This is a genomic window from Pedobacter sp. 22163 (assembly GCF_052045595.1).
Lineage (GTDB): Bacteria > Bacteroidota > Bacteroidia > Sphingobacteriales > Sphingobacteriaceae > Pedobacter.
Genome location: NZ_JBQEPM010000016.1, coordinates 1 through 57,671, shown reverse-complemented (window position 1 = coordinate 57,671; position 57,671 = coordinate 1). Strand labels below are relative to the sequence as shown.

The window sequence follows — 57,671 nt, the reverse complement described above, 5'->3', positions numbered from 1 at the left end:
AACCACTATTGACAGTAACGCCATCGAGCTGAAAAACCTATTGCTCGAAACCAATCAGAGCCGTTTAACAAACTACTACCAAATGCGGTTTAAAAGCTATAAAGACTTTAACCACTACATAGATAATGTTCGGATGAAGGCCATTTTTAAAGATAGCCACATCACTTCCAGAGATATAGCCTTCTTTGCACCTGAGCTGAACACCATGAAACTCGACCTTGATGTTGATGGCCAGATTACGGGTTTAGTGAATAACCTCAAAGCCAAAAAACTATCGTTAAGAACCGGAAAAGCCACGCACATTAAAGGCGATTTTATTTTAAAGGGACTGCCGAAATGGAAAGAAACCTTTATGGACCTCAACATTGAAATGGCGGGAACAAATAGAACCGATCTGGATGAGGTGCTGGCAGGCATTACCAACAGCAAAAAGAAAATTGTTCCGCTAATTGTAAACAAATTTGGCAATATTAACTTTAACGGAAGTTTTACCGGTTTCCAGAACGACTTTATTGCTTACGGCGAATTTAAAACCAAACTTGGCCGTATTGTTTCGGATGTGAACATGAAAATCGATAAAAACGATGTTCCATCTTATACCGGAAACGTAAAAAGCTACGATTTTAACCTGGGCAACCTGATTGATGAAAAAAGCCTTGGCCGTATCAGCTCTTCACTGTATGTTAAGGGCCGCGGCACCGAGCTTAAAGATTTGACCGAGAAGATAAACGGCGATGTAACCTATATCGACTTTAACAATTACCGTTACCACAATGTGAAGATAGACGGAACTTTTAACAAAAAGTATTTCGATGGTAAACTGAGCATTAACGACCGTAACGTTAAACTGGTTTTTGACGGCGGGGTAAACCTGAATCCTAAATTGCCGGTATTTAACTTTAATGCTACTATTTCTAAAGCAAGATTAAAGGCTTTAAAACTGCTGAAAGATTCGTTGCAGGTTGATGCTAAATTTACCACCAATTTCTCCGGCACCAACCTGAACAATATATCTGGCAAATTATTAATAGAACAAATTAGGCTGCAAAATCCGAAGGGCAGCTATAGTGTCGATTCTGTACAATTAATGGCCGAGGGCACCGGTACGAGCCGCGTACTTGATATCCGATCAGATATTTTCGATGCCAGTATTAAAGGAGAATACGATTTAAATTCTATTGTTTCGTATTACAAAGCCATCGCCAAAACGTATATCCCCTCATTAAAGGCCGATATTATCAAATACAAGAACCAGATTTTTCAGTTTAACCTGAAGGTTAAAAAATTCGAACCACTGGCGCAGATATTTGTACCGGGTTTAGAATTAGAAGAAGGGGCTACATTAACGGGCGATTTCGATTCGCGCAACAATACCGCAACTTTGAACGGTTTTGTTAAGAAACTAAAGTACAATGGTATTGTGGTAAACAATATCATCCTCGATGAAAATACCACCACACAGCAGCTTCAACTGATTGTAACTTCCGATCGGGTGCAGATTAACGACAGCTTGTATATTAAAGATGTAAACATTTCCAACATCCTGCGGAACGACAGTTTGGCTTTCAACGTAAAAATGTCGAACGCCGAAGAGGACAATCAGCTCGATTTAAACGGCCTGGTCGAGTTTACCAAAAACCAGGATACCACAGCAAGGTTAAGCGTATTGCCTTCTATCTTAAAAATCAACAACGAAGAGTGGCGCATCCAGGAGAAGGTACGCATCGTGCTCAACAATGGCAAAACCGAGATCAGCAATTTCGATTTAACCAACGGAAAGCAGCAGGTTATTATTGATGGATTAATTTCGGAAGACCCTAAAGATTTAATCAGTGTTGGCTTTAAAGATTTCAACTTAAAAACACTGAACCCTTTTACCAAAGGTTTTGGCGTTAAACTGGGTGGAAACCTGAACGGAAAAACCGATCTGTACGGCATATTAAAAGCACCGAGGGTAACGGACGATTTAAAGATCGATTCGTTAAACTTTAACGATATCTATATCGGTACTTTAACTGATACTTCATCGTACAGCAACGAAAGCAAAAAGATTAATGTATTTACCCGCATTATGGCCGACGATTCGGAGACTTTTAAGCTGACGGGAAATCTCGATTTAAAAGAAAAAGAAATCGATCTCGCAGTAAAAATGGACGAGAGCAAGCTTACTATCCTTGAGCCTTTCGTTAAACAACTCGTATCGAATTTAAAAGGAAATATCTCAGCTGATTTAACCGTAAAAGGCAAATTAGAAAAACCAGAAATTAATGGAACCCTATCATTAGATAAAGGGCAACTGATGGTAAATTACCTAAAAACCACTTATGTGATTACCGATGAGGTAGAAGTAAACAATAGTGTAATTGAACTCGGCGATTTTGAACTTAAGGATCTTGAAGGTCATGAGGCTACTGCACGCGGCACTGTTGATTTAAACGACATCAATTACCCTACATTGAAAGTAACGGTAAATGCAAACAGTTTAATGGCCTTAAACACTACCGCGAAAGACAATTCGGTATACTATGGCCGTGCTTATGGCACAGGTGTATTTACGTTTACCGGGCCAACAAATAAAATGAAAATTGATATTAAGGCCAAAACAGAAAAAGGGACAATTTTCAACCTGCCTTTAAACAGTTCCGAAACCATATCAGATAAAGATTTCATTAATTTTGTGAGCCGCGATTCGACTGTGCTGGTTAAGAAAAAAACCAACTTTGATGGCCTGACCCTAACCTTCAAGTTAACCATCGACCCGAATACCACGGCGAATATATTTACTACCCTGGGTAATTTAAGTGGCAAGGGTAATGCCGAGCTGAACTTAAACATCAATAGTTTCGGCGATTTCGAAATGTCTGGCGATTACATCATCGAGACCGGAAGTTTCGATTTTACGGCCCAGGAGGTAATTAACAAAAAATTCGAAATCAGGCAAGGTGGAACCATCCGCTGGACGGGTAACCCTACGGCTGCACAGATTAACTTAAAAGCAGTATACGCTTTGAGAGCGAGTTTGAACGACCTTTACAAAGCAGCCAACCGCGATGCCAGCAGTAATGCCAACCAAAGGGTAAATACCGAGGTTGAGATGGGCTTAACGGGTTTACTCTTAAAACCAGATATTAAACTTGATATTAACTTCCCTGCTCAACCGTCTATCAAAGAGGAGCTGCAAACCTATTTCAGCGATCAGAACAACCTGAACCTGCAGGCTTTCAGTTTAATTATCAGAAGAAGTTTTGCCCCTGGAAACGGAGGAGAATCGATCGGAAACCAGCTCAGCTCTACCGCAACCAGTACGGCTACCGAGTTGGTTTTTAACCAGTTTAACAATGTACTTTCTTCATTAAACTTAAATTTTGTCGATCTGAATGTGCGTTCGTTGAGCGAGGCCAATGCATCGTTCAAATTCTTTAGCGATCGTTTAATTATCAACGCGGGTATTGTAGACCGGAACAGTGTGAACGATTTTACGGTTATCGATTTCTCTAAAGACAATGTGGGTAGAGAGGTTGAGGCCCTTTTCTTAATCAAAAAAGACGGAAGCTTAACCGTTAAGGCTGCAAATAAACCACCTACGCAACAAAGTATCTTCTTAAACAGTGGGATTAGCTCAACGGCAAACGTAACCTCTTTTGGCTTGGTTTATACCCAGCAGTTTGATACGTTTAAGGAGTTTATCCAGAAAATTTCTGGCGCTTACCGCCGAAATTTAAAGCGGAAACAAAGCCAGGCCCCTGTAAAAACGAATAAATCGATCAATAAAGAAGCGATTATCAATCAGAGTAAAGGGAACCAACGGAAGTAGAGGTTTCATTGGTTCATTAGTCAATAGTTCATTTGTTCAATAGTCATTAGTTCATTGGTCCGGGCAAGGTCGTCATCCGATAGCTATCGAATCCCGCGCAGGCGGGAATCTTAATGCCTATTGCATTCTAGTCTTTAATTAATCACCAGAACCACACACAACATAGATCCTGAAACAAGTTCAGGATGACGAACCACAGAGGTGAATAATCGATATACCAGACTTAAATGATCTTATATGTCTTACATGGTAAAAAAACCGATAGAAGACTATTGTGTTAACTATATAGATCCTTCGCTACGCTACCATTGACAGATCCAGTAGAAAGTCGTCATCTCGACCGAAGCACCGCGGAGTGGAGAGATCTCTGAACTATGTTATTGAAATCAAATTTAAAGATTTCTCCGCTACGGTCGAAATGACGATACTTCTAATCGACTCAACTCTTTTACCTATCGGTTGGTGTCCCACCAACCGATACTTAATCAGCATGAACACTATGAAATAGAATCATTATCTTTTTGGTCGGCGAGACACTCACCAATAGAAAAAGATCCTGAAACAAGTTCAGGAAGACGAACCACAGAGGTGAATAATCGATATACGGAACTTAAATGATCTTATATGTCTTACATGGTAAAAAAACCGATAGATGGCATTGGATTAACGATATAGATCCTTCGCTGCGCTCAGGATGACAAATATCCTAACAAAAAAGACCAACAATCGAACACCTGTTCAACTGTTGGTCTTGTATAAGTTCTCAATTAGCAGTTTTTAGTTCTTACAATCCAAACTGTCAACTGTTAACTGCCAACCGAATTATCCTTTCATAATCGAATGGCCCATTTTATCTCTTTTGGTGGTTAAATAACGCTCGTTATGTACGTTACTTGCAATTTCAATCGGAATATTTTCTACCACTTCTAAGCCATAACCGATTAAACCTGCTCTTTTGGTTGGATTATTACTCATTAAACGCATTTTGGTAACCCCTTCTGATCTCAGAATCTGCGCACCAACACCATAATCGCGTTCGTCGCCTTTAAAACCTAATTTAATATTCGCTTCAACGGTATCGAAACCGGCATCCTGTAAGTTATACGAACGTAATTTATTAATCAGCCCGATACCTCTCCCTTCCTGGTTCATGTATACAACTATACCTTTACCTTCTTTTTCGATCATTTCTAGTGCTTTATGTAACTGCGGACCGCAATCGCAACGGCACGAACCAAAAATATCGCCCGTTACACAAGAGCTGTGTACACGTGCCAAAATAGGTTCATTGGCATTCCATTCGCCTTTAGAAATAGCTAAGTGCGTGGCATTGTTATCTAACTGCGTATAAGCCGTCATTTTAAAATCGCCCCAAGCGGTAGGTAAATCGATAGTAACCTCTTGTTTAATCAAACTATCCATGGTTAAACGGTAGGCGATTAAATCTTCGATTGATATAATTTTTAACTGGTGCTGTTCGGCAATTTTAAATAAATCAGGGAGTCTGGCCATTTCGCCATCTTCTTTTAAAATCTCTACCAATAAACCTGCAGGTTTCATGCCCGCTAAACGCGCCAAATCTACCGCAGCCTCTGTATGACCAGCACGGCGGATTACACCACCATCTTTTGCAATTAAAGGAAAAATATGTCCTGGTCTGCCCAACTCTTCAGGGTTGGTTTTAGGATTAACCAGGGCCAGCATGGTTTTAGAGCGGTCGCTTGCTGAGATCCCGGTGGTACAACCGTGTCCAACAAGATCTACGGAAACCGTGAAATTAGTTTCGTAAGCTGCCGTATTTTTACCCACCATCAGGTTCAGGTTTAACTCTTTACAACGTTCTTCTGTTAAGGGCGCACAGATTAAACCACGGCCGTAAGTCGCCATAAAATTGATGATCTCTGGCGTTGCATTTTCGGCTGCCGTTAAAAAATCACCTTCGTTCTCTCTATTCTCATCATCTACAACAATAATCACTTTACCAGCTTTTATATCTGCGATGGCCTCTTCTATTGTGTTTAATTTTGTTTGCATTTTATAAACATTATGGGGCAAATGGCGTGTAAGGTATATTAAAATCAATTTATACCACAAACAATAACCCGTACAAATGTACAACCTTATTGAGCAATATTTGGATTAAAATATCATCTGTAAGTAAAGGAAAAGACGCCTATTTTTTCTTCTTTTTAAACAGCTGGAGAAAGAGCTGTTTGTAATAATTTACATCAAACAAGGCCGAATCTACTGTGGCTTTGTAGGTTAAAAAGGCCGCCAGCGGCGATAAAACAATTACAGCAATCCACATCCCGAATATCGGGTTTAAATTACCTTCGCGTGCTGATTTTTCGGCCACTGTGGTAATAATGTGATACACCAGGAAGAAACAAATGGCTACCACCACAGGTAAGCCCATTCCCCCTTTTCTAATAATGGCCCCCAGGGGTGCACCAATAAAAAACAACAGGATACAAGATGCGGCCAGGGTAAATTTACGCTGGTACTCTACCGTAGCAAAAATAATTTCGCCGGTTAAATCAGTTTGGCGCGGTCCCCAGTTGGGCACATGTTGCATAATATTCGCCACCGTATTGTTTGCGTTATCCAGGGCCAGTTTGCGCGATCCGTTAGGGATGCTCTTTAATATTACATCATCAATCGCTTTAGGCACGGCTTTTACTTTGGTATATCCTTTAGTCACATTAAACTGCTTAAAGTTGCTGCTGAGGTTGGCAATGGTGCGCATTTTCATCGTATCCAATTGCTTGGTCAGCGAGTCGCGCTTTTTTACAATCCCTTTCAGGTTTAACATGGGTGTACTGTTTCCAAAAGCATTCGGATCGGTGGTATTGGGATCAAAAGACGACATATCGAAACGCGGTGAGGTTTCTTTAAAACGGTTCCGCGTAAAAATCTGCCTTGGGTTGTACATCCCATTTTTCGAAGCCTGTTCCTCGTACTGTATTCCATTTTTAAGGTAAAGCACCAAATACTTACCATCGGCGGTTTTATTCATTTTACCCTCTCTGGCCAGAATTACTTTCGGAATCCCGTTATTTTCACGGTGATCGTAAATCATGATATTGTGCAGCGTACCGTCTTCCTCTTTCGAATCGACACGGATGGCATAACCTGGAATGGCATTGTTAAAAACCCCTGGTTTGATCAAAAATGAAAGCTTTTTGTTTCTGACATCGTACAGCAGTGAGCCAAATTTGAGGTTGGCTTTGGGCAGCATGTAGTTGGCAAAAAAGAAAGAGGCTATGGTGAGCATCAAAATCACCACAAACAAGGGTCGCATGGCTTTCTGTAAGGAAATCCCTGCCGATTTAATGGCCACCAGCTCATAATTCTCGCCCAGCGTACCAAAAGTCATAATGGATGAAAGCAGTACAGATAATGGCAGCGCCATCGATACATTGGCGGCCGAGGCATAATACATCAGCTCCAGAATGGTGTACCATTCGAAACCTTTTCCAATTAAATCATCAATCCATTTAAACAGAAAAAACATCAATAGAATAAACATCATAACAAAAAATGTTGCTATGAATGGCTTCACAAATGCTTTTATTAATAGAAGATGTATTTTTTTCACCTTACAAAGGTAAACAATACGAAGATAATATTACGCACCCAATACGCTAATCAGATAATCGATCTGGTTATCCCAGATTAATTTTTTCTCTGCAAGAAGCTCATCGGTAGTAAAATCAGTAATCGAGAGGGCAACATCATTGGTTAGTTCGTCCTGTACAATTTCCATCTCAAAATAACATTGAGGTTCATCATCCAGCCACTTAAATTTAACCAGCTTATTTTCTTTAATGGAAACCAGTTTTGCTTTTTGCTGCTCATCGTCCCAGGTAAAAGTATATACCTGATCGCGGAAATTCACATCGTCCGCAAACCATTGCGATAAGCCGTTTGGCTCACTAATAAAACTATACAATATTCTTGGTGACGATCTAACTTCGTACTCTAGTGTAAATTTTTTCTTTTCTGCCATGTTAGTACACTACCAGGATAATTTCCGGACTATTTTTTAATATTATTTTTCTAAAGAAAGGTAATTTATTCTACATCTGCAACAATATAATTTTTATTGGTTCAAGGTGCGCGTTCAGTGGTTCATTCGCCATTGGTTCATTGGTTATTGGTGTAATAGTTCATTGGTCATTGGTTCATTAGTCAATGGTTTTTCCCTTCATTAGTTCATTTCGGAAGGCTATTTTGACGACGAACCTAGGGCGGGTAGTTAATTAACCGACTTTTAATTTCTGCTCAACATCCGCAATACTAACTAATAAAAAAAATCCGATACCTGTATGCATTATAAGATTAAGAAAAATATGCTGCATAGCTGACACTTTGTGAGGATAAAGAATACCACCAAATCTGTTATAAAAAGTGGGTGAACAGGTCTTTCACCATATAATTTTAGTCTATTTAAGTTTTCCATTGAACTTATATGAACCTAATATGTCTTATATGGTTAAGAAAGGCGGGCAATTGTTGAAATTATTTCAGTACAGGACAGGCAAAATTTGTTTACCGTTCTCTACCCCCCTTGTTTACCTTTCTCTACCTATTCTTTACCCTTTGTTTACCACTTGTTTACCCTTTCTGTACACCAAGTTAACCCCAGGGTTACCCTACGGTTACCTTTTCGTTACCCTGGCGTTACCTAATTTATTACCTAAAAGGTAAACGATTCTCGAATATCAGCTACGGAAAAAGTTACCTTGGAGATGACTTGGTAGCACCAAAGGGTAATCAATCTTTGAAACCATTAATTTTATGAGTACAAATGGCCAGCTGAAATACCTTTCGCACATGCCGTAAGCAATAGACTTGATCTATGCTAAGACCAGCAATGCGGCTAATTCTGCGGTATCCGCCGAAATGCCGCACTTTGTCGTGTTATCTACTTCTAAAAACAGCAGCCCTTAAGGTCTGAAACGACCGTTATAGTCTCCTAAAAACAATCAAATTTACTGAGCAATAAGGCTTTATAGTATTTTTCACATTTCTTTTTAATAGAATGTATATTTATTCTATATTTGCAGCTCTTAAAAATAACCACATCGATATTTACGTTATTTAGTAAATATTAAGCCCGGCGGGGTAGCTCAGATGGTTAGAGCGCAGGATTCATAACCCTGAGGTCGGCAGTTCGATCCTGCTCCCCGCTACTGATTAAAAGCTCATCGAAAGATGGGCTTTTTTTGTTTAAAGCTATTTCATTTTATCTAAGCCGAGTCGGAGACTCTTTTTTTATTGGCTCATCCGTAGAACTCCTGCGGAACTCTACGGATAGTGGGAAACAATGTGTGGTCTTCAAGCTGATTCCAGGCTGAATCTCTCATTACAAAAAAACCGAATCATCAAACATCTGGACTACTCAACACAACAAATTTGGACTTTACAACAAAATGAGTTATTCTTTTTAGACAGAACTTTGCAGTACAAAATTTAAGAAAATGACAAATTCAAACAAAGACAAAACAGTTTTAGTAACAGGCGGTTCCGGATTTATAGCAGTTCACTGCATTTTAAAATTAATGCAACAAGGCTATACTGTCAGGACAACACTTCGTTCGTTAAGCAGACAAAATGAAGTAAAAGACATGTTGAAAGTTGGTGGCATAAGTTCTTTTGAAAATCTTTCATTTATTGAAGCAAATCTTTCTGACGATAAAAATTGGAACGAGGCAGTTAAAGGTTGTGAATATGTATTACACGTTGCATCACCTACACCGGCTATTAAATTTAAGCATGAAGACGAATTAATCATCCCTGCAAAAGCTGGTGTACTGAGGGTTTTGAGCGCCTCGAGAGATGCCAGTATAAAACGGGTTGTGCTAACTTCTGCTTTCGGTGCAATTGGAATGGGACATAAAAACCGTACTACACCATACACTGAAAACGATTGGACAAACTTAAACAGCAACATTCCGCCTTACCAAAAGTCTAAAACCATTGCAGAGCAGGCTGCCTGGGAATTTATAAAAAATGAAGGAGGCAATCTTGAACTTTCTGCCATAAACCCGGTTGGTGTTATGGGTCCGGTTTTAGGAACGGATTATTCACACTCCAATCAATCCATAAGACAAATGCTCGAAGGCGAAATTAAGGCTTGTCCGAAAATTACTTCTTGTTATGTTGATGTCCGTGATGTTGCCGATTTGCACCTGCTCGCAATGACGCACCCGAAAGCAAACGGCGAAAGATTTTTAGCAACTTCAGGCGATGCCTTATCAATGTTAGATGTTGCAAGAATATTAAAACAAAGATTAGGCAAGGATGCAGCAAAGGTTCCGACCAAAGAAATTTCAAATTTTGTACTGTACCTTACCGCATTGGTTAAACCCGAACTAAAAATGTTAGTTAGTTTATTGGGTCAGTATATGCAAGCCAGTGGCGACAAGGCAAAAAAATTACTAAATTGGTCTCCCCGCACAAACGAAGAGGCGATAGTTGCGACGGCTGAAAGTTTGTTGAAATTAGGGCTAATCAAAAAATAAGAAATGAAAATAGCCATAACAGGTGCAACCGGAATGGTTGGCGAGGGCGTTTTGTTTGAATGTTTAGATAATTCGTCAGTAACAGAAGTGCTGATTATAGGCAGAAAACCCTATGATTTAACCCATCCAAAACTAGACGAGCTAATTGTAAAAGATTTTTCAGAAATCAGCAATCACTCAGAACTATTAAAAAATTATGATGGCTGTTTTTTTTGTGCAGGCGTAAGTTCAGTTGGTGAAAACGAAGATAGTTTTACCAAAAAGACCTACGACTTTGTAGTTCCATTTGCCACAGCATTACTGCAAATTAATCCGGCAATGGTTTTTATTTATGTATCCGGAAACCGCACTGACAGTACAGAAAGAGGAAAGGTAATGTGGGCAAGGGTAAAAGGAAGAACTGAAAATGCGCTGATGAAACTACCTTTTAAAGGTCAATATAATTTCCGCCCTGCAATAATGATGGGAAGCAAAGGACAAAAAAATATAAAGACGATTTATAAAATATTGGGACCATTAATAGCGCCATTTTTCCCAGCAAAAACTTTAAAACTTAAACAAGTAGGGCAGGCGATGATTAATGCTGTATCAAAAGGCTACCCAAAGCAAATTCTTGAAGTGGACGACATCATACAATTGGCAAAAAATTGATTTAAAATGAAAGAAACTGCTATATCCGCCTGCTATGTAAGCCCTTCACTATCTACAGAACAGTTTGTTCCCAATCATTGTTTTATGTACCTCATTGCAGGCACCATGCTTGCTTATGACGGCAGTAAAGAATATAAAATAAAGGCTGGAGATTATGGTTTGGCAAGGCGAAATCATTTGGCAAAATACACTAAACAGCCTGATAACGGAGCGTTTAAAAAAATCTACATTTTGTTTGAACAGGATTTTTTGAAAGAATTTCAAGAAACTTATAAATTCAAGGTGGAAGATAAAAAGACACCAGGTGGCATTATACCGTTAAAAAAAAATGCATTAGTCAAAAATTTCATCCAATCACTTACACCCTATTTCAATGAACAAGGAACAATTGACGAACAATTTTTAAATGTAAAGCGTAGTGAATTGCTTTTAATATTAATGAAAGCTAACCCCGAACTGGCAAATATTTTATTTGATTTTAGCACCCCTGAAAAAATAGACCTTGAAGCATATATGAACCGCAATTACAAATTCAACGTAAGTATAGAGCGCTTTGCCTATTTGACAGGACGTAGCTTATCCGCTTTTAAACGGGATTTTGAAAAAATATTTAATGCAACACCAAGCCACTGGTTGGTAGAAAAAAGATTGGAAGAAGCCTACCATTTAATTGACAAAAAAAACAAAAAGCCATCCGAGATCTACCTTGGCTTAGGCTTTGAGGACTTATCACATTTTTCATTTGCATTTAAAAAACTGTTTGGACATTCACCAACAAAACTAACCAAATTAAAGAAGACAAGCCGCTAATGGGATTGGGCCTTATAGGGGTCAAGAATTTTTAAATTGATTCGTGTGTTTTTAATCTTAAACAATACATTCTCTAAAGTCATCTAACTTTATTTTTATAATCTTTCTTTTTCCTATACTGGCCTTCAACTTTATTTTTTATCACTTTATCAAAATTTACCACTGCCTCACAATGCTCATAAAGTTAGACATATTGAAGCTTGACTCTACTGATTGAAAGCTCATCGAAAGATGGGCTTTTTTTGTTTAAGCGATTTCATTTTGTCTAAGCCGAGTCGGAGACTCTTTTTTATTGGCTAATCCGTAGAACTCCTGTGGAACGCTACGGATAGTGGGGAAATCGTTGGTAATACTTATAGTTATTATGATCTGGAGATTTTTAACAACATCTTTACAACAGTAAATAACGCCTTCTAAATTATGGAGCAAATAACTTGGCTAGCAATTGCCTCAACGGTGCCGATTGACTATGAATCAGAAACGTTTTACTATGATGCTAAAGAAAAAGAGTTTTTCATCTTAGGGATGTTAGACTACTTACTTATTGGCGATCATGGTGGGTTCGAATTCGAGTATAGCGAAGAAGAATGTATAAGATTGGTAGACAAGATACAGAGGATTGACAACCAAGATCCAACCCTGATTGAGATACCAGTATTAACTATTGTGGAAAGAATTAGCTTTCAACAGCGTTTTGTAAATGAACATACAAGTGGTGAGGTGCAAAATCAACTACTTGAAATCGTAAGCAAACAAAGCTATGAACACCAATTGATCCTTGATTCAGCTATTCCGCCAGAATCATTCGACAATTTACTGGGTACGTGGGAAGAAACCAAGTTTAGGCTGGCGCAAACAATAGCACTCCAATTTGAGCAAGCATACGGAGTTAATCTCAAAGAGGTGTCGATTTGGAGGATTGATAAACCCAGAGGGGTTAAGAAACTAGCGCCGATAAAAGCAACTGCTACTACCAAGGTTAAACCTTGGTGGAACCATTAGATCAGCATCACTTTGAGATAAAAGAGATTAAAAGAAAATAGCAATAGCTGCCCATTTCCAAAAAATACAAAACCTAAGTAGAATATCATCTGAAATTCATCCATTCTTTGCTAAATAATTTTTGCACTCAATATTATTTACGCATCCACAACGAAAGGACAGGTATGGAGTTCCTTTCTTGGCCAGACTTGCTGGATGAAAGGGTTTTAACTCGTTATTTAAACTTAACACAGATCAGAACAGTTGTCATCGTGAATAAAGAATTATGATTTATGTATGCTGCACGAATAGATAATTAATTAAAATCCTGCGGAATAAGGTTTTAAACCGAATCCTTTCCATTGAGCAAAAAAAATGCAGGCGACATCCGTCAACCTGCATTGTCATCATTAACTATTAACTTTCTTACCTGGATTTCTTTTCAAAGATCTCTTTGACCTTTGCCTCTAATGCCGGGCCGCGAAGGTCTTTGGCGATAATTTTTCCGCTTGGATCGATCAAAAAATTCATCGGAATAGCCTTTACATCGTACTGGGCTGCTGCTGCGTTTTCCCATCCTTTCAGATCTGCAACCTGTTTCCAGGTCAATTTATCATCCGCGATGGCCTTAAGCCATTTCGCTTTGTCCGCTGCCTTATCGAGTGATACCCCCAAAACCTCGAATCCTTTCGATTTATACTGTTCATATACCCTTAGCAGATTCGGATTTTCTCTTCTGCATGGCGCACACCAGGAAGCCCAGAAGTCGATCAGCACATATTTTCCTCTATAATCTGAGAGTTTGACCATTTTACCGTCCACATCGGGCTGGGTAAAATTTTGTGCCTCCACTCCTTCCTGCGTTTTCTTGAAGGCAGCGATTCGCTCACTAACCTGCTTACCGAAATAAGAATTCCTAAGCTCCGGAGAAATAGTTGCAAAGATTTTCTCCATCTTTATTGCATCGAAACCTGGGCTTAGCGTAGAATTAAGTGCCATTAATGCCATATATTTGGAAGGGTTTTGCTTGACATAATTAATCTTCGCCTCGAAAATTTCTTTCTCTATTGCTCTAGCCCTATTTTCCAGATCAAGGATATAAGTTTTGTCCTGTTTTTTAGCTTCAGGCTGGTCGGTATATTCTTTGTTCAATGCTTGCAGTTTTCCGTAAATAGGACTCAAAAGCCCGTCAACTCTTTTGCTTTCATCAGTTAAAGCAGAGCCTTTAATTACAGCTGTCCGTATCGAATCTCTTCCGGTAATGGTTATGTTCTCATTTCCCAAAATAATAGGCATGCCATCAATTTTGATTCTTCTGCCAGGTGTATCTATTGAATTGTCATGCTTTAAGCGTAGGGTTGCTTCCATGGGTGAGGGAACCGAGCCTTTAAAAGAGAAAGCCCCATTGACCAAAACTGCTGAATCTAATTTTTCGGCCCCTTCCAGTTTAATTAAAAGAAAGGCTTTGGCCGGTTTACCTAACTTCCCGATCTGGCCTTTTATAGTATAACCGGTTTGCGCAGAGGCGACAAAAGTGCTCATCGCGATTGTTGCTGCTAATAATATTTTTTTCATGATTTTTAGGTTTATTTTTTTGTGCTTTTAGCTGGAAGAGCTGGTTTATTTGAGGGCTTTGCAGATAAGAACTGATTATAGTTTGTTTGATTATTTAAGATCTCGAGTGCTGTAGCAAATGTAGTACTGGCCTGGTTCCGAACACGCAGTGCATAGCCTTTACCCAGGTAAAGCATATCGGCCATTTCAGCTTTTAGTTCGACGGAGACGGTTTTTCTAGCTACCCTATCTGTTGCAGGTGGGAGTTTAATCCCCTGTTTGGCAGCGCCAGTAAGAATTTCATCAATCATTTGCCCATCTACATTAAAAGAATTGTCAAATGCCTCGAAGTCCGTAAACTTCTTTACTAAGTTTTGTCGGTTCTGCTGCACGTAATTGAAAGCTGCCTGGGTAACCCGTCCACTGTTCATTAGTTTATTCAGCCATCCACTATATAGAGCAGTATCGATTGGTATAAACTTATCGGGCATAATACCACCGCCACCGTAAACAGTTCTTTTATTGAGGAGCGTGGTATGTTTTAAAGAATCGGGAAAGTTGACATGTCCGCCTTGGGTAAGTTCACCAGAGGCCATACGCCTGTTGAAATCTTCAAAATAATCGGTTTTTCCCTTGACATAAGGCTTCTGAATGGATCTACCTGACGGGGTAAAATATCGTGCTGCTGTCAATCTGATTACCGAGCCATCGCTTAACTCAAGTCCTTTTTGCATCAAACCCTTGCCAAAACTCCTTCTACCGACTACTACCGCCCTGTCCCAGTCTTGTAAGGCGCCTGTTAAAATTTCGCTTGACGATGCAGTAGATTCATCAATTAAAACTACCAGATCGCCCGTCATGAACTGTCCGAAACCACCGGTTAAATAATGATCCCTTACTCCGGAGTTGGTTACCGAATAAAAAACCATTTTATCTTTGGGCAAAAATTCATCTGCTACGCCAATAGCTGCCTCCACCAGGCCACCTCCATTAGACTGCAGATCTAGAATTAATTTGGTCATCCCGAGAGCTTTTAGCTTCTTGAGCGCAGCATCCATCTCCCTGCGGGTTGACTGGCTGAAAATAGCGAGCGAGATATAGCCCACATTTTTGCTGACCATGTAACTTGCATTGATCGAGAGATCGGCGATCTGTTCACGCATAACCACAAAATCAAGGGGTTGGGACTGAGATCTCCGGATAATATTTAAGCTAACTGACTTTCCTTTTTCTCCCCGCAACATCCGCATCACTTCCTGGTTTTTTAAACCTTTGCCAAAAATAGACTTTCCATCAACCTTGCTGATCTGGTCTCCCACCTGCAAACCGGCTCTGGCAGCCGGGCCATCGGGGTTAATACCGGTAATAAAGGTACTATCGGCCACCATAGCAAAGGAAATACCGATACCGGCGAAACTACCTGTCATCTGCTCGTTCATGGCTTCAATCTCTTCGCGGCTGATATAACTGGAGTGCGGATCGAGACTGCCCAACATCGCTTTGATTGCCGCATCGACAACCTGCTCATCGTTTACCGGATCCACGTAATTATCCTGAATGAGTTTAAGGGCATCCTGGAGTTTTATTTTCGGATTCATTTGTGCCCTAGCGGACACAACGATCAGAAAAGCGAATAAACAGGATACTAATATGTTTTTTTTCATTTGATTTATTTTTCTGCTTTTAATATTTCAATTGCTGTTGCCAGTTCATCTCTTAGCTGGCTTGGACTGCCTGAGTAGCCCTCCGAGCTATAGCGGACCAGCCCGTTCTTAATGATAATTTTTCTGGGGATTGCCGATGATTTGAACAAGGGTGCCAGGCTTCTAAACACCTGATCCTGCTCGCCCTTAGGGCCCACTGCATCATGCAAAAGGTTAAAACGATAATTTTGCTCACGGATGTAGTTAACGGACTTTGTTTTATAATCGCCAAATTGCATCGTACCAATCATGTACACAGCAACTTTTGGATCTTTTGCGTACTGATCTACCAGAAGCTGCATGCCTGGAAAAGCCTCAATGCATGGTCTGCACCAGGTGGCCCAGAAGTCGATAACCACAATCTGGTTTGCCCAATCTTTAGAACTAACCATTTTGCCATTGGCATTTTCCAGACTGAATGGAATGAGCGGATAGTTTACCATATTCGCCAGCACATGTGCCCGCATTTCATTTCGCTTATCGGCGGGTGTTAGTTTCGAAAGGTATTGCTCATAACCATCTTCTTTACCATTATGTTCGCTTTTGTAAACCTCTTTAAGTTTTATAAACATAATTGGTGTTACTGCATTTGCAGACACACTTGATTCCAGCAATGGTTTTATCGCTTTGCTATCGTTCAGTTTTTCCAAAATATTAAGGTGTAAAGCATTTAAATCGGCATTGCCAAAGGCTCCATTATCAGATAAGTATTTGAAATATTTTAGCGCCCCAGCATAATCACCTTGCGCATTTGCAAAATAGATATGCGTAAACAGCCTGTCATCGATTTGCTTATCGGCATTTTGCTGCGCTTTCTCCAGGTCATTCTCGAAATCGATTAAATAAGATTTATCTTTTTGTCTTTCCAGCAGGTAAGGAATAATTACGCTACTTAAACGGTAAAATAATTTCTGATCGCCAGTACCCCTCAATTGTCCTCTGGTTAAATTCCAGCGATATATTTCGTTGGCAGTCTTAAAGTCTATATCCTTAAAAAGCCCTATAAATTTTTCGTTTTGGCCGCTTTCGAAATATTGTGTCCCCAAGCCTCTAAATATGGTATAATATATATAAGACATGCCATCCGGTGCTTTCTTCCATTCCAGATAAGGAAAAGCTTTGAGAAAATCTTCTGCTCCGGTTTCGAAATCCTTTCCATATTTACCTTCAGTATTTTTTCTGTAAACTAAGAACCTAGCCGTGCTGCTTTTTGGATAATTCTTAAAAACCAGGGCTTCTACTGTTGCCAACCCCTTTTCATTTTTCAACTTGCTGTAATAGCGTTGTACCTGGGATAAAAATTGCTCGGAAAAGTCTCCCTTTTTTAGCTCACGGCTTATCAGATCTTCAGCAAAAAGGCTGAAATCACCAGCGGACATAGTGAGCTGCTTAAGGTCTAAATAATTGAACAAAAGCTGCCTTGGTATTTGTTTCGAGAGCTTTTCTTCTTTTTGCAGCAGGGAATCGATCACTTTTTTATCCTTTGATGGATTAACAAAACTATTCAGCATCCAATTGCGAGTTAAACCCGTCCTCAAAGCAGCTTCTGCCAGGTAGGAACCCGGAACTGTTTTCTCTTTAGTGTTTACAACCTGATGGAAAAAACCCTGTCCGTTTTGATTGTCAACTGCCTCTGGCTTTTCCAAATCGCCCTGGTAAAATTTCAGCGCAATAAATGATGCGTGATCTGGAAGCTGACAACTTCCTAACCAGCTTCCGTTTTTTTTCTCCAAGGAAATTGGACTCGTATGCCATTTGTCATCGCTGTAAACTGCAACCAGTGCTTTAGGCTCATCACTGAATTCAAGATCGCCACCTTTGGGTTGGTATTCAAAGCTGGTTCTCTTGCTTTGCTTTAGTGTTTCAGGCTGCCAAACTAATGTTTGTGCAGCTAACTGCTGGCCGAAAAAAGGCCAAAGCAGTAGCACACATTTTGTAAAAAAATGTTTTTTCATGGATTGATTTTTCTATCTGGGATTTTGCTCCAGTTCGGGATTTAAAAGAATATATTTATCTCCAACAGGGTATAAATAAAGGTTACTATTAGGTTGTAAAGTGTAATTAACACCCTTAAAACTGCGGTTTTTCGTCAGGGCAAATTCACTGTCCTGATTTAGTCGTTTCTGATCAAACCAGCGCATGCCTGTTCCGAAAAACTCCCTTCTTTTTTCTTCAACAATTATCCTAAGTGCATCACTTGCATTTGCAGCTGATAACGCAAGATAATTAGCTGTTGTAAAGCGTTTTACCCTCAAACCATTAACAATATTCATCGCATCGGTGGTTTTTCCGGCCCTGGCTAAACATTCTGCTTTGATCAGCATCATTTCAGGCACAGTCGGACCATTATTGATTACAAATTCGTTGATGAGGTACCTGCAGGAGGCCCTGCCGGCAAATGAACTGCTAAATTGCGAACCAAACCGGCTTCTAACGTCTGAAAATAGTTTATATCGCAGGTCGGTCGTGCCTAACGATGCAAGTAGATCGCTACTCAACGAAATGGCAGGATAAACAACGCTTGAAATCTTCGAAAATATGATTTCCGGATTGGACAATCTCACCGGAATTGTGCCCGGCGCACTCTCATAAGCTTTCAGATCTAGCAAAGCACTTTGTAATGCTAAAGCACTATCGGCATACAAAGCTGCATTATTAAAATCCCGCATGTTCAGATATGTCTTGGCAAATATGGCATATGCCGATACCTTAGAAGGGCGCACATTGTAATCGGCAATTGCAGGCAAGCGGCTTATTGAAGTGCTTAAATCTTTCAAAATCAACGCATAAACCGCCGCAATTGATGTTCTGTTTAGCTTGGTATACAAACTAGGAGTAGTTAGAAGCGGAATGCCTAAATCTGTTGACGCTGTTGCAGCATTATATTGCTTACCATACATGTTTACCAATATGAGATAGGCATAAGCTCGATGAACCAGGGCTTCTGCATATATTCTCTGCTTTTCAGCCTCTGTTCCATCCTGTGAAGTTAATACGCCTTCCAACACTTCGTTACATACGTAAATGGTTTTATATTGCTTTTCCCAGTCGCCATCACTTTGGCTTTCTGAAGTATATTTAGGTGCCCAGCTATACACGTTACCCAGGATGTCTCCAAGTGAATTTTGCCTCGTAGCATCTGTAATTTCCGTATCATCGCCTGATAATATCGGGTAAGAAAAAGTACCTTCCAACACGTTATTATTGTTCATCGTGTTTCTAAAATCGGAAGTGTATTTTAATGTTCTGATTGAAAGCTGATCAATCTCTACATATTTTCTACAGCTTGCCAAAGCAATTACCAAAGCAAACCATATTATTGAATATCTTTTTTTCATGTTAATTATAGCGTTGCATTAATTCCAAAAACATAACTAGGCGTAGGTGTTACGCTACCAAAACTTCCGGTATTAATAAATTCGGGATCTATTCCATCTTTATTTGCCCGCCACACAATACCCAGATTTCTAACATTTGCCGAAAGTGAGACAGATTTAACAAGGTTGCGCGGCAGGAAACGTTGCGGAACACTATAAGCCAGCGAAACCTGCTGTAAACGGATGTTATCTGCATTTCTAACCAAAGCATCCGAAAAACGATAGCGGTTAACACTGTTGAAATTTACACCTGTTATACCCGGAACATCAGTAAAGGCTTCATCACCAGGTTTTCGCCATCGGTCAGCCAGTTCTCCCTGTCTTCCCAAAACACCAGAGTAGGCAAAATCTGAAGTTGTAGGATAATTGGTTACTGCATTTTTTAAGAAAACATGGCCGAAATAACCTACAAATCTCACCCCTAACTCTAACTGGCCGTACCTGAAGTTTTGATTAAGACCTGTTGTGTAAGGGGCATACCTCCTACCCACATAAACCAGATCTTCTTTGGTAAATGCATTGGTTAGGTTGGTGGTATTGCTAATGATGTTATTGTTTCGATCGTAAATCTGAGATTGCCCCTTATTGTCTAGCCCCGCCCAGCGGTATGTATACAAACTCCCTAAAGGCATGCCTTCAATTGTAGCTGTGGTTCCAGCAATATTACTGGCATTATTGGAGTACCTGAGGTCAGTCACTTTGTTGGTATTATACCCGAAGTTCAACACCGATTTCCAGCTAAATTTTCCGGCCCTGATCATTTCGCCATTTATCGAAAACTCATAACCGTTGCCACTTAAAGTTCCGCTATTGAAAAAGAGGCTCGACCAGCCATAGGTTGCATTGTAGGCAAAGGATGCCAAAATACCGGTTGTTCTTTTGGTATAAACGTCAAAACTTCCATTTAACCTGCCTTTAAAAAACCCGAAATCGATCCCCAGGTTTACCATTTTTGTGGTTTCCCAGCCCAGATCAGAATTGGCTGGATTATCGATAGTAGCTACAGACTGATTGGTCCTGCTATCGGTTCCTGAAACATTAATGATAGCCACATTTGTACCAGCCAGTGGTACTACCCCACTTGTTCCTAATGTTGCACGAACGCTAAAAGCGTCCAGCCATTTTAAGTCCTGAAAAAATGCTTCCTTGTTCGCATTCCACCTTAAACCAAGCGACCAGAAAGGCACAGCCCTTTTGCTCCTGTCAATTCCTAATAAGGTATAATCATCAAAACGTACACTACCGGTAACAAAATATTTGTCATCGAAACTGTAAGAAGCATTACTGTAATAAGATAAAAATCTTTTACGGTAACTGATCAGACTGCTCAAATTTGCCCCTAGCGATTGGCTATAGCCGTACATGGTTGGGTATTGTTGTGTAGGATTAACGGTTGCAATTGTTCGCGTGTCTGCATTGTACCCATACCTGGTTTCGGAAGTATTATCCGACTGGGTTTCCCGTATTTCGGCACCTGCCAGGATATTAAACTGGTGCTTTCCATTGATTGTAAAATCAGAATTCAACTGACTTCTAAGTGAGGTTTCTGAAGACGTATTTCCGTAGGTGATGTAACGCCCGCCGTAGTTAACCGTGTTTGATGCTTTCCCGTTGGTAAGTACGGTATAGGTATTTACCAATATTCTTCCTGCGTAGCTATTTAACTCATCCAGTGAATAGGTGCTACCAAACTGGCGCTGATTGGATATGGAAACATCTGCGTTTAACCATTTAGCAATCTTTCCGTTTAGTCCCGCACTCATTCTAAGTATATTGTTTTTTGCAACAGAATTTGAATAATTCAATTCATCAAGGGTATTGTAGGTAAAAGGCAGATAACCCTGAGCAACCATTGTATTGGCCAAAGCGTCTCCAATGATGATATTTCGGCCAATGCTATTTCCCTTGGCATCAACCAAGAGTTCATAAGGACGGAGTGCTGTTGTACTAACAGAAAGCGCATTTACTGCCGCTGCATTGTATTGCGACTTGGAGTACTGATAATTAAACAATGCCCTTAATGTTATTTTCTTGTTAAAAAAATCGGTAGATGTATTCGCGTTTACAAAAGCATTCTCACCAAAGTTACTTTTATAAATCGGGGTGTCTTTAGTGTAGTTCCCGGATATGTAGTAGGTAGTGGATTCTGACCCGCCTGAATATGAAAGATTATACTGGTGGTTAACGGCATTTTGCAATAAATATTTTTCAATTTGTGCCATTCCATCTCTTGAACCGATTTCTGCCAATGCAGCATCACGCTGTGCAACGGTAGCTGTACCACGTTTAACCCTAAACATCCATTCGGTAGCTTCGCTATTGTTAGGGGTATAAATTGCGTTAGCAGGTGATGCTGAGGCAGGGTCTACCAGTAATCCTTTATCTACCATCTCCTGCTCCAAATCAATGTACTGAGCACTGTTCATCCAGTGCAGATCTGCAATGGAAGGATTTTTTGAAATGCCGAAAATGTAGCTAACATTCAATGAGGGAGCAACTTTTTTACCCTTTTTAGTTTCGATAACAATTACACCATTTGCAGCCCGTGAGCCCCATATCGAGGTTGCGGAGGCATCTTTAAGAAACGTAATTTGTTCAATATCTGCAATATTGATATTGCTGATTATCGAATTGCCAAAAGCATTACCGCCCACTTGTTTAGTGAGCGTTGCGGCATCACTGGCATTCATTAAAGGAAAACCATCCAGCACAATCAGGGGAAATCCGATCCCACCCGCATAATTATTCACACCGCGGATTTGTACGCTGTTGCCTTTAACGTCGAATTTTACGCCAGCTACCTGCCCCTCCAACCGTTCCATAATATTTATTGCCGGGTTGGCTTCAAGTTCTTTGCTGGTAATAACCGTATAAGCACCTGCAACTCGTTCTTTACTTATTTTCTGATAACCGTTCGATACCACAGAAATTTCATCCAGAACTGCAGTTGCCTGACGCAGCGTAACGTAATAACTAATCGTTTTCCTGTCTACAAAAATTTCTTCTCCTTTAAAGCCCAAATAATTAATCTGTAATACATAACCGTTAGCGGGAACATCTTTTATGATTAAATCTCCTGATTTATCGGTAGTATGCATCTTATTGATGGTTTTATTGTAAACATTGGCTCCCGGGAGCGGCCTGCCCGATGAATCCCTTACCATTATCTTTACATCAATATCTTTAATAATATCAACCAGTTTATCAGCAACAGTTCTTTCTGTAATCACAATGGTTTTACCATCAACGGCAAAGGTAAGGCCCTGGTTTGTTAATGATTTTTGAACAGCCTCCAATACATTAACCTGCTTTACATTAATGGAAACTGGCTTAGCGTCAAGAATGATGCTGAGGTCGTAAATCATATCGTAACCGCTTTGTTTGCGAATCTCTTTCAGCACACGTTCCAACGGCGCGTTCTTTTCAACTATGGAAACCTTTTGTGCCCTGGTTGATGCACTTAATTGCATGAGCGCCAACAGAAGAATCGCAGCAGTTAGTCGCATAATGAGTAGCAGTTTACGGAGCTGCCTGTATGGCAGCCCGAGTGAAGTAAAATTTTTATACATTTGTTTGTTTGGTTATTGCATATGGCCCGGGCTTCGAAATCAGGACCTTATGCGGTTATTAGTTGATTGATTATGTCGACTACCAAATTATCCAGGGGTGCCGCCAAGCACTTCTGGTTTTTTTGGCATCTTTTTTCTTTATTTAGAAACGATTACCCTCCTTCCCTCAATTTTAAAATGTACTTTTCCTGTGAGTTGAATATGATTCAGTACTTCCGAAATATTGGTACTTCTCGACATCCAACCACCAAGCGTTAAGTTTTCCGGTGCGCTTTCATCGTACACTACCTCAACATCATACCATCGGGCCACCTTGCGCAGGGCACTGCGTAAATCTTCTCTAAACACAAATTCGCCATTTTTCCAGGCAACCGACATTTCAGTATCCGCTTTTTGAACCAAAATGTTTTGATTGCGAACTTCTGCCTGTTGTCCTGGTTTAAGTATGCCGGTTCTGCCATCGTTCAACACAATGCGCACACTCCCTTGCAACAATGTACTTTTAACGGCGGGCTCATCTGCATAGGCATTGATATTGAAATGTGTTCCTAAAACCTCCACTTTTTCCAATTGCGAATTGCCCTTTACTACAGCTACCGAAAAAGGCACCCTGCCGTTAAGTCCTTCCAGGTGTGCAACCTCAAAATAACCCTCACCTGTTAGGGTTACGTTTCTGTCGTTTTTAGCGAAAACGATTGGATATTTCAATGATGATCCTGCATTGAGCCATACCTTTGTTCCATCAGGCAGAACAACGGTATATTGCCCACCTGCCGGTGTACTAATGGTGTTGAAACCTTTGCCCTCAAAGCCAGTATTTGTGGTCTTATAAACCAATGTACCATCTGTTGCTTTTGTGATTTCAATGCCAGCTTCAGTTGCAATCTTACCTTTTAAATCTTTGGTTAACTTAATTGTTCTGCCATCTGCCAGGGTAAGAACAGCCTTATCGCCTCCGGCGGGCAGGTCGTATTGTTTATCGACAAAAAATCGATCTTTGGGGTGATCATTATTTTTGAGCAAAAAATAACTGACCCCAGCGATAAGTAAGATGCTGGCAGCAATTCCGATTGATATTAATGTTTTGTAGGGCCTGTTGATATTTTTTACAGGAACCGACTCCCTTCCTCGATCAGAAACCGCATCAAGTATTTTAGTCCGGAGTTTTGCCTCTAACTTTTCATAGTCGACATTCGGTTCATCCTCGCTATTCTCTTCAGCCTTCAACAGGTACCAGGTTTCGAGCCGGGCATTTTTTTCAGCCGAGAGCTTTCCCTCTAAGTAGTTTTCAATAAATTTCCTTGCGTCAAGTTTGTTCATGCTTATTATAGGTGGTATAATAGTAAGACAGGTAGCTTAAGGCAATGTTGTATTCAATGTTAAAAATAAATTAACTTTGTATTAAAAAAAGTGAAAGGGCTATAAGGAAATAAAGAATGAAGGCAAGTGGTTACCGAACTTGTTCCGTAGAGTAGATATCGCCTTATTCATCTGGGTTTTTACAGTGAGCTCTGAAATATTCATTACACCAGCGATTTCTTTGTACGATAAGTTCTGGTTGCGTTTCAATTCAAAAACCTCACGCATCCGTGGGGGAAGCTTTTCAATTTCTCCTTCAATGAGTTTAGACAATATGCGCTCTCTGATGCGGTAATCCGTGATTTCCTGCGCCTGATCGAGAAAGTTGCCCAAGTCTGACAAATAGGCGTGATGAACCTTATTTTTGCTAAAAAAATTTAGAATTGCATTTCTGGTCGAAGTATAAAGGTAGGCACCAATTGAAATATCAGCTTGCAATGATGGGGCTTTCTGCCAAAGTTTCGTAAATACTTCCTGAACCACATCCTCACTTTCATTTTCTTCTTTGAGCATCCTGAAGGCATGCTTATATAAGATAGGCCAGTACCTGCTGTAAATTTCTGCGAAAGCCCTCCTATCCCGGTCTATCAATAGCGAAGCTAATTTACTATCATCATATGTGGCATACTCAGGACTCATTGACGAGTAAAAATAGAGTTTATTACCCGTAATTAGAAATGCGCCATTTAGGAGTGCTAATCATTAGATTTTTTTTTAATTTAGAAAAACTTTTTTGTTTTGGCGGAAGTTAGACCTCCAATTTCCAACAGTGCCTATTACATAATTTCTTTTTTACTACCCTCAACGGATAGCTCTTACTATTGCTTCACAATGCTCATATATAATGTCGATCTTCCACAGATGGCCACCGAATCGGCGAAAGAGGCATAATTAAGATCTAATTCTGGTACGCATCTTTCCTTTTTAAGGATAATCTGCTAGAAATTATGAAAACTACATTTTTAGCCTTTATTTTCAGTCTTGGCATCATATTCGGCCGCAACAATCAAGCACCTTATGTAGGAAAATGGCGTAGCATATCAAGCACTTCTTCAATTAAAGAAGTTGTTTTTTTCCAGATAGAAACGTTAAATTTTCCAATCGAACATCCTCGATGCTCCAGAGATACTCACTATTATCTTTTGAAGAAAACAAGAATAAGTTTACAGGCTATTTTGAAACTATCAATGCTGGAAAAATAGCAAAGAAAAGTCCAGTGGAATTGATGTTTATAGAGAATGATATCATCGAGCTTCAAATATACAGCAAAAAGCTACTCCTTAAAAAACACTAGTCTTAAAATAAAATTGACCTTTGTCAAAATGTGCCTGTTAAGAAGGTCAGTAGAGCTATTAGAACAGTTCTGTATTCCCCGATCCGAATGATGAACCAATATGCGGAGTCCTACTATAGCTTGTCATTAACCCAACCCATAAAACACTTACAATAATTTCTTTTTCCTGTACTGTCCGTCAACTTTATTATTAACTACCTTCTCAAAATTAACCACAGCCTCACAATGGTCATAAAAGTTAGACATATTGAAGCTTGACTCTACTGATTGAAAGCTCATCGAAAGATGGGCTTTTTTTGCTTAAGCGATTTCATTTTGTCTAAGCCGAGTCGGAGACTCTTTTTTATTAGCCAATCCGTAGAACTCCTATGGAACTCTACGGAAAGTGGGTTACCGCCATGAGCTGCCTTGCTTATTGCTATTCTCCCTGTATTGGTGGTGGACTTAGAATTACCTCAATCCTATTCTCAGGCGTCGGTAAAGGAAATTTAGAACCCAATGTGACACCAAATGATTCATGTTTACTTTCTAAATGAACGTTTATACAGATTATTGTAGAATCATTACTATCAAGACGTAAAACATCTGCTGATTGTTCAAACTCCTCAAATACAATATCATATTTCATGATATTCTTGGCGTATGCAATACAATCGAGATATTTTCTTGAGTTTGTAGTTTTATATTGGACTTGCGTAATTAAATCATTCTCTACTGTCAAAATAATCCCTTCGCCATTAGCCATATAAAGAATCAGATCTTCTATTCTTTCCACCAAGCTGAATCCGAGTTTTAGAAGTAATTCATTAACCTGATATCTGGACAGTTTATATATCCCCCAAAGATGATGTGGTTTCATTTGCAATTGTTCATAATTAAAGTTAAGCATTCGAATCAATAAAGTAATCTCTGCATCCTAATTCCCTTCCCGCTCTCATTTAGGGGCTTACAGCGAGAAATGGAGGGTTTAGTCTTTATTCTCGTTCTGACGCTTAAGTTCATCATAAATCCCCTTTAAAATCTCATTTCTGTGATCATTAGATTTACTGATATTATCCAATCTGCTTAATATAAAGTAAATGATAGTTACAACTACAAGAATTTGAATAGTTAAAATAGCGATCGACATAAAATCCATAATGAGTGTTAATTACTTTTATCTAAGATAAAGAATAATATCATCCTAAACCAAGCCTGCTCTCAAAAGGCGGCTTAAGTGAGAAAAGGCTTGCTAGTCTTTAATTTAATGGTTTGGCGACAATTATGGAGCTGAACTCTACTCGCTGGTCACATATCTCATTCTCAGGGGATAATTTTCAAATCGGCACATCTATTTGGATTTATTCTTAATAAACTTAACTTTGCAAAAAAATGCCACACGGATCCGACCCCGTGTGGCGATACGGGCGCTAAGCCCTGACACCTTTAACATCAAATTAAAAGTAAATGCAATTTAAGAAAATTTTACGCTTAGGCGTGTGCTGCACCGGAATATTCGCAGCTCATGCCAGTTCTGCTCATGATCTGACAGGAAGTTATATAAATCCTACAGATAGTCTTGTTCAAAGCCGGAATGATGAACAAACCGGGCTAGTGAGGGGCAGGATCACCACTGCTGATGGTAGCGTGGCTGCTAATGTAACGGTAGTGCTGAAAGGCACCCGCTTTGGCTCGGTTACCAACGAGGATGGCTTATACCAGATCCGGCGTGTTCCGGTTGGCGATTATACACTTGTAGTTTCGGCGGTTGGCCTTTATCCAAAGGAAAAACAGATACATGTTTCGTTCCGTGGTACCGTAATTGCTGATTTTTCTTTAAAAGAAAATCGTTCGGAGTTAGACGAGGTACAGGTAAGCACGAATAAGAAAAAATATAAGGTGGATAAAGTGTCCTCTTCATTGCGGTTACAATCTCCCCTGATCGAAGTACCACAGAACATCCAGGTGGTAACCAGCAAGGTACTGGCCGATCAGCAAGTGTTTGATATTGTGGATGGCGTAACCAGGAATGTGAGTGGTACGTTGCGCGTAGGCCATTGGGATGCACAATATGCCAATATATTTATGCGCGGCACGAGTATTCCAGCCTTCCGGAACGGTATGAACCAAAAAATGCCCTGGGGGCCATTAGCTGACGATGCGGCAACTATTGATCGCATTGAATTCGTAAAAGGTCCTTCTGGCTTTATGATGGCCAATGGTGAACCCGGTGGTATTTATAATGTGGTGACTAAGAAGCCTACGGGTCAAAACCGCAGTTCGGTAAGTGTAGCGGGTGGAGGTTATAACCTGGGGCGCGCCGCTGTTGATCTGGATGGTAAATTAAGTCGTGATGGTAGATTGTTGTTTCGCCTGAATGTGGCAGCACAAACTAAAGACAGTTACAACAAATATAATTACACCGATAAATACATTATTGCGCCCGTAATTAGCTACCAGGTAGACAGCAATACTTTAATCACAGCTGAATATACTACGCAGCACGTAGAGGCACAGGCCCTGGGCTCTTACGGTTTTTCGCCAAAAGGTTTCGGCGATACAGATCCGAGTTTCTTTCTGGGTGACCCGGCACTGGACCCGGCAAAGCTTTATGACCACAATGCCACGCTTTATGTGAGCCACCGTTTAAATAATAACTGGAAGATTAATGCCCAGGCAGCTTATCTCCGTTATGGTTTAGATGGGGGTACCCCTTGGCCTTCAACCATAGCGCCCAATGGCGATATGAAACGTTACCTGAATATCAGTGAGGAGTTGGCCATTAACAAAAATATACAGGTTAGCCTGATGGGCGACATTGCTACCGGTCCGATTGTACACCGCATTTTAGGTGGACTTGATATGGGTAACTTAAAAACCTGGGGCGATTTTTCTAGTAAGACGCATGCTGATCTGCAGTTGGCAAACAATGCTACATTTAATATTTACAATCCGGTTTATGGTATTCCTTTTGCCAATATCCCTGTCTTCGATCGTTCGCGAAGCATTCAGAACCGTTCGGGATCAAATGTATATGCCACTAACCTAACCTATACCGGCGCTTACTTACAGGATGAACTTCGCATGCTGGATGGACGTGTGCGTTTAACTTTAGCCGGCCGTTTCACACATGCGGTAACGGTGGGTAAAACAAACCTTACACAGCTATCTGATAATGTTTTCAGCCCAAGGGCTGGTTTGAGTGTAACCCTGGCGAAAGATTTCAGCGCTTATACACTCTATGATCAAAGCTTCCTGCCTGTTGCCGGCCAGGACTATGCCGGAAACCCTTTCAAGCCGATCCGCGGCAATAACATCGAACTGGGTTTGAAAAAGGATTTCTTTGACGGCAGATGGAACGTAACGGCTGCCGCTTTCCGCATCAAGAAGAAAAATGTATTAACCGCCGACCTGGATCCGGCACACCTGGCTGCGAACCCAAATGCCCAGATTCAATTAGGGGGTATTATCTCAAAAGGTATTGAATTGGATGTAAACGGCGAAATTACCCCTGGGTTGAACCTGGTATTAAATTATGCGTTCACTGATGCTAAGGTAAGTGAAGATGCTAAACCAGAATTGGTAGGCAGGCATACCCCTAACTCCGCTAAGCACATTACCAATGGCTGGTTATCTTACCGCTACCAGAAGCAAGGGGCTTTGTTAAACGGTTTTGGATTGAGCGCGGGTTACCAGATCCAACTGGACCGTTATGCGGGATCAACTTCTGTTCCATTGATGTTACCTGCTTATTATCGTTTTGACGCAGGTGTTTCTTATGAAAAAGGTAAAATAACCATCGCAGCGGTAGTTAATAACCTTTTGGACCGCAGGCTGCTAACGCAGGGATCATACACCAAGCTGGCAACTGAAACTGCAACATCCGTTTCTTATTATACTTATATCTATGAGGTTCCACGCAATGCACGGTTGAGCATTACCTACAGGTTTAAATAAGCTTATCTGATCAATAAAAACAGGCACAATGACGAAGAATCAAAACCTAGGAAAGAAGAAGCAAAAGGACACGCTTTTTAAGCGCATTAACAACTGGCTGCACTTGTGGTTAGGTTTGATATCGGGTGTCATTGTCCTAATTGTATGCCTTACCGGCTGCATTTGGGTATTTAATGAAGAAATTACCGGTTTGCTGGAACCTGAAACAAAAGTAGCCTGGCAGGATAAACCTGTGGTTAAACCCTCCGAGTTGATGCAGATCGCAGCGAAGCTATACCCAGAGAAAGTGCCATCGTACGCCAATTACCAGCAAGGCAGGACCATCAACTTAAATTTAAGGGCGGCTAATGCCGGTCCGCGGGATCGCCGTACGGGAAATACCATCCTGAAAGTGAATCCTTATACGGGCGAGGTGATGAGTACCGAGGAGCATAAACCCGGTGAATCAGATTTCTTCAGGTTTATTTTAAACGGGCACCGTTTTCTCTGGATGCCTTCTGGAATAGGGCGACCAATTGTTAACTATGGTACCATGATTTTCGTAGTGCTGTTGATCACCGGGCTGATTTGGTGGTACCCGAAGAAATGGAATAAATCAACCCGTGATAAGAGTTTTAAGATTAAATGGGGTGCATCTTTTAAACGGGTAAACCTCGACCTGCACAACGTACTTGGCTTTTACGCCTTATTGCTCCTGGCGGCTATAGCCCTTACTGGAATGGTATATGGTATTAAATGGTACAGTGAGGGTATGTACTGGGTTACATCGGGTGGCGATAAGCTGGCAGAATACAAGCGTTTAGACTCAGACTCCACGTTAAAAGGAAAGGGTTATGCGCCCGAAAAAGCGATGGATATAGCCTGGAATCAGGTCATTGCGCGTCACCCTAAATCGATGGGTTTTTATTACAGTTTTGCGGATACGGCAGAGGCTAAGGCCGCCATCAATATCACCGTGTACCCCAATAAAGGCCAGTTTTATAATAGCCAGGGCTACACTTTTGACCAACATAGCCTGAAGGAGTTAAAGCGACAGGATGCCTATTCTGTCGAATATGCGCAAGCCTCATTTGGTCAGAAACTGCGAAAAATGAATTACGATATCCATGTAGGCAGTATCCTGGGATTTCCGGGTAAGGTAATGGCCTTCCTGGCTTCACTTATTGGCGCCAGCTTACCGATTACAGGATTCCTGGTATGGTATGGCCGGAAGTTTAAGAAAAAGAGTAAGAAGCCGGGGAAAAGTTTGGCGAAGCAAGCTGATACTGTCCCTTCCAAATCAGCAGAAGAACTACTCGTAGAAATATAAACACAAAGCCCCGGATCTGAAAAGCCGGGGCTTTGCGTTAACATCTGATCTAAAAGGTGTCGGTAAGACACGGGATCAGTATTAAATTTGCGACTTGTTCTTGGGAGAAGGTTTAGTGCCCCATCCAACTATAACTTATCATTAAACCATTCTGAAAACTTTTACCATAATTTCTTTTTCTGTACTGTCTGTCAATCTTGTTCTTCAGGGTCTTATCAAAATTCACTATTGCCCCCCAAGTGCGCGTAAAAATTCGATTTTCCGCGGATTGACTATCTAATCTGCAAAAGAGGCATAAGCCAGAGCTAATTCTGGTATGCCTCTTTTCTTTTTACTGAAAATGAGCGATATAAAAAAGACAATATTAATGGTTATAGTTCGACTTTTGTCAATTCCATGGAACAGACGAGGCGCTAGCAAACAGGTAGCGCTTTTTTAATCGGTTATCCGAAACTTCTACAGCGTCCTATCTTTTTCATCAATAGGGAGGTCATTGATGCTTGCGAACCTTTTTTCCATTAACCCATATTGATCAAATTCCCAAAGCTCATTACCAAAACTTCGGAACCATTGCCCTTGATTGTCATGCCATTCATATTCAAAGCGGACTGCTATTCGGTTCTCACTAAATGCCCAAAGTTCTTTCTTAAGCTTATAGCTAAGTTCTTTCTCCCATTTTTTAACCAAAAACATTTTCACCTCTTCCCGGCCTGAGATGAACTCCGAACGATTGCGCCACGCTGTGTTTACAGTATAGGCCATACATACTGTTTCAGGGTCGCGGCTATTCCATGCCCGCTCTGCGAGCATCACTTTCTCCACCGCTGATTCATAGTTGAACGGGGGTACCGGGGTTTTAATTTCCATTGTCATTTGATTTATTTGTTATTTGCAAAAAAGCCCGGCAGATACCGGATTTACTCATTGATAAAGGGACTTTCCGGCTCTTCTCTAACAGATACACGGCTTTTGTCGTCTGGCATTTAGATGCCCCTTGTTATGCTTGCGTTATCGTCACAGCTGCGTTTATTTTGGCAGGACAGCCAGAAAGTTCAATATTTCATTCCCTATCTCGCGAACATGCGTTTCAAGGGCAAAATGACCTGTGTTATAGAATTTCACGATAGCATCAGGTATATCCCGTTTATATGCTTCGGCCCCCGGCGGCAAAAAGAACGGATCTTTGTCACCCCAAACAGCCAAAAGTTTGGGTTTATAGGTTCTGAAATATTCCTGGAACTTAGGATATAGCGCAACGTTAGTTTTATAGTCCTTTAACAGGTCGAGCTGTATCTCCGTAGATTCTGGACGATCTAGAAAATGTTGGTCGAGTGTATAAGATTCAGGGGCTACCATGGTTGTATCTTCTACACCTGTGAAATATTGGAATTTTGTTCCTTCTGGGGTGACGAATGTCCTCAGGGCATCTCTGTTCTCCTTAGTTTCATGTTCCCAATATTTTTGGATCGGTTTCCAGCCGGTACTAAGCCCTTCAACATAGGCATTGCCGTTCTGGGAAATGATGCCGGTTATTTTTTCGGGGTTTGCAAGTGCAAGGCGGAAACCCGTTGGCGCACCATAGTCGAATACATAAATGGCAAATCTTTTAAGTGCAAGCCCATCAACAAAAGATTGCATGGTTTTGGCAATGTTGTCGAAAGTATATGCAAATTTTGTCCTGTCTGGTGCATCGCTGTACCCAAAGCCAGGTAAATCCGGAGCAAGAACGTGATATTTGCTGCTGAGCATTGGAATAAGCGCCCGGAACATATGCGACGAGGTAGGATATCCGTGTAACAGTAGTATCGTTGGTGCTCCGGCAGGTCCAGCTTCACGGTAAAAGATATTTTGTCCATTTGCAACCACTTTGCGGTAATGAACCTGGGCTGAAGAATTTTCTCCAATATTTTTTGTGCTTGTTTTTGACTGGGCCATAATAGCTGAATTAGGTAATAGACCGGCCAGCATGAAAATAGTGGCCAATTTAATTTTTTTCATTTTTTTCTTTTTTTTCAAAAGTAGCCGCTATCTTTAATCAATCAAAATGATTTAATATGATACATACTATCATTATTTACGATTTATGAATACAAATGATCTGAATTTATTTGAAGCAGTGGCACATCACGGGAGTTTTACGAAAGCTGCAGAGGCTATGTTTACTGTACAGTCAAATGTGACCGCGCGGATAAAAAGCCTTGAGGAAGAATTTGGAACGATCCTATTTGACCGCTCGTCCCGTAAAGTACGTTTAACTCCCGCCGGCGAAACACTGATGGCTTATAGCAAAAAACTAAACTACCTGATAGATGAAGCGAAGCGTTCGGTTGGGAAAACAGAAGAGATAAAAGGGCAGGTAAAAATAGGTTCCCTGGAGACCTTCATGGCGACCAAAGGACCTGAGCTGGTAAACCGTCTTGCCTCGAAATTTCCATTTATCGACCTGGAGTTTAGGTCGGCCATGCGCGGATCGCTAATAAGCGATGTAATGAATTACCGTCTGGACGCTGCATTTGTTCCTGCGCCTCTCGACGTTCCCGAACTCGATCAAATCTGGATCAAAGATGAAGAGGTGGTTGCTGTTGTACCGGAAAACTGCAAGAGCCTGGAGGATCTTTTAAAAAGAAATCCGCTCAAAGCAATCGTTTTTGATCAGGGCTGCGTATTCAGGGCAAGGCTCGAATCATGGCTGGTAAGCAAAGGAGTCTCGCAATACCATAAAACGGTGATGAACTCAATTGAAGGGGTTGTTAATTTCATTGAGTCGGGCATTGGCTTCAGCTTTCTTCCCAAGGAGATTATTTCTACTTTTTATGGCAACCGAAAAATCAAGACTTTCTCTTTGCCCAGGGAGCTGGGCCTGATGACGACAGTTCTAACCTACAGAAAAGATGTACCTCTTTCTCCTGCACTAAAAGCCTTTATAAGCCTATGTGATAACACCGAAAAAAATCGGCCTTCAGATGTGCAGACCCAGTAAATCCACTTACAATGGATAAAACAGATTTCATTGACCCCATCTCATCAAAAATATAAAACCTGTATACTGCTAATTTCCAGACAATTAATTTGATCAATAAAAGTGGTGAAATGGGGTCGAACGCATTGATTTATCAACTTAAGACATAAATCTGAGATGATTGAGATATCATTCTAATTGAAAAAAAATCATGATACTTTCTTTTTCCGATACTGTTCTTCCTCTTTATTTTTTACCACTTTTTCAAAATTTACTATCGCTTCACAATGCTTAAAAGGGTTGAACTTCCATAAATTGACTCTACTTAAACGGCAAAAAGCCTTGAAGTTTGATCTCTTTCCTTGAAAGAAGTTTAAATTTAAAGCTTTTTGTTTTTTCAGATATTTGTTCTAACGCGTTTAAAACATTATAATCACTGATAATGAGACTACTACAAGTTATATCAGGAGGCTTTCAAGTGAATTTAATGCTCAAAAATCTCCGTTAATTTGGCATTAAGTCCTTCACCTTTTACATTTATGGCGATTATCTTGCCTTCCTTATCGAGTAAAAAGTTTTGAGGAACCGCTTGCACGCCGTATAATTTAACAACTTCATTGTTCCAGAATTTGAGATCGGAAACGTTAGTCCAGGTTAAGCCATCTTGCTTGATTGCGTTTAGCCAAGCCTCTCTTTTTCCTGGTTGGTCAAGCGAAACACCCAAGATTGTAAATCCTTTATCATGAAATTTATTATAGGCTTTTACCACATTAGGATTTTCTTCTCTACAAGCAATGCACCAGCTTGCCCAGAAATCCAGAAGTACATATTGCCCTCTAAGAGATGAAAGTTTAATCATTTTTCCGGCGGTATCGACCTGTTCGAAATCTGGTGCAATTTTACCAACAGCCGTTATTTTCATCGCTTCTATAGTGCTTGCAATGTTTTTGCCATAACTGGTTTCTTTATACTTTTGACCAAGTAAATTATAAAGCGCTTGTGCGTTTACAATGGAAATATTGCTTACTAGATTATTGAGCAAATAAACAGATGCAAAAGAATTATTATGCAGTTTTATAAAGGTTTTGAGCCGCTCGACTTCTAGTTTATTATTTTCATCGTTTAGTTCCTTATAGTATCTGATTATTTCATCGTATTGAGGATTTTTTTGGTTCAGGTTCTTCAAAACATCTGGCCCAAATTTGGCTATAAGTTTATCGTTTATTCCTTGCCTACCTGCACTTCCATCTTTTGTAAAGGCCATATAGCGTTCGTTCTCAGGCGCATTTTTTACAACGGAATTGCTCAAGGCTTCCATGTTTGCATTTATTTGGATAATACCTGGCTCGGAAACTAATATTCCGTAAGGCGAATAACCGCCTTTCTTTTTCAGTTCGAATTTACTGTAAAACATGTATCTGGCTGGCCCCTTGTAAGGTACGGTGATTTCGAATTTTCCATGATTTACCTGCACAGAATCATGGGCGGCTACAGCTTTATTATATAACACTAAAGTGCTTCCGTTATATATGGTATCGGCTGTGCCTCGAAATATGACTACATTTTTTTCTTCCTTTAGTTGAGCAGATACAAGGTTCGTAATCAAGAGAAAAAGTACACAATAAGTTATCGTTTTCATTTTCTTAAGGATTTAATAACTGTTTTAACATTTTTTCCATATCATCATCTGTGCCGTGCTGTCCATCAAACCTGCCGATAATTTTCCCGTTTGGATCGATCAGGATTTTGGTTGGGAGTGCACGAACTCCATATTGTTGGCCAAGATCTCTAGGATTATCTATTCCCTTTACAAACATTTGAGCATTTAATCCGCGTAAAGTTTGTGGCCAGAGATTGGTTCCATCTTTATCAATTGCCGCCAACCAGTTTGGTACATTTCTATCATCGTCACCAATGCCTATCATCACAAAGTTTTTGTCTTTGTATTTATCGTATAGCTTAATCATTTGTGGCATGCTCGCTCTACAGGGAACGCACCAGGTTGCCCAAAAATCTAACAGTACATATTTTCCTTTCATGGCCGGTAACGAAAGTTCTTTATCGTCTTTATCTTTCACACTAAATGCAAAAGCCTTTGTTCCAACCAAGCCAACTTCCCTACTTTTAATTTCGGCCGCTAGTCTTTTTCCATCTGTACTTTCTTTTATCTCCGAGCTAAATTTATTGTATAGCTGTTTTATAGAATCAATACTAAAAACCGAAGTATAGTACTTTACCCGATCTGCGGTTACATAAGAGGCGGGATTGGAAATGAAATATTGATAGTTTATTTTGGCTTCTTTCGCTTTGAGAAATTTAAGTGATGCACTTACCTTTGGCTCATCCTGCGGTGCATTTGAAGCGCCATGGGAGGCGGGACCCACCAATTTGTTTAGCGAATCAATAGATTTATTTATGGCCTTCGTTTTGCTGTAAAGCACTTTCCAATCGAGCTGTGCGGGTGAACCAGTAATTTCTAAATAACCATTCGGTGCAGGGACTTTTGCAATTGTCATTTCACCTGGATTAAGATAGGCGGCATTTCTTTTCAGTTCCACATCCCGCTTGCCGATCACTTCACCTTTGTGTTTAAACACCAGATTGGAAAAAGTAGGCTGACTGATCAATCCTTTGATCTTGAAATTCCCATCCAATGCCGCAACACTTTCCTGTATAATTTTTCCTTCTCCATTGATGTAAATAATGGAAACGGAATCTAAAGTTTTATCATTGGTTCTGCCAATCAAGGTAAAAGATTTCAATCCTTCATTTTGCTGGCTAAAACTTTTCTGCAACCCGAAAAAACATGGGATCAGCATGAAAAAATATTTTGCTTTCATAAATTTGATATTTATACCGCCTGAAGCATTAAACCTCAGGCGGAAAAAATTGAATAGAACAGTATTAATAATTCTGTGTCAGGTTTGGATTGTAAGCTGTGGCACTTTGCGGGAAAGGAAAAATGTACAGCGGAGACTCCGGCTTTAGGGTATACGTGACTCCATTTACAGTACGTGTTATGGTTTCCTTATAAGCATCTTCGGTATTCCAACGTTTGATGTTAAAGTAATTCTTAAATGTATATAAGAATTCAAATCTAGCAGTTTTCTTAAGAAAGACCATGGCCTGCGCTTCGGTAGTTGCTATTTGAGGTGCATAAACGCTGGGATGGATTCGCCGTTGCCTAATCATGTTAATGATTTCCATTGCGCCAGGAACATTTTGTGTTCTGGCCAGGCATTCTGCTTTAATTAAATAAGTATCGCTTGTAGTAAGGCCAGCGGTATTTACCGCAAAAATTGTTGCTGAATAAGAGAGTTTCGCATTCGCTAAGCCGGTAATGGCAACAGCCTGAGCTGGCACTGGAAAGTATGGTTTTACATATTCGTTCTGGATATTTCCCGGCTCGTAGGCAGCAAGTGTTTCGAAAGTTGGCGCAATCAAAGTTGATGGCCCTTTATTGGAGGCGTAAAATAAATTATCTGCCGCGGTTACTGCAGGTTTTGCATAAGCAGTGGTTCCAACTGGTGCAAAAAGGCGATCATCTATTATGGTGCTATTAATGGCCAGGCTAGCATTTGCAGCAGCTAAAGCACCAGCATAATTACGCATGGCTAAAAGCACCTGCGCCCTAACTCCATAGGCAAAACCCATACCAACACGCATGTTATTTGCAGCTACATTTGGGAGGCTGTTTAATGCGAATGCAGCATCAATATCGGCAACAATGTTGGCATAAACTTCTGCAACAGTGCTCTTTTTATTGGGTTCTGACACTAAATTATCCTCTTTTACATAAGGAATACCCCCATCTGTAGCAGCTGTTGCCGGATTATAGGCTTTTGCATAAATGTTTACCAAAAGATAATGCATGTAGGCTCTTAAAATGTAAGCCTCAGCTTTTAGCGTATTTGCTTTAGCACGATCGCCACTTGCCCCATCTGCATTTTTAATCACTACATTACAAACGTTGTTGATAATGAAATACATTTTTTCATATTTAACGTCGGCCAGTGCAAGGTTCTTACGGTCTATGCTTTCATTATAAGTAGTAAGTGCTGTATTCAGGTCTTTTGCATTTAAGCTGATCAAGGTAGCCACATTGGTTACGTATGGATAAATATCGCCAACCAAAACCTCGGCATCATTACAATTAAAAGCTTCTCCAGCTGTTACTACAAAAGCTGGTGAGGAGATGGATACAGCAGTGTTTAAACTGAAGTTATAATTCAGCAACAAGTCCAGATCAGATACCCGGTTAAGCACATTGCTTCCCTTTGGTGTAATCTCTGTGAACTTGCTGCAACCGGATAATAAAAATATAAAAATCAGTATTATCGTGTTGCCGTATATTTTCTTATTCATATTCATTTCTCTATAAATTAAAATTAAGACCAAACACATAAGAGGTTAGCGCTCTTGCGCCCCCTGTTTCCGGGTCGAGATTTACATCGTTATTTACCCACAGTGATTTAGGATTGTTTAGTTGGAAACGTAAACCCACTCCTTTCGAACCTAATTTGTACGCCAATTTTGCAGGTAACTGATATCCTAATGTTATATTTCTGATTTTGATAAAATCTCCTGAGTAAACAAAAGTATCTGAGTAACGAAGGTGGTTTGATGGCGTTACAGATGTTCCTGGATAAGTACCAGGTGAGTATTGGCCATAACCAGGAACAATTGTGGTGGTGTTTCCAGGCGTCCAGCTGTCTAAAAGATAAGAAGGACCACCACTATACCCTAAACCACTTGCATAAATTTCCGGATAAACACCTCTTAAATACTGGCCGCCAAAATATACCGCCAGGATGTTAAGGCTAAATCCTTTATAATAAACCTCGTTCGTTAATGCAATATTATTGATCGGATCTGTTCCGCCAGAGTAAACAATTGCACTCATATCACTTCCGGTTAAAGCTACTGTACTTAACGTACCATCAGCCTTTAACCATTGTGGCTGGCCAAGGTTATTAAGTCCCTTATATTGAAAAGAGTAAAGGGAATTTACAGGATAACCCACTCTGTACCCGCCCTGAACCAAAGGAATTGGCAATACAGAGACCTCATCAACATAGGTAATTTTGTTTTTATTGTGGCTAAGTACCAGGCTGCTGCTCCACTGGATGCCATCAACTTTTGTTGGATCCGTCCAGCTGTACCCCAAACTCAACTCGATTCCGTTATTGACTAAACCGCCATTGTTGATAATCTGGCTTGTAAATCCTTCTGATGGGTCTATTCTTTGCGTGAACAATAAATCTGTACTTTTCTTTCTGTACCAATCTAAGGCTCCGGTTAATCTTTTGTTTAGCAATGCAAAATCTAAACCGATGTTAAAAGTTGCTGATTTTTCCCATCTCAATTCTGGATTGGCGGCGTTTGTAACTACAGATACGGGTGCATTTGTAGCGGCATTTGGTGGAAGTGTAGAACTCGCCGTTAAAAAACTGGTTACATCCTGACTCATATTTCCGGTGATGCCATAGCTGGTTCTCAGCTTTAAGAAATCAATCCATTTTTGGGCAGACATAAATTCTTCATTGCTGATATTCCAGGCCAGCCCGGCAGAATAAAGTGGTTTCCCCCTGAACCGTTTATCTAAACCAAACACATCGGCATAATCTATACGATAAGATCCCGAAGCCGCGTATTTATTATTGTACGAATAATTGGCCACTGCATAGCCTGAATTGGTGCGGTGAGTAATTTCGGGAATCAGTCCGATTGGTGTGTTTAAATACGTATTGTAAAGATTCGTTGTACTCGAATTCGGTTTAAAAGTTTGCGAGGTATTATAAGCGAACAAAGCAGGATAATTTACCGTTGTGGTAGACTGCGATTGCAATTGATCATCATAACCTAACAACAATCCATTTGTTCCTTTATCTCTTGTTTGTCGAAACTCGGTTCCGGCGCTAAGGTCGATTCCATGTTTACCAAAAGCCTTTCTATAACTCAGTTGCCCCCTGGCAGTCCAGTAATCACCTGTACTGTTTGTTGTTGCCAGCTTCCCACCATTCTCTGGCAAGAGGTTTTTATAGGTTTCCGGCGTAGTTCCCTGTGGTACTTTGTAATAAACATTTTTAAGATACCTCATAATATAACTATCAGGTTCAGAATAGTTTGAGCTATTGTTGATCAAACTTTCATATTGAAACTGGGGAGAAAAGGTTAAACCTGGCAGAATGCGCAGATTAAGGTTGGCAAAATACCGGGTATAATTTTGTTTGGTTAACCTTTGATCTTGTTCCAACTCCTCTAAATGATTCACGTTCATGCTGTATCTTGGCATAGAAGCCGGATTTGCATTGTACATATTGTAATCGCCGGTAGTATAGTATATACGGTTTCCGTTTGCATCCAAAAGCTGCAGATAAGGTGATACATTGTTTGCACTTGTAGCAAAACTACTCGCACTTGCTTTGGCTTTACCCAGAATCCCATTTACCCCAAAGTTTACATCCAGCCATTTGCTAAACTGGTAAGTACCTTTATAAAAAATATTCAGCTGCCTGTTGTAAGCATTAATAATCCCCGAATTGGTCGTTTTGTAGTTTAAGATTAAACTTGAGTTGTATTTGTTGCCATCTGTTCTAATAGACAGATCGTATTGTTGCAAAACCGTATTTAGCAGGGCATTGTCTTTGTACTGCTGCCTAAAATCGTTCTGTCTGAAGTCATTTAACCTGCTATCCAATTGAGTTTGAGTGATCTGGTTTTGCGCTTTTTGATACCAGCCATACTGCACAGGTGTAATCGGATCGCCTCTGTTGATTGCGGTAGCAGTATTGGCAATAGTGCCCGCAATATTGGTGTAATAATTTGAGTAGTAGCTGTTTTCTAAATCTACCTGTTGCGCAGGCGTTAGCATATTATAACCCAGGTTGGCTTTTTCAGTCAGGGTTACATCAGCGGCAAAATCGATAGTGGTTCGTCCCCCTTTTGCTTTTTTCGTGGTGATTACAATTACCCCGTTCGCAGCTCTTGCGCCATAGATAGCCGCAGCAGCCGCATCTTTTAAAACGGTAACACTCTCTACATCGTAAGGATTAACATTCGCGATGGCCCCCTCTATCGGTAAACCATCCAGAACAACAAGAACCGCACGATTGGCGTTAATTGTACTCACGCCACGGATTGTAGTTGTGCCCCGGTAGTTAACAAGGCCAGGAACACGCCCCTCCAGGCTATTAATAATATTGGTATTGTATCTTTTGGCAATTTCTTCACTCCCAACGGTCACTGTAGCTCCGGTCATCCTTTGTTTTGCAATAGCCTGAAAACCCGTATTTACTGAAACTTCCTGGAGTAGATTTGTTTTCGTTTTAAGACTAATGTTTAGCTGGGTTCGGTTGGCAAGGTTAATTTCTTCGGTATCCGTCATAATACTGGTAAAAACAAGTACATCGTCTTGTTTATTTGCAGTGATGGAAAATTTACCGTCGGCATCTGTAGTAGTTTTTTTGTTGGTACCTTTTATGGAAACGGTAACGCCTGCTACTGCCTTGCCATTTTCGTCGGTTACGGTTCCATTAACCATAATATCTTTGAAGAAATCGATAACCCGGTCTATCATTGACGTTTCTTTGGCACTGATTACAACTGTTTTGTCGCGGATGGTATAGTTAAGCGGCTGTTTACTGAAGATCGATTGAAGTACTTCTTCTATCTGCACGCCATTAACATTGATATTGACAGGTACTGCCTGTTGCAACAGATTTTCGCTAAAAACAAAGTCGTAACCGCTCTGAATTCTCAGTTCTTTAAGAACAGATTTTAACGGTACATTTTTCTTCGAAATACTGATCTTTTGTGCGAGACCGGCTGCACTGACATGCATTAATGTAGCGATTAATATAACGGTGGTTAGGCGCATAATTAGCAGAAATTTATGGATATAGCCGGCCGTAATACCGGTTTGTTTGGTATAAATTTTATACATTTGTTTGGTTTTAAGGTTAGTAGTGTCTAAGAAAATTATTGACGTAATACCGCATTTGCCGGGTTCCGAGGCCAATCGGGATCTGGCTTTTTAGTATTACCGCTTTGGTTTTTATTTCATTACGGTAATCCTCCTTCCCTCAATTTTAAAGTGAACGTTTCCGGTCAGTTCCAATATCTCCAGCACTTTGGAAACATTGGCAAACCGGGAGACCGAGCCTGTATAAAGCTGCTTCGAAACTTCTCCCGAATAAACAATTTCTACATTATACCATCTTTTTATCCGGTTCATGATACCCTGGATATTTTCCTGTTCGAACATAAATTTGTTGTTTTTCCAGGCTACCGCAAGTTCAGTATCAATATCGGAAGTTGTAATGTTTAAGCCCGATCCGGATGCCTGTTGACCAGGCTTGATGATCGTTTTTTGGTTAATCATTACACTTCCTTCCAGCAAGGTAGTTTTAGCCGCTGCATCTTCAGCATAACTGTTGATGTTAAAGTGGGTACCCAGCACCTGTACTTCCTGTTTATCGGTATGTACAATAAAAGGCACATTTTTATTTTTATAAACTTCAAAATATCCTTCACCGGAAAGTTCTACCCACCTGTTTTTCGCTCCGGCAAATGTTGTTGGAAATTTAAGCTCAGAAGCCGCGTTGAGCCAAACTGAAGTACCGTCTACCAATAAAACCTCAATCTGTTCGCCATTGCCCGTTTTTAGCGTATTGTAGCTAACTGTTTTGGCTTTAGATTCAGTAAGCGTATAAATCAGCTTGCCATTTTTGGTTTTTGAAATATTTACCCCTTCTTGTTTTGCAAATTCACCACTCGTTTTTTCTGATAAGAAAATTTTACGGCCATCTGCTAAAGTTAGGGTTGCTGAGTTTTTTCCAGGGGGAACATCATTTGCATAATTGCTGCTTTGCGCCCTATCGGAAGTTTTTTGGGTATACAAAAATATTCCTACTGAAACTAAAATCAATAAACTGGCTGCAATGGATATTGGGATCCAAAGTTTTCTATTTGACTTTGGATAAACCAACGGCAGCTTAGACTGAATTTCTGCCTTACTCCCTTTTAAATCTTCAGTGCTTGGCTGTTGAGTAGAATTTGAAGCATAACTGATGTACCAGCTTTCCAGCTGGGCATTTTCCGTATCGCTCAGTTCTCTGGTCTGACGTTTTTTTAACAGTTCGTTAATTTGTTGCGCATTCATAGGTTTGGTTTACAACAGGATTTCTCCTTTTATAATACCAAGACGGTTAACAGGCGCAATCGTCATATCGGATAAAGAAAAAGATATATTATAGAAAAGGAAAGGCACTCATAAAGGAATCCAGCTTCGGCTTTAATATTTTGAGGGCCTTATAAACCTGCTGTTTTGCAGTTTGATCGGTAATGTTCAGTTTGGCGGCAATTTCCTTATAGCTCAAACCATCTTTTTTATTCATTAAAAACACTTCCTTCATTTTAGTTGGGAGATGGTCTATTTCTCTTTCTATAATTTTAGAAAGTTCGCGTTCTCTAATTTCATCATCCGTAATGTTATAGCCTTCTACTAAAAACTTGTTGAAGGATGCCGCATATTTCAGAATGATTTTTTTGTGTGATAAGAGGTCAAAAATCCTATTCCTTACCGATATGCTCAGGTAGGATAATAAGGAGACTTTAAATTCGATAGTTGATCTTTTCTGCCAGAGCGTTAAAAAAACGTCCTGAACCACATCATTAATTTCGTCTTTATCTGTTAATATCCGGTAAGCATGGCGGAGTAGAATTTCATTATATCGCTCGAAGATTTCGGTGTAGGCGTACCCATCATCATGTTTGAGCAAGATGATCAGATCAACATCCGAAAAATTACTATACGATTTCATAACGAAAACGAGCCATCTAAATTTAATCTGATGTGGATCAACGGATATTTAAATACTCACGGCTAAGATAAGTACTAAAGTTTATAAATTATATTTAGTCCATACGCTCCTTTTATTCATCTCAATAAGCCCGCTTTAAACCACAACATCAGCATTAAAAATGCTAACAATTATACAACTTAAGAAAATGAAGGTCTAACCATCCCAATATGCTCGATTCCGTCCTCATTGTAAACTTCGCGACTTTTGTTAACAGAGCTTAAGATGCAATTGACATTTGCACTTGTACAGATCCTGTAACATCAGCGTTAAAAAAGTATGTTTTCCTTTGCGAAAAAAATGTAATAGAAATCACATCCGGAAACCACTTAGGGTAGTTGCGTTGTCCTCAGTTGCCTATAATGCTGGGTACCATTTTGGGGAAGAGTTTCAGATCAACCATGAGTGATGGGTGAGGTGCCACCAGTAATCTTAGACTTGTCAGGAGAAATGGTATAAACTTGTGGCGAATTGAATTGCTCATCGACCGGCAAGAATAGAGAAAATTCCCGCCAGCATATAATTATTGACCTGCAGAAAATAACGCCGATTTGGCATTGCGAAAATCAGAAGGGGCGTAGCCGGTTTGTTTTTTGAATAAATTGCTGAAGTAGGACGCATCATCAAAGCCTAGGTTATAGGCAATCTCCTTGGCAGATTTATCGGTATACATTAACAGGCGCTTTCCTTCCAGTATGATCCTTGCCTGTATCACCGCAAGCGGGGATTTGTGGTTATATAAGGCAAAGTAATTGGCAAGTGTTTTAGGCGACTTATTGAGCTGATTTGCATAAAACTGCACAGTATGCTCCTTTCGATAATTATTTTCAACCATCAGGTTGAATTTACGCAAAACGTCCAATTTATCTCCAGTCAATGTGGGCTCGTTTAAATACTGTTTTTTACCTAAGCGGGTAACGATGATGATGAGCCGCTTAAGCATCATTTGCAACATGTCTCGCTGTATTGCATCCCGGTCTTCAAATTCATCTATAAATACCTGTAGTAATAGATTCAGTTTTTTTTGGTGCTGCTCATCCAATGCGATAAACATCGTCTCGGCTGAACCGTAAAATAAAAATCCCACGCAACTAATTTCCTTATCATGATCTACAATGCAATAAAAGTTACGGTTGTATTGCCATGCTATAACCTGTTGCGGCTGCTCAAAGGAAAAAGTCTGGCTAACCATGAGTGGCAAAATGGTTTGGGCGGGAAATTCGTATTGAATGCCGTCAATGGTTACCGTCTGCTGTGGCCCGTCATTAAGGGCGATAGTTAAAAATTTATCCTGACGATCGCGCTGGAAGAACAGACGGTCAAAGTAGTTTTCATGCACGGTTAGGTGAAGTTCACCTGCAGAAATAGGATCAATGTAGTGTAGCTTCATGTTACTGGAATTATCGTACAGTTTGCAAATATAGCCATATATTGCTTCGAAGAATATTATAGCACCTGTATATCAGATTTGCTAACCATACTTTTTACCGGCGGGCGCAGAAGCTTTTAAAACTGATCTGCCTAACGCAACTGTTAAATTTTATAACACAGGGCATTTCACATTTGAAACGCATGTAGGAGATATCAGCAACGATATCTTAGCATTTCTAACCACATTACCTAAATAGTAACTCAAAACTTCCAGGGCCTATATTGTAAGTAAAAATAAAGTTGCAAAAAAAGCGATTTTTTTTTTGCACGGGTTTGGTATGCCTTTTTTAATCACTCTACAAAGGAAAAAGGATGGCACATCAAAAAAAATTATAAACATGTAACAGATCCACAAACAAAGGTAAGGTAAACTGCAACAAAACTATTAAGGGCAGATTTTACATGCAGTCGGGAATTCTCTCTATTCGTAAACCCTGTGCTTAGCTGCACCTTTGTATTGTCAAACAAAAACAGACATACAATTTAAAAAGTAGCATCATGAAAAATTTCACAATCCCAACTAAAGAACAAGTATCTCCAGCTAACCAGGCCATTTTTGACAACCTGCAGGGTATGGTAGGTTTCGTACCTAACCTGTATGCCATCTTCGGTCATTCTGACACCGCCCTTGGCGATTATCTGGCATTGCAAAACAGGAAATCATCTATTCGAGCCAAAGAGCGCGAAGTAATCAACTTGGTAGTTAGCCAGGTAAATGATTGTTCTTACTGCCTGAGTGCACACACTCAGTTTGCTAAAATGAATGGTTTTACCGACGAGCAGATCTTAGACATCCGCAGGGCGGATATCGGTTTTGATGCTAAGTTAGATGCTTTGGCTAGATTGGTTAAAGCCACTACAGAGAACCGCGGCCACGTAGAGGCAGAAATTTTAGAAAACTTTTTTGCAGCTGGATATACAGAAGCAAGCCTTATTGATGTAACCATTATAATTGGCGACAAAGTCATTACTAATTATTTACACGCCTTAACAGATATCCCTGTTGACTGGCCCTTAGCTCCGGCTTTAAACTGATCAATAAATCTTGTCATGGTGGCGGATGAGACCGCCACCAATTTTAATCAATAAATTCAAATTAAGCTTATTATGTTTTTAAAAAAATCAGTTCTACTAGCTGCAATAGTTGCAAGCTCAATAAGCCTAAAAGCTCAAAATACTACTCCTGCCTATTTTTCTCGTTTTGATCATCTGAAAATGACCCGTACCGCAGACGGTATTCTTGAAGTGAAATTCACGACTAACAATGGGCCTATCGTATTTACCGGAAAGGACCACCATGACTTTGTTGAAGCGTTTTCACAAATTGCCCAGGATAGAGATAACAAGATTGTTATCCTGACAGGTACGGGCAATGAATTTTTTGCACAAATAGATGGCCCCAGCCTGGGCGACATTACCAATCCACGCGAATGGGACAAAACCTGGTGGGAAGGCCAACAATCGTTACAGAATCTGTCAAGTATTGGCGTACCGGTTATTGCAGCAGTAAACGGTGCCGCGACTGTCCATTCAGAATATGCATTAACTTCCGATATAATTTTGGCAAGTAACGATGCATATTTCCAGGATTATCCTCACTTAACATTTGGCATTGTTCCTGGCGATGGTATACAGACAGTTTGGAAAAGGGCAATTGGCGATTACAGAAGCCGCTACTTCTTGTATACAAAACAAAAAATCAGCGCATCTGAGGCTAAGAGCATGGGCGTTGTAGCCGAAGTATTACCAAATAACGAGGCCTTGAACAAGCGGGCATTTGAACTGGCCAAAAAGCTTTTAACAATTCCTGAATTAACAAGGAGACACATGCGCACCATGTTTGCAGACGACCTTCGTAAAGATCTGTTACAACAGGTTGGTTATGGACTAGCTGTTGAAGGTATTTCTGCAACGGATTTGAAAGTTGCAGCAGAGGAAAAGGCAAAAAATAAATAAAAGCCAAGCCACCATAAGATGAAAGATCAATCTATTACAACTGTTAATTCGTTACGAAACGAATTAACGGGATTCCAGACCTCATGGAATTCAAAAGCGCCGGAAGGCTTGCAGAAAAAATTTGAGCATGGCATTGCCGAGATCCAACAGATCAATCAATTGGCATTAAAAGTTGGCAGCAAGGCACCCGGCTTTGAATTAAAAAATGCGCTTAACAAACCGATCAAACTCTCCGATTTATTAAAAACTGGACCTGTAATACTAAGCTGGTACCGTGGCGGCTGGTGCCCTTATTGTAACATTCAATTGCGTTATCTGCAAACCTATTTACCTCAGTTTAAGGCTACCGGTGCAACCTTAGTTGCGCTATCGCCTGAGCTTCCGGACAAATCCTTAAGTACCACTGAAAAAAATGAACTGACATTTGAGGTGCTGACAGATTACAATAATGAGGTCGCTCACCAATTTAATATCACTTTTACCCTTAATGATGAGCTGATAGATATTTACAATGATTTCCATAAGCTGGAAAATTACAATGGTGTAGCAACAAACGAGTTGCCGATTCCTGCAACTTACGTTATCGGCACGGATGGTTTGGTAAAATATGCTTTTGTAGATGCCGATTATCGCAAACGTGCGGAACCAGCAGAAATATTAGCCGTTCTCAAAAGCCTATAATCATATGGAACTTATTACACACGTCTGCCTTCGCATAAAATTCAAATTGATTTTGAACATGAAATAATTAAATGAGTTTGAGAGAAAAATTAGACCTATTAACTTCAGTAAAAAAAGATAGCTACCTAAAATCAGGTAGCTATCCACAGTCAGCATTAAGGTACGTTCAGGGAACGCTTGTGTTTGTATTTTATCTTTGTGACAATTCTTATATAGATTTCAAAAAACGTTTTGCAAATCAAAACAAGAAATTTTCAACGCTTTCTACGGCGCTTTTTATTGCTCCATTCTGATCTTAAAAAATTCACATATAGTAAAATCATCGCGGCGAAAAACACAATAACCGCACCAGTCAGTACCTGCCGCATCCATTAATATTTAGTAATCTTAAATTCAGTTCTTCTGTTCAGCTGATGTTGTTCTTCTGAACAATCCACACCATTTTTGCAGTTATTAACAGGTTCAGATTCACCATATCCTTTGGCCGTAATCCGGTTACGGTTTATTCCGCGCGAAATAATATAGGCAACTGCCGATTCTGCTCTGCGCTGCGATAACTGCTGGTTATATCTGTCGCCCCCTCTGCTATCGGTATGTGATCCAAGTTCGATCCATATGGTTGGATTTTCCTCCATGATCTGCACAAGTTTATCTAATTCCAAAGCAGCATCCTTTCGGATATTCGATTTATCAAAATCATAATAAATGTTTTCGATCCGAATGCCTTGGTTAAGCTTTATGCGCTCAAGATTTAAATCTATCTGAACCGTTTGCTCATGCGCTGAAGGTTCCATAACAGTTTTGACCTCACTACGGAAATCCGTTTTATCGCCGCTGACTGTATAGCTGGCCAATGGAACCTCAAAACTAAATGATCCGTCCTGAGCTGATTCAACAGACAGTCGTTTGCCGCCCGGGCCAAGTAAAGTCACCACTGCTCCTGGCAAAATTCTGCCAGTTCCTTTTTCAAAAACCCTTCCTGTTATTAAATAGGTTGAGCCTATCTGCATCGACACGCTATAGATATCATCACTTCCCTTTCCCCCGTCACGGTTAGAGGAAAGATATCCTGGCGATTGGGCGCTGGACGGAAAATAAGCCAGGTCATCCTTCGGAGAATTAAAAGGGTACCCCAGGTTTTGAATACCTGTTATTTTGTCGGCATGGGTGATAACCCTAAAAACATCGAGCCCGCCCATTCCAATATATCCGTCGCTTGCAAAATACATATTGTTGTGCTCATCAAACGAAACTGTCCGCTCGTTTCCATCTGTGTTGATTTCCTTTAAATTTACCGGCCTGCCCCAGTCTCCCGACTGCGTTTTAGTGCAAACGTAAAGATCTGCTCCACCCTTTCCTCCGGGCATATTCGAGGAGAAATAAAGAATTTGCCCATCGGCTGAAATGTAGGGGTCACTGAGCGAGTACTCAGCAACGTTGTTAAATGGGAAAGGAATTGGGTCCTGCCAGCCGCCTTGCCCATCACTTTGTGAGGAGTAAATTTCAACATTTATCGTAGCAGGTTCCTTTCCGCTCCTTTTAGTCTTTTCCGGTATCTTGGTCATGGTAAAGAAAATAAGTTTTCCGTCTGCTGTGAAGCTTGCCGGCCCTACATGATACGCAGAGCTACCGGAAATGGGTACCACTCTTACACTATCCTCCCCGATATGCTGTGTATATAATTTGAGGTATCCGTTTCCTGTCCAGCCATAAATATCCTTATCAGGCTCCTTTGCGCCGTCGAACTTTAAAAACGGTCTGTTTGCCGCTGTTGCTGCTGAATGAGCATTGCGATCGGATGCAAAAACAATCTGCCCCGATTTTTGAATAGCCCCCCAGTCAGACTGAGAAGAGTTGAGCGCGGATGCATTTATAAGATCAATCGGTCTTGGATTGCGCATCCATTTTAGCGCAGAGTCGCACGAGCCTAACCATAAGTTACGCTGCCGTTCAGTCACTTCACTATGTCGGTCTATGTAACGCTGGAACTGGGTCTTTGCTTCAGTGTATTTTGCGTTATGCTGTAGGGCACTCGCATATTTCAGAATATTTTGATCATTGCTTCCAGGCATGGCGGAGGCAATGGCGTACCAGCTTTCCGTCTGTTTGTAATCGTTCATGTACCCATAGGCTGAAGCCAGTCGTTCTGCCGTACGTAGCGCTGCTTTCTTGCGATAGGCCTGCTCATATAAATCTGCCGCCTTGTTAAAATTAAATAAATCATATTCCGTGTCAGCCTGCTTGAGGATATATTGGGCTGATGCCGGGCAGATAACCGTAAGGGTGATTATCGTAGCTGCAAAACAGGCCAGTAAATGTTTGTTGTTCATGATTCCTTGCTAAATAGTGATTAAAATACCCTTGGGGTGGCCATTCTGATATTCGGTTTGATAAAGGAGTATCCAATGGATATCTCGTGTGTGCCACCACTGTAGCCTTGTAGCGGTCCGACTGAAAAGTCGTATGCATAACCGATCCGTATCTTTTCCGACGGAAAGAACTGCAATGCGGCAACAGCTGAATTGCGCATGTTCAGGTCTTTTTGAAGATGGCTTTTATCATAAAGCTTTACTCCGGTGCGGTAAGCACCCCCCACCCAGAAAACATCCTTGATCATCAGAAATGCGTTTACGTCGAGGCTTGTAGGGCCACCTCTGTCATCTTTGATCAAAAATGAAGGTTTGAGCTGAAAGGATTCGTTTAGCGGCAGTAACATTCCGGCCGTCAGGTAAAAATGCGGTTTGGGCTGTGGAATAAAGGCGTAACGGTCGATATTAACATAACTGGCAATCAGATTATCAGCAGATAACCCGGCATAGAAACGGTCGTTGGCAAAATAAACCCCTGCACGCGCATCGGGCACTATCGTACGTTGAACGTCAACAGGCTGGTTGGGTTCAGGATTATTTGGGTTGAGCATTCCGCCATCAATACCAAGCTGCACCATGCCCACACCAAGCCCGAGCGAAAGCCTGGAACTTCCATCATCGTTCATTTTGATGCGGTAGGCATAGTTTCCATAAATACTCAGGTTGTTTTGCGCACCAAGTTTGTCGGAAGCCACCTGAAGGGCAAGACCAACATTCCCACTGTTTGCAATTGCATCAACTGCTAATGCAAGGCTTTTGGGCGCACCGTTGATGCCTGTCCACTGGCTCCTGTAAAAAGTGTGCGCATTGAGTACTTCTTTATAGCCGGCATATGCTGGATTTATATAAATCCCATTGAACATGTACTGACTGTACTGAGCATCCTGTTGTGCTGAAACTGTTCCGGCAACCAGCACTAGTGCACAGGTTATTGATATAATAATTCTTTTCATCATTGTCTTATCTTAGGAGCCGGCATTACCGGCTCCTCAACTTCTTATTATTTTTTAAAGGCCCTGATCAATGTGATGTATCCCTTAAATACCTCAACTTCACTTCCCTCAGTCCGTTTTACACGTAACAGGTAGAAATAAGTTCCTTCGTTCAATCCCTCTCCTGTCCAGGTATTGTCATAGCCTTTGGCATGGAATACCTCATTGCCCCAGCGGTTTACAATTGTAAGTTCGCTAGACTGATATTGGTTCAGGCCGATGATCTCGAAGGTGTCGTTTATTCCGTCTCCATTTGGCGTGAACAGGTTTGGCACCTTGATGGCATTAAAGTCGGCACTTATCTTAACTGAAGCTATATTGGTATAATATCCATCTTTATCTTTCACCCTGTATGCGAACTCATCATCTCCTGTATGCCCGGCACGTGGCTCATAGCTAATCGTACCATCAGCATTGATTTTTAGCGTGCCGTTTTTCGGTTGAGCAGTAATCTCAATGCTACTAAGGTCAAAACCTGAAGCTTTTGCATCATCATTGTTCAGCACCGGTATTTTCACAATCTGATTTGCCTTTGTAGAGGCAGCATCATCCACCGCTACCGGAGATGGAGTTACAGGCGTTACGGTTGGTTTGTCATTTGTACTGTCCGAACCGGATACATCACCTACGTGTGTTCCTTCTGGGGTTAGCGCATCCACCTTAGCCGTGTTACTAACACTGCCTAGATCCCTATCTGCCTGACTCAGTTTATAAACCACACTATGGTTGACCGATTGCCCAGGTAATAGCCCTGTAGGAAGAGGCAATAAAAGACCTGAAATTCCAGCCTTGGCATCGTTCAGTGTAACCGAAGTTAAAGTCGTCATGCCTGTATTGGTGATCGTAAAAGTATAGTTGATTGAATTACCGGATACCACCGCTGTTTTGACAAGTGCGATTGATGAACGCTGTGGCATAGAGGTTTGTGTAGGCTGATCATTATCTTCAGCTGTACCCGAGCGATCTGTCACCTTGTCTCCCGATGGTGAACTGGCGGTAACCTCAGCAGTATTCTCTACTTTTCCGTTGTCCCTGTCTGCCTGGCTTACCGGATAAGTATATTGGTAAGAAACCTCGGTTGCAGGTTCTAATCTGCTTGCTACAATTACATTCAACGACAGTTTATTATCTGTAAGCGTAACTGGTGCCAGCTCAACATTTCCTGTGTTTCTGATCTTAAACGTATAAACAATATTGTTTCCATCTGCACTTAGTACTCCAGATTTCACTAATGAAATCGCTGGTTTTGCTGTAATTATTGTCACGGTCGGGTCTCCAGCTGCAGGCGTTGATGGATCATCAGAATCTACTACGACTGTCCCTCCCTTAGGATCTGTTCCTGAAGCGGTGGCCTGGTTGGCAAAACTGCCGCTGTTTACATCAGCAAGAGTAAGGGTGTGCCTTGCAGTCACAGTCACCTGGGCGCCTGGCTGCAACAGCGCGATGCCCAAAGGAATAATACTTCCCGGATCTGCTTTTGCATCAGTAACAGTGATATTTTTTAAAGTCACATTACCGGTATTGGTAACAATTAATTTATAATTAATTACATCCCCTACTTTACTCACCACATTTGTTGCGGTCTTCGTAAGGCTCATCGATGGAGCAGCAGGAATAATAGTTACCGTAGGGTCGCCAGGGTCGCCTGTTGAAGGATCATCAGAGTCCTTGTCCACACCGTTCCCTTTAGGGTCTTTGCCCGTAGCCTTAGCCTGGTTGGTCACACTGCCACCGTCGAGATCCGACTGGGTCATCGTATGCACAGCAGTCAAGGTAACTGTAGCACCCGGTGCAAGGCTTGCTACAGGTGAACCTGTAACCACTGCATTGGCATCGCTCACTGCGATATTGTTTAAGGTAACATTACCGGTATTGGTAACGATTAAGTTGTATTTAAGTTCAGCACCCAAAGTATTCGGTACCGTGCCGTTCACCGATTTTGCAAGGCTCATCGATGGAGCGGCAGGGATAATGGTTACCGTAGGATCGTCTGGCGTTCCTGTTGAAGGATCATCAGAATCCTTGTCCACACCGTTCCCTTTAGGGTCTTTGCCCGTAGCCTTAGCCTGGTTGGTCACGCTGCCCCCGTCGAGATCCGACTGGGTCATTGTATGCACAGCAGTCAAGGTAACAGAAGCGCCCGGTGCAAGGCTTGCTACAGGTGAACCTGTAACCACTGCATTGGCATCGCTCACTGCGATATTGTTTAAGGTAACATTACCGGTATTGGTAACGATTAAGTTGTATTTAAGTTCAGCACCCAAAGTATTCGGTACTGTGCCGTTCACCGATTTTGCAAGGCTCATCGATGGAGCGGCAGGGATAATGGTTACCGTAGGATCGCCAGGGGTTCCTGTTGAAGGATCATCAGAATCCTTGTCCACACCGTTCCCTTTAGGGTCTTTGCCCGTAGCCTTAGCCTGGTTGGTCACGCTGCCACCGTCGAGATCCGACTGGGTCATCGTGTGTACAGCAGTCAAGGTAACCGAAGCGCCCGGTGCAAGGCTTACAACAGGCGAACCTGTAACCACCGCATTGGCATCGCTCACTGCGATATTGCTCAAGGTAACATTACCGGTATTGGTAACGATTAAGTTGTATTTAAGCTCAGCACCCAAAGTATTCGGTACTGCACCGTTCACCGATTTTGCAAGGCTCATCGATGGAGCGGCAGGGATAATGGTTACCGTAGGGTCGCCAGGGGTTCCTGTTGAAGGATCATCAGAATCCTTGTCCACACCGTTCCCTTTAGGGTCTTTGCCCGTAGCCTTAGCCTGGTTGGTCACGCTGCCACCGTCGAGATCCGACTGGGTCATCGTGTGTACAGCAGTCAAGGTAACCGAAGCGCCCGGTGCAAGGCTTGCAACAGGCGAACCTGTAACCACCGCATTGGCATCGCTCACTGCGATATTGCTCAAGGTAACATTACCCGTATTGGTAACGATTAAATTGTATTTAAGCTCAGCACCCAAAGTATTCGGTACCGTGCCGTTCACCGATTTTGCAAGGCTCATCGATGGAGCAGCAGGGATAATGGTTACCGTTGGGTCATCAGGGGTGCCTGTTGAAGGATCATCAGAATCCTTGTCCACACCATTTCCTTTAGGGTCTTTGCCTGTAGCCTTAGCCTGGTTGGTCACGCTGCCACCGTCGAGATCCGACTGGGTCATCGTGTGTACAGCAGTCAAGGTAACTGTAGCACCCGGTGCAAGGCTCGCTACAGGAGAACCTGTAACCACAGCATTTGCATCGCTCACCGCGATATTGTTTAAGGTAACATTACCGGTATTGGTAACGATTAAGTTGTATTTAAGTTCAGCACCCAAAGTATTCGGTACCGTGCCGTTCACCGATTTTGCAAGGCTCATCGATGGAGCGGCAGGGATAATGGTTACCGTAGGGTCGCCAGGGGTTCCTGTTGAAGGATCATCAGAATCCCTGTCCACGCCATTTCCTTTAGGGTCTTTGCCCGTAGCCTTAGCCTGGTTGGTCACACTGCCCCCATCGAGATCCGACTGGGTCATTGTATGCACAGCAGTCAAGGTAACAGAAGCGCCCGGTGCAAGGCTCGCTACGGGAGAACCTGTAACCACAGCATTTGCATCGCTCACCGCGATATTGTTTAAGGTAACATTACCGGTATTGGTAACGATTAAGTTGTATTTAAGTTCAGCACCCAAAGTATTCGGTACCGTGCCGTTCACCGATTTTGCAAGGCTCATCGATGGAGCGGCAGGGATAATGGTTACCGTAGGGTCGTCTGGCGTTCCTGTTGAAGGATCATCAGAGTCCTTGTCCACACCGTTCCCTTTAGGATCTTTGCCCGTAGCCTTAGCCTGGTTGGTCACACTTCCCCCATCGAGATCCGACTGGGTCATTGTATGCACAGCAGTCAAGGTAACAGAAGCGCCCGGTGCAAGGCTTGCTACAGGTGAACCTGTAACCACTGCATTGGCATCGCTCACTGCGATATTGCTCAAGGTAACATTACCGGTATTGGTAACGATTAAGTTGTATTTAAGTTCAGCACCCAAAGTATTCGGTACCGCACCGTTCACCGATTTTGCAAGGCTCATCGATGGAGCAGCAGGAATAATGGTTACTGTAGGATCATCTGGCGTACCTGTTGAAGGATCGTCAGAATCCTTGTCCACACCGTTCCCTTTAGGGTCTTTGCCCGTGGCCTTAGCCTGGTTGGTCACGCTGCCACCGTCGAGATCCGACTGGGTCATCGTATGCACAGCAGTCAAGGTAACAGAAGCGCCCGGTGCAAGACTTGCTACAGGAGAACCTGTAACCACTGCATTGGCATCGCTTACTGCGATATTGTTTAAGGTAACATTGCCGGTATTGGTAAGCACTAAGTTGTATTTAAGCTCAGCACCCAAAGTATTCGGTACCGCGCCGTTCACCGATTTTGCAAGGCTCATCGATGGAGCAGCAGGGATAATGGTTACCGTAGGGTCATCAGGGGTTCCTGTTGAAGGATCATCAGAATCCTTGTCCACACCGTTCCCTTTAGGGTCTTTGCCCGTAGCCTTAGCCTGGTTGGTCACACTTCCCCCATCGAGATCCGACTGGGTCATTGTATGCACAGCAGTCAAGGTAACAGAAGCGCCCGGTGCAAGGCTTGCTACAGGTGAACCTGTAACCACTGCATTGGCATCGCTTACTGCGATATTGTTTAAGGTAACATTGCCGGTATTGGTAACGATTAAATTGTATTTAAGTGCTGCACCCAAAGTATTCGGTACCGTGCTGTTCACCGATTTTGCAAGGCTCATCGATGGAGCAGCAGGGATAATGGTTACCGTAGGGTCATCAGGGGTTCCTGTTGAAGGATCATCAGAATCCTTGTCCACACCGTTCCCTTTAGGGTCTTTGCCCGTGGCCTTAGCCTGGTTGGTCACACTGCCCCCATCGAGATCCGCTTGGGTCATCGTGTGTACAGCAGTCAAGGTAACAGAAGCGCCCGGTGCAAGGCTCGCTACAGGAGAACCTGTAACCACAGCATTGGCATCGCTTACTGCGATATTGCTCAAGGTAACATTACCGGTATTGGTAACGATTAAGTTGTATTTAAGTTCAGCACCCAAAGTATTCGGTACCGCACCGTTCACCGATTTTGCAAGGCTCATCGATGGAGCAGCAGGAATAATGGTTACTGTAGGATCATCTGGCGTACCTGTTGAAGGATCGTCAGAATCCTTGTCCACACCGTTCCCTTTAGGGTCTTTGCCCGTGGCCTTAGCCTGGTTGGTCACACTGCCCCCATCGAGATCCGCTTGGGTCATCGTGTGTACAGCAGTCAAGGTAACAGAAGCGCCCGGTGCAAGACTTGCTACAGGAGAACCTGTAACCACTGCATTGGCATCGCTCACTGCGATATTGTTTAAGGTAACATTACCGGTATTGGTAACGATTAAGTTGTATTTAAGTTCAGCACCCAAAGTATTCGGTACCGCACCGTTCACCGATTTTGCAAGGCTCATCGATGGAGCAGCAGGAATAATGGTTACTGTAGGATCATCTGGCGTACCTGTTGAAGGATCATCAGAGTCCTTGTCCACACCGTTCCCTTTAGGGTCTTTGCCCGTAGCCTTAGCCTGGTTGGTCACGCTGCCACCGTCGAGATCCGACTGGGTCATCGTGTGTACAGCAGTCAAGGTAACAGAAGCGCCCGGTGCAAGGCTTGCTACAGGCGAACCTGTAACCACAGCATTGGCATCGCTTACTGCGATATTGTTTAAGGTAACATTACCGGTATTGGTAAGCACTAAGTTGTATTTAAGCTCAGCACCCAAAGTATTCGGTACCGTGCCGTTCACCGATTTTGCAAGGCTCATCGATGGAGCGTGTACAATCGGTGTAACCGTACAGCCTGGGCATGCAGGCGTTGGCGGTGTAACCGGATAGTTGGGATCGGTAGGCGACAATGGTGTCGGATCTACCGAAGTGGTTGTGATATTGTTATTTTTAGGGTCTTTTCCGGTAGCGGTCGCCACGTTGAACACTCCTCCATTATCGATCTCCGCCTGTGTTAGGGTATGGAAACCGGTGAAAGTGCTGTTGTCTGAAGTACCTACCGCAAGTGAAGCGATCGGGCCACCCGTAATTGTTGCGTTTGCATCGGTAACCGTCACATTTGTTAAGGTTACATTGCCCGTATTGGTCACCACGAAAGTGTAGTTGATACGGTCGCCTGCATCTACCTTACCGTTCGTGTTGAAGTCATTGTAAGAACCGTCTTTGGCCAGGGTCATTGCGCCTGTGTGTACAATCGGTGTAACCGTACAGCCTGGGCAGGCAGGTGTTGGCGGCGTAACCGGATAGTTGGGATCGGTAGGCGACAATGGTGTCGGATCCACTGAAGTGGTCGTAACCGGTTTGTCCTTCGGATCTTTTCCGGTAGCGGTAGCCACGTTGAACACACCTCCGTTATCAATCTCCGCCTGGGTAAGCGTATGGAAACCTGTGAAAGTACTGTTGTCTGAAGCACCTACCGCTAAACTTGCGATCGGGCCACCAGAAATGGT

General features: G+C 41.5%; 35 protein-coding genes and 1 tRNA gene (1 of these 36 running past the window's edge). 13 read left to right on the top strand and 23 right to left on the bottom strand.

Going from position 1 to position 57,671, the window contains the following annotated elements; all coding sequences use genetic code 11:
- On the top strand, positions 1-3,814 hold the 3' portion of the coding sequence (locus ACTJKN_RS26630) for a translocation/assembly module TamB domain-containing protein (protein ID WP_440828655.1). 617 nt of this gene lie to the left of the window's left edge; the window shows 3,814 of its 4,431 coding nt (coding positions 618-4,431); its start codon lies beyond the left edge, outside the window; the stop codon is at positions 3,812-3,814.
- A gap of 822 nt (positions 3,815-4,636) precedes the next feature.
- On the opposite strand, the gene ACTJKN_RS26625 is transcribed toward ACTJKN_RS26630, so the two are convergent.
- The 3 genes from ACTJKN_RS26625 to ACTJKN_RS26615 form a co-directional block, all read right to left on the bottom strand.
- Positions 4,637-5,848, bottom strand: coding sequence for a bifunctional 3,4-dihydroxy-2-butanone-4-phosphate synthase/GTP cyclohydrolase II (locus ACTJKN_RS26625; RefSeq protein WP_440828654.1), 1,212 nt, complete (start codon positions 5,846-5,848; stop codon positions 4,637-4,639).
- Between the two features lie 139 nt (positions 5,849-5,987).
- Positions 5,988-7,412 carry an LptF/LptG family permease gene (locus tag ACTJKN_RS26620; protein ID WP_440828653.1) on the bottom strand — a complete coding sequence of 475 codons (1,425 nt, stop codon included), beginning with the start codon at positions 7,410-7,412 and terminating at the stop codon, positions 5,988-5,990.
- A 30-nt stretch (positions 7,413-7,442) separates the two neighbouring features.
- On the bottom strand, positions 7,443-7,823 hold the full coding sequence (locus ACTJKN_RS26615; RefSeq protein ID WP_029278206.1) for an START-like domain-containing protein: 381 nt from the start codon (positions 7,821-7,823) through the stop codon (positions 7,443-7,445).
- Positions 7,824-8,935: 1,112 nt separating this feature from the next.
- On the opposite strand from ACTJKN_RS26615, the gene ACTJKN_RS26610 reads away from it, so the two are divergent.
- The 5 genes from ACTJKN_RS26610 (at position 8,936) to ACTJKN_RS26590 (ending at position 12,804) form a co-directional block, all read left to right on the top strand.
- Positions 8,936-9,009, top strand: a tRNA-Met gene (locus ACTJKN_RS26610).
- Between the two features lie 288 nt (positions 9,010-9,297).
- Complete coding sequence (locus tag ACTJKN_RS26605; RefSeq protein ID WP_440828652.1) at positions 9,298-10,341, top strand: NAD-dependent epimerase/dehydratase family protein; 1,044 nt, start codon at positions 9,298-9,300, stop codon at positions 10,339-10,341.
- A 3-nt stretch (positions 10,342-10,344) separates the two neighbouring features.
- Positions 10,345-10,992: an NAD-dependent epimerase/dehydratase family protein gene (locus ACTJKN_RS26600; RefSeq protein ID WP_440828651.1), complete on the top strand. Its 648-nt coding sequence runs from the start codon at positions 10,345-10,347 to the stop codon at positions 10,990-10,992.
- Positions 10,993-10,998: 6 nt separating this feature from the next.
- A complete protein-coding gene (locus ACTJKN_RS26595) occupies positions 10,999-11,802 on the top strand; it encodes a helix-turn-helix domain-containing protein (RefSeq protein WP_440828650.1) in 804 nt (267 codons plus the stop codon).
- 420 nt (positions 11,803-12,222) lie between these two features.
- Complete coding sequence (locus tag ACTJKN_RS26590) at positions 12,223-12,804, top strand: hypothetical protein (RefSeq protein WP_440828649.1); 582 nt, start codon at positions 12,223-12,225, stop codon at positions 12,802-12,804.
- A gap of 405 nt (positions 12,805-13,209) precedes the next feature.
- Here the strand turns inward: ACTJKN_RS26590 and ACTJKN_RS26585 are convergent, their stop codons facing one another.
- The 7 genes from ACTJKN_RS26585 to ACTJKN_RS26555 all read right to left on the bottom strand — a co-directional run bounded on the left by ACTJKN_RS26585 (position 13,210) and on the right by ACTJKN_RS26555 (position 24,984).
- Complete coding sequence (locus ACTJKN_RS26585; RefSeq protein WP_440828648.1) at positions 13,210-14,358, bottom strand: redoxin domain-containing protein; 1,149 nt, start codon at positions 14,356-14,358, stop codon at positions 13,210-13,212.
- Between the two features lie 11 nt (positions 14,359-14,369).
- Entirely contained in the window at positions 14,370-16,001 is a 1,632-nt protein-coding gene (locus tag ACTJKN_RS26580; RefSeq protein WP_440828647.1) for a S41 family peptidase, read from the bottom strand.
- 5 nt (positions 16,002-16,006) lie between these two features.
- On the bottom strand, positions 16,007-17,995 hold the full coding sequence (locus ACTJKN_RS26575) for a TlpA family protein disulfide reductase (protein WP_440828646.1): 1,989 nt from the start codon (positions 17,993-17,995) through the stop codon (positions 16,007-16,009).
- 12 nt (positions 17,996-18,007) lie between these two features.
- Positions 18,008-19,378: a RagB/SusD family nutrient uptake outer membrane protein gene (locus ACTJKN_RS26570; protein WP_440828645.1), complete on the bottom strand. Its 1,371-nt coding sequence runs from the start codon at positions 19,376-19,378 to the stop codon at positions 18,008-18,010.
- Between the two features lie 5 nt (positions 19,379-19,383).
- Positions 19,384-22,986, bottom strand: coding sequence for a SusC/RagA family TonB-linked outer membrane protein (locus ACTJKN_RS26565; RefSeq protein ID WP_440828644.1), 3,603 nt, complete (start codon positions 22,984-22,986; stop codon positions 19,384-19,386).
- A 138-nt stretch (positions 22,987-23,124) separates the two neighbouring features.
- Positions 23,125-24,306: a FecR family protein gene (locus tag ACTJKN_RS26560; RefSeq protein WP_440828643.1), complete on the bottom strand. Its 1,182-nt coding sequence runs from the start codon at positions 24,304-24,306 to the stop codon at positions 23,125-23,127.
- Positions 24,307-24,405: 99 nt separating this feature from the next.
- Positions 24,406-24,984: an RNA polymerase sigma factor gene (locus tag ACTJKN_RS26555; protein ID WP_440828642.1), complete on the bottom strand. Its 579-nt coding sequence runs from the start codon at positions 24,982-24,984 to the stop codon at positions 24,406-24,408.
- A 308-nt stretch (positions 24,985-25,292) separates the two neighbouring features.
- On the opposite strand from ACTJKN_RS26555, the gene ACTJKN_RS26550 reads away from it, so the two are divergent.
- Complete coding sequence (locus tag ACTJKN_RS26550) at positions 25,293-25,547, top strand: hypothetical protein (RefSeq protein ID WP_440828641.1); 255 nt, start codon at positions 25,293-25,295, stop codon at positions 25,545-25,547.
- 510 nt (positions 25,548-26,057) lie between these two features.
- On the opposite strand, the gene ACTJKN_RS26545 is transcribed toward ACTJKN_RS26550, so the two are convergent.
- Positions 26,058-26,498, bottom strand: a complete 441-nt coding sequence (locus ACTJKN_RS26545) for a hypothetical protein (protein ID WP_440828640.1) — start codon at positions 26,496-26,498, stop codon at positions 26,058-26,060.
- Positions 26,499-27,085: 587 nt separating this feature from the next.
- Between ACTJKN_RS26545 and ACTJKN_RS26540 the strand changes: the two genes are divergently transcribed.
- Both ACTJKN_RS26540 and ACTJKN_RS26535 read left to right on the top strand, forming a co-directional pair.
- Positions 27,086-29,575, top strand: a complete 2,490-nt coding sequence (locus ACTJKN_RS26540) for a TonB-dependent siderophore receptor (RefSeq protein ID WP_440828639.1) — start codon at positions 27,086-27,088, stop codon at positions 29,573-29,575.
- A gap of 28 nt (positions 29,576-29,603) precedes the next feature.
- Positions 29,604-30,884: a PepSY-associated TM helix domain-containing protein gene (locus ACTJKN_RS26535; RefSeq protein ID WP_440828638.1), complete on the top strand. Its 1,281-nt coding sequence runs from the start codon at positions 29,604-29,606 to the stop codon at positions 30,882-30,884.
- 456 nt (positions 30,885-31,340) lie between these two features.
- Here ACTJKN_RS26535 and ACTJKN_RS26530 read toward each other — a convergent pair whose 3' ends face one another.
- A complete protein-coding gene (locus tag ACTJKN_RS26530) occupies positions 31,341-31,751 on the bottom strand; it encodes a DUF1348 family protein (RefSeq protein WP_440828637.1) in 411 nt (136 codons plus the stop codon).
- A gap of 159 nt (positions 31,752-31,910) precedes the next feature.
- Positions 31,911-32,882 (bottom strand): alpha/beta fold hydrolase, encoded by a 972-nt coding sequence (locus tag ACTJKN_RS26525; RefSeq protein ID WP_440828636.1) that lies wholly within the window; start codon positions 32,880-32,882, stop codon positions 31,911-31,913.
- A gap of 85 nt (positions 32,883-32,967) precedes the next feature.
- On the opposite strand from ACTJKN_RS26525, the gene ACTJKN_RS26520 reads away from it, so the two are divergent.
- Complete coding sequence (locus ACTJKN_RS26520; RefSeq protein ID WP_440828635.1) at positions 32,968-33,864, top strand: LysR family transcriptional regulator; 897 nt, start codon at positions 32,968-32,970, stop codon at positions 33,862-33,864.
- A gap of 463 nt (positions 33,865-34,327) precedes the next feature.
- Here ACTJKN_RS26520 and ACTJKN_RS26515 read toward each other — a convergent pair whose 3' ends face one another.
- From ACTJKN_RS26515 to ACTJKN_RS26485, 7 genes are all read right to left on the bottom strand, one after another.
- Positions 34,328-35,482, bottom strand: coding sequence for a peroxiredoxin family protein (locus ACTJKN_RS26515; protein ID WP_440828634.1), 1,155 nt, complete (start codon positions 35,480-35,482; stop codon positions 34,328-34,330).
- A 4-nt stretch (positions 35,483-35,486) separates the two neighbouring features.
- Complete coding sequence (locus ACTJKN_RS26510) at positions 35,487-36,683, bottom strand: redoxin domain-containing protein (protein ID WP_440828633.1); 1,197 nt, start codon at positions 36,681-36,683, stop codon at positions 35,487-35,489.
- 64 nt (positions 36,684-36,747) lie between these two features.
- Entirely contained in the window at positions 36,748-38,208 is a 1,461-nt protein-coding gene (locus ACTJKN_RS26505; RefSeq protein ID WP_440828632.1) for a RagB/SusD family nutrient uptake outer membrane protein, read from the bottom strand.
- Positions 38,209-38,218: 10 nt separating this feature from the next.
- Positions 38,219-41,788 (bottom strand): SusC/RagA family TonB-linked outer membrane protein, encoded by a 3,570-nt coding sequence (locus ACTJKN_RS26500; RefSeq protein WP_440828631.1) that lies wholly within the window; start codon positions 41,786-41,788, stop codon positions 38,219-38,221.
- 111 nt (positions 41,789-41,899) lie between these two features.
- On the bottom strand, positions 41,900-43,006 hold the full coding sequence (locus ACTJKN_RS26495; protein WP_440828630.1) for a FecR family protein: 1,107 nt from the start codon (positions 43,004-43,006) through the stop codon (positions 41,900-41,902).
- An 88-nt stretch (positions 43,007-43,094) separates the two neighbouring features.
- A complete protein-coding gene (locus ACTJKN_RS26490; protein ID WP_440828629.1) occupies positions 43,095-43,667 on the bottom strand; it encodes an RNA polymerase sigma factor in 573 nt (190 codons plus the stop codon).
- A gap of 562 nt (positions 43,668-44,229) precedes the next feature.
- A complete protein-coding gene (locus ACTJKN_RS26485) occupies positions 44,230-45,096 on the bottom strand; it encodes a helix-turn-helix domain-containing protein (RefSeq protein ID WP_440828628.1) in 867 nt (288 codons plus the stop codon).
- A 539-nt stretch (positions 45,097-45,635) separates the two neighbouring features.
- Here ACTJKN_RS26485 and ACTJKN_RS26480 point away from each other — a divergent pair.
- From ACTJKN_RS26480 to ACTJKN_RS26470, 3 genes are all read left to right on the top strand, one after another.
- The gene (locus ACTJKN_RS26480) at positions 45,636-46,172 is read left to right on the top strand and encodes a carboxymuconolactone decarboxylase family protein (protein WP_440828627.1); all 537 of its coding nucleotides are present in this window, start codon (positions 45,636-45,638) and stop codon (positions 46,170-46,172) included.
- Positions 46,173-46,244: 72 nt separating this feature from the next.
- Positions 46,245-47,093, top strand: a complete 849-nt coding sequence (locus ACTJKN_RS26475) for an enoyl-CoA hydratase/isomerase family protein (RefSeq protein ID WP_440828626.1) — start codon at positions 46,245-46,247, stop codon at positions 47,091-47,093.
- Positions 47,094-47,111: 18 nt separating this feature from the next.
- Positions 47,112-47,774, top strand: a complete 663-nt coding sequence (locus tag ACTJKN_RS26470) for a peroxiredoxin-like family protein (RefSeq protein WP_440828625.1) — start codon at positions 47,112-47,114, stop codon at positions 47,772-47,774.
- Positions 47,775-48,145: 371 nt separating this feature from the next.
- Here the strand turns inward: ACTJKN_RS26470 and ACTJKN_RS26465 are convergent, their stop codons facing one another.
- The 3 genes from ACTJKN_RS26465 to ACTJKN_RS26455 all read right to left on the bottom strand — a co-directional run.
- Positions 48,146-50,104 (bottom strand): OmpA family protein, encoded by a 1,959-nt coding sequence (locus ACTJKN_RS26465; RefSeq protein ID WP_440828624.1) that lies wholly within the window; start codon positions 50,102-50,104, stop codon positions 48,146-48,148.
- Positions 50,105-50,124: 20 nt separating this feature from the next.
- Positions 50,125-51,099, bottom strand: coding sequence for a PorP/SprF family type IX secretion system membrane protein (locus ACTJKN_RS26460; protein WP_440828623.1), 975 nt, complete (start codon positions 51,097-51,099; stop codon positions 50,125-50,127).
- A 44-nt stretch (positions 51,100-51,143) separates the two neighbouring features.
- The coding region (locus tag ACTJKN_RS26455) for a DUF7507 domain-containing protein (RefSeq protein WP_440828622.1) at positions 51,144-57,671 on the bottom strand (6,528 nt) is incomplete at its 5' end.

Coding starts and splice junctions, on each gene's coding strand:
- ACTJKN_RS26580 (WP_440828647.1), bottom strand. CDS start 16,001: ATGAAAAAAAACATATTAGTATCCTGTTTATTCGCTTTTCTGATCGTT.
- ACTJKN_RS26515 (WP_440828634.1), bottom strand. CDS start 35,482: ATGAAAACGATAACTTATTGTGTACTTTTTCTCTTGATTACGAACCTT.
- ACTJKN_RS26575 (WP_440828646.1), bottom strand. CDS start 17,995: ATGAAAAAACATTTTTTTACAAAATGTGTGCTACTGCTTTGGCCTTTT.
- ACTJKN_RS26600 (WP_440828651.1), top strand. CDS start 10,345: ATGAAAATAGCCATAACAGGTGCAACCGGAATGGTTGGCGAGGGCGTT.
- ACTJKN_RS26490 (WP_440828629.1), bottom strand. CDS start 43,667: ATGAAATCGTATAGTAATTTTTCGGATGTTGATCTGATCATCTTGCTC.
- ACTJKN_RS26545 (WP_440828640.1), bottom strand. CDS start 26,498: ATGAAACCACATCATCTTTGGGGGATATATAAACTGTCCAGATATCAG.
- ACTJKN_RS26625 (WP_440828654.1), bottom strand. CDS start 5,848: ATGCAAACAAAATTAAACACAATAGAAGAGGCCATCGCAGATATAAAA.
- ACTJKN_RS26560 (WP_440828643.1), bottom strand. CDS start 24,306: ATGAACAAACTTGACGCAAGGAAATTTATTGAAAACTACTTAGAGGGA.
- ACTJKN_RS26480 (WP_440828627.1), top strand. CDS start 45,636: ATGAAAAATTTCACAATCCCAACTAAAGAACAAGTATCTCCAGCTAAC.
- ACTJKN_RS26505 (WP_440828632.1), bottom strand. CDS start 38,208: ATGAATAAGAAAATATACGGCAACACGATAATACTGATTTTTATATTT.
- ACTJKN_RS26555 (WP_440828642.1), bottom strand. CDS start 24,984: ATGAGTCCTGAGTATGCCACATATGATGATAGTAAATTAGCTTCGCTA.
- ACTJKN_RS26535 (WP_440828638.1), top strand. CDS start 29,604: ATGACGAAGAATCAAAACCTAGGAAAGAAGAAGCAAAAGGACACGCTT.
- ACTJKN_RS26485 (WP_440828628.1), bottom strand. CDS start 45,096: ATGAAGCTACACTACATTGATCCTATTTCTGCAGGTGAACTTCACCTA.
- ACTJKN_RS26585 (WP_440828648.1), bottom strand. CDS start 14,358: ATGAAAAAAATATTATTAGCAGCAACAATCGCGATGAGCACTTTTGTC.
- ACTJKN_RS26530 (WP_440828637.1), bottom strand. CDS start 31,751: ATGGAAATTAAAACCCCGGTACCCCCGTTCAACTATGAATCAGCGGTG.
- ACTJKN_RS26540 (WP_440828639.1), top strand. CDS start 27,086: ATGCAATTTAAGAAAATTTTACGCTTAGGCGTGTGCTGCACCGGAATA.
- ACTJKN_RS26605 (WP_440828652.1), top strand. CDS start 9,298: ATGACAAATTCAAACAAAGACAAAACAGTTTTAGTAACAGGCGGTTCC.
- ACTJKN_RS26570 (WP_440828645.1), bottom strand. CDS start 19,378: ATGAAAAAAAGATATTCAATAATATGGTTTGCTTTGGTAATTGCTTTG.
- ACTJKN_RS26465 (WP_440828624.1), bottom strand. CDS start 50,104: ATGAACAACAAACATTTACTGGCCTGTTTTGCAGCTACGATAATCACC.
- ACTJKN_RS26470 (WP_440828625.1), top strand. CDS start 47,112: ATGAAAGATCAATCTATTACAACTGTTAATTCGTTACGAAACGAATTA.
- ACTJKN_RS26615 (WP_029278206.1), bottom strand. CDS start 7,823: ATGGCAGAAAAGAAAAAATTTACACTAGAGTACGAAGTTAGATCGTCA.
- ACTJKN_RS26475 (WP_440828626.1), top strand. CDS start 46,245: ATGTTTTTAAAAAAATCAGTTCTACTAGCTGCAATAGTTGCAAGCTCA.
- ACTJKN_RS26510 (WP_440828633.1), bottom strand. CDS start 36,683: ATGAAAGCAAAATATTTTTTCATGCTGATCCCATGTTTTTTCGGGTTG.
- ACTJKN_RS26565 (WP_440828644.1), bottom strand. CDS start 22,986: ATGTATAAAAATTTTACTTCACTCGGGCTGCCATACAGGCAGCTCCGT.
- ACTJKN_RS26495 (WP_440828630.1), bottom strand. CDS start 43,006: ATGAATGCGCAACAAATTAACGAACTGTTAAAAAAACGTCAGACCAGA.
- ACTJKN_RS26595 (WP_440828650.1), top strand. CDS start 10,999: ATGAAAGAAACTGCTATATCCGCCTGCTATGTAAGCCCTTCACTATCT.
- ACTJKN_RS26460 (WP_440828623.1), bottom strand. CDS start 51,099: ATGATGAAAAGAATTATTATATCAATAACCTGTGCACTAGTGCTGGTT.
- ACTJKN_RS26550 (WP_440828641.1), top strand. CDS start 25,293: ATGAAAACTACATTTTTAGCCTTTATTTTCAGTCTTGGCATCATATTC.
- ACTJKN_RS26525 (WP_440828636.1), bottom strand. CDS start 32,882: ATGAAAAAAATTAAATTGGCCACTATTTTCATGCTGGCCGGTCTATTA.
- ACTJKN_RS26520 (WP_440828635.1), top strand. CDS start 32,968: ATGAATACAAATGATCTGAATTTATTTGAAGCAGTGGCACATCACGGG.
- ACTJKN_RS26500 (WP_440828631.1), bottom strand. CDS start 41,788: ATGTATAAAATTTATACCAAACAAACCGGTATTACGGCCGGCTATATC.
- ACTJKN_RS26590 (WP_440828649.1), top strand. CDS start 12,223: ATGGAGCAAATAACTTGGCTAGCAATTGCCTCAACGGTGCCGATTGAC.